Consider the following 54522-nt stretch of genomic DNA (forward strand, 5'->3'; position numbering starts at 1 on the left):
CCGGCGCAGCCTCCATCGCACGCTGCGCGTGCGGGGCGAAAAGCATGGGCCGCCAGGGCGGCCCAGAGCGCGCAGCTCGGCCCCCGGGCTTGCGCCCGGGACCCGAGCCGGCCCGCTGCGCGGGCCTGGTGCCCCGGGCTCGGGGCTGCGCCCCTCACTCGCGGCACTCGCGGGCGTGGCACACCTCGCGGTGGCAGTCGGAGTGCATGAGGCCCAGGTCATCACAGCCGAACAGCCCATCGTGGTCCTCGCAGACCCACTTGTCGCAGCCGGGGCACAGGGCCACGGGGCACTCGGTGCAGGTGGCGGCGGGGTCCCCGGCGAACCGGACGGCGGTGGCGTGGAAGTCGAGCGCGGTGAGGACGGACATCGGGGGGACCTCTTTCGTTCGGTGCTGGGCCGGTGTCCTCACTCTATCGCGTTCCACTTACACCGGCACGACTATTAGTCCTTGTCGTTACCGATCTGTGATGTTGCGTCTGTCGGTGGCGTCTGATAGTTTTACCGGTATCAGGTTAACGAGAGGAACCGGCTCATGTCGAAGTCACTGCCCGCCATCGCCCGCCAGAGCGACCCGCTGCTGACCGTCCTGCGCGCCGCAGGACGCGCCGGGGTGTCCACGCTCCTGTGGGGGCCGCCGGGGGCCGGCAAGTCCTCGCTGTTCGAGTCCCTGGCCCGCAGCGAGGGACTGCCGATGGAGACGGTCATCGCCTCGCTGCGCGAGCCGAGCGACTTCGCCGGCCTTCCCGTGATCCGCGACCACGGCGTCGAGCTGGCCCCGCCCGCCTGGGCGCAGCGCCTGGCCGAGGCCGAGGACGGCTACCTGTTCCTGGACGAACTGACCACCGCGCCCCCGGCCGTCCAGGCCGCGCTGCTGCGGGTCGTGCTGGACCGCGCCGTAGGCGACCTCGTCCTGCCGCGCGGCATCCGCGTGGTCGCCGCCGCCAACCCGCCCGACCAGGCCGCGGACGGCTGGGACCTGCCCGCCCCCCAGGCCAACCGGTTCCTGCACCTGACCTACACCCCGAGCCTGGACGGCTGGCTCGACGGCATGACCACTGGCTTCGGCGTCCCCGTCTCAGGCCGCGTCCTGGACTACTCCCCCGTGACCCGCGCCGCCACCCGCGCACAGGTCGCATCCTTCATCCGCACCCGCCCCGACCTGCTGCACGCCTTCCCCCGCGACGACGCCTCCGCAGGCCGCGCCTGGCCCTCCCGGCGCACCTGGACCATGACCGCCGACGTGCTCGCCATGCTCGACCCCGACGACACCCCCGCCACCCTCCTGGCCGCATCCGGCCTGGTCGGAGAGGGCGCAGCGGTCGAGTTCATCGCCTGGCGCCAGGACAACGACCTGCCCGACCCCGCCGACGTGCTGGCCGACCCCACCACCGTGGCCTGGGCCGACCTCGAGCCCTCCCGCGCCTGGGCGATCCTCACCGCCGTCACCGCCCACGCCACCGCCGACCGCACCAAGACCGGCTGGGCCGCCGCCTGGAAGCCCCTCGCGGTCGCCGCCACCGCCGGACTGCAGGACGTGGCCGCAGCCAACGCCCGCGCGCTGCTGCGCTCGCGGCCCAAGGACACCTACCCGCCCGCCAGCGCCAAGGCCTTCCTGGCCGTCCTGGCCGACGCCGGGCTGATCACCACCGGAGAGCAGGCATGAACGCCGTCACCATCCGCCCGCTGACCGACGCCGAGCGCGACCGCCTCGCCACCGCACGGCTGGTCGCCGTCGAGTCCGCCCCCTACCTCGCCCACGCGCTGTTCTCCGCGCGGCCGTTGGCCGCCGTGGGCCTGGGCACCTTCGCGGTGGACCGTCACTGGCGGCTCTACATCGACCCCGACACCCTGACCGAGTGGGGACCGCAGGTTGCGGGCGGTGTGCTGGTGCACGAGGCCAACCACCTGATCCGCGACCACGCCGGGCGCGCCGACGCGCTGCCCGGCCCCGTGGACCACGACCGCTGGAACTACGCCACCGACGCCGCGATCAACGACGACCTGCTGCGCGCCGGGCTGGCCCTGCCCGACGGGGTGGTCACCCCCGCCGCCCTCGGGCTGCCCGACAGCGGCGTGGAAGAGGCCTACTACGCCGCCCTGCCCGACCAGCCCCCGCAGACCGAGCCCGGGTGCGGTTCGGGCGCGGGCGACCCCACCCAGCCGTGGGAGCCCGCTCCGGACGCCCCCGGCACACCGGGACTGGACGACGGCCAGGTCACCATCGCCCGCCGCCGCGTGGCCGAGTCCGTCCGCGAGCACGCCAGCGCCGGGCGCGGCACCGTCCCGGCCGGGCTGCGCCGCTGGGCCGAGGCCGAGCTGACCGCCCCTGAGGTCCCCTGGCGCAAGGTGCTCGCCGGACTCGTGCGCCGCACCGCCGCCCTGGCCGCAGGCCGCATCACCTACACCTACGCCCGCCCCGGACGGCGGCGGCTGCCCGGCATCGTCACCCCCGCCATGCGCGCCCCCAAGGTCACCGCCGCCGTGGTCATCGACACCTCGGGAAGTGTGACCCCCGACGAACTCGCCGCCGCGCTGCGCGAGGTCAACGGCGTCATCAAGGCCGTGGGCGGGTCCGTGCGCGTCATCACCTGCGACGCCCAGGCCAGCGCCGCCCACGTCGTGCGCGCCGCCACAGACGTGCGCCTGGACGGCGGTGGCGGAACCGACATGCGCGTCGGCATCACCGCCGCCGAGGCCCTGCGCCCGGCCCCCGACGTCACGGTGGTCATCACCGACGGCGAGACACCCTGGCCCGCCGCCCCCGGCCGCTCATCGCTCATCGCGGTGCTGACCCGCGCGCGTCACCTGCCCCACGTCCCGGCATGGGCGCGCGCACTCGCGATCACCGCGCCCAATAGTTAATCCGGTGTCAGTGGTGTGTGGTATCGTGGGGGTACACCGAGAGAGAGGGAGAGGAACCCCGCGATGCACACCACCAACACCGACCACCCGGCCGCCGCGGACGATCTCGACCCCGCCCTGATCGCCCACGCCACCCCCCTCATCGAGGCCGCCGGCACCGACCTCACCACCGTCCTGCAGCACCTCGCCGCACCAGCCGGCGGCCCGCACGCCACACCCGCATCCCTGCAGGCCGGGTGGGACCTGCCCGAGCTCGCAGCCCTGACCCCCGACACCCTTCCCATCGACACCGACGGGACCAACCAGTGAGCCGCCAGCTGCTCGACCTCGGCGCTCGTCTGCGCGCCGCCACCGACTCCCAGCCCGTCGCCCTCGCCGCCTACGCCCCGGCCCTGCCCCCCACCGCCCCCGTCGCGGTCGCCCTCGACCCCGACGGACACTCCCTGCGCGCCACCGACGGCACCACCACCACCAGCGGCACCGGACGCCAGGCGCTAATCGCCCTGGACGACCTCGGCATCACCCTGGACGCGCCCACCTACCGCACCCTGGTCATCACCAGCCCCGCCGCGCTCAGCGCCCTGACCACCCTTGCGCGGACCTACCCCAGCGCCGCCTGCGCCCCGGTCATCGCCTGGTGGGACCAGCGCGCCGACCACCCGGGCACCGGAGCCGTGCACGCCGTCATCGCCACCGCCCGTCAGCGCTGGGTCCTGGGGGTGGCCCCCGACCGTGAGCGCGACCTGGACACCTGGCTCACCTGGCTGGGCATCACCAGCACCGGCCCCCAGGCTCTGCTCGACCTCGCCCGCGCCAGCACGGCCGGATCGACCCTGCCGGGCCTGCTCGACGCCGCCGGGGCCGACACCCGCGCCTGGGAGCGGCACCAGCAGCGCATCGCGGCCGGACGGCCATGGCTGGCCCCGGACAACCGCGCCGATGCCGCCCTGGGGCTGGCCAGCCGCTCCCACGCCACCGAGCACTACGCCTCCCTGCGCCTGGACGACCCGCTCGTCGCCCATGCCGCCACTACCGACGGCACCGTCGTCACCGGCCACCTCACCCACCACGACACCGCGAGCATCACCGTGCGCGCCGCCCGCCCGCTCAGCCGCCTGCGCGTCGGCTCCGAGGTCACCGGGTGGATCGGTGCCGCGCTCGACGCCCACGCCGGACCGGCCTACGTGACCGGCCGCGTGCTGACGGCCACCGTCGGCACCGACGCCGCGTTGACCCTGACCGTGGGGGACTTCGCCAAGCGCCCCGCCCAGCACCCCGCCGGGACCATGCTCACCCTGCGCCCGCGCCGGGTGGACCCCTTCATGCAGGCCAACGGCCGCCGCCTCATGGCGGGCAACTTCCACCGCAGCGGGAACTGGCTCGCCGGGCGCGGCAGGCCGGTCCTCACGCGCTCCGACGTGCCCCTCGACGTCGTGGTCGCCGCCGCTGACCCGGACTGAATCCGCCCGGGCCGGCCCTCGCCGCCGAACTCGGCAGTGGACGCTCCGGAGACACTCCCGCGCAGCCCTCATAGTTTGCCCGGTATCGGTGGCGCGTGCTATCCTCAGAGCATGAAGAGGACGACCACCGGGACCCCCGCCGCCGCCACCCAGGCGCCTGCACCGCGGCCCCCCGCCGAGCACCTGCGCAACCCGGTCCTGGCCCGCGCGCTGCTCGCAGTCTGGTCCGGTGACCCGGCCCTCGTCATCGACTCGCCTCCCGGGGCAGGCAAGACCCACCTGAACACCCACCTTGCCCACCAGCTGCGTACCCGAGCCGGCATGACCGTCGCCATCGCCGCCCAGACCCGCGCCCAGGCCGCCGACGTCGCGCACCGCACCGCCGCCACCGGCGCCGACACCGCGCTCCTGATCGGCGCGAACAACGACCGCCCCGCTGACACCGACCCCGCGATCCGCACCATGACCCCCCGGGCAATCGACCCCGGCGCGGGCATCGTCGTCGCCACCACCGCGCGCTGGACCTGGCTGCCTCACAACCGTCCCGTGCGCTTCGACGTGCTCCTGATCGATGAGGCCTACCAGCTGACCTTTGCCGACCTCGGCACCCTCGGGGCGATCGCGGACCAGTTCGTCCTGGTCGGAGACCCCGGCCAGATCGACCCCGTGATCACCGGCACCACCCGCCGGTGGGACACCTGGGCCAGCGGCCCGCATGTCCCCGCGCCAACGGCCCTCGCTGCCGCTCACCACGACGACGTGACCACGCTGCGCCTGCCGCAGACCTGGCGGCTCGGTCCCGCCACCACCGCGCTGCTCGCGCCCCTGTACCCCTCGCTGCCCTTCACCTCCGCCCGGCCCCCCAGCCACCTGAGCGACCACCGTGACCAGCCGCTGCCCGAGTACCACGCGCGCCCCATCACCATCACCGGCGGCACGCCCGACCCCGTGATCGCGGTCACGGCCGCAGACACCGCCCGTGACCTGCTCACCCGCACGCTGCACACCACGGCGGGAACCCGCCCGCTCGCACCCGAGGACGTAGCCGTCATCGCCCCCCACGTCGAGCAGGCCGCGCTCATCGCCGCCGCCCTGGCCGACCTGCCCGGGATCTTCGTCGGCACCATCAACCAGGCCCAGGGCCTCGAACGTCACGCCGTCGTCGCAGTCCACCCGCTCGCTGGTCACGCCGACGCGCTCGGCGTCGCCGCTGACCTCGGACGGCTGTGCGTAGCCCTGTCCCGCCACCGCTCCCACCTGACGGTGATCACCGACAAGCACACACCCGCCGTCCTGGACCGCGCCCATCGCGACCAGCCGGGCACCCAGGCTGTCGTGGTCCACCAGCGCATCCTGGACAGCCTGCTGGCCGCCTGAACGACCGCCGTTGCCTCGCGCCGGCGTCAGAGGCCCTGGCACCAGTGCCGCGCGCGCAGGGCCACCATCCGTGCGCCGAGCTGCTCGAACGGATCGACCACCACGCACGCACTCGAGCACCTCCGCCCCTCACCCAATGGCCCAATAGATTTGCCGGTGTCGGTGGCGACTGGTACTCTGTAAGCATGACGAGGAACACCGCGCCCAGCGCCCCCGACGAGTTCACCGAGGCCTTGCCGCCTGAGTCGTGCCTCACCGCCGGGCCGGACTGCCAGGGACCGGTGGAGTACCGGACGCCGCTGTCCGGTACCGGTACCCCGTTCCCGCGGTGCGACCACCACTGGGAGGGCCGGCTCGACCTCGAGCACCAGCTGCGCGAGCGCTACCCCAGCACCGCACCCGCGGACTTCGACCCGGCCTACGCCGGCGAGACCTGGGACGGAGACGACTGGTGACCACCCCCGGCCCCACCGCACTTGAGCCGGCGCAGGTGCCCGCCGCCATCAAGCGCGACCTGCGGGCCGCGTTCCCCGGCGTCCGGTTCTCGGTGAGCCGCTCACGGGGCACAGGGTGGGCGTACATCAACGCGGCCTGGACCGATGGGCCTACCGAGGCGGCCGTCCGGCAGTCCGTGAGCGCATGGGCAGGCAGCCAGTGGTGCCAGGCCGTCCTCACCCACCGCAGCTACAGCCCGCAGGCTCACGCGTGGGCCCAGGCCGAGGTCGCCGCCCACCCCGGACGCTTCCAGGACGACAGCGACCCCTACGCCCGCGACAACGCACCCCACCGGCTCCTCGCCACAACCGACCTGCGCGACACCGCCCTTCCCTCGACCTGAGCAGCGGCCAGATCGGCCGGGACAATGAATGCAGGTCTGGACCACCCTCGCGGACGCGTGGACGCCTTCGTTCGCTGCCACAGGGCCTCCAAGTCGATTCGCGCTGGCAGTCGCGCCGTACCTGGTACGCCGACACAGCGCCCCGGTTAGCCTCTTTCGGCCCACGTCACAGTAGCAACCTTAGCCAAATGACGGCCCAGTTCTCGACCGTTTCATTTGACGGGTAGTGCGCGGCGGCATAACACTAGACTCGTAAGCTCGACCTCAATCTAGGAGTATCACGTGGCCCAGAAAGTTCAGGTTCTGCTCATCGACGACGTGCATGGTGAGCCGGCGGACGAGACCGTCACCTTCGCGCTCGATGGGGTGTCCTACGAGATCGACCTGACAAGCGACAACGCCGCGGCGCTGCGAGAGGGCCTGACGACGTGGATCAGCAACGCTCGCCGAGTGGGGAGGCAGTCGAAGTCCACAACGTCACAGGCACCACGGCGCAGCAGCGGTGGGTCGAATGACGCTCAGGCCATCCGTGAATGGGCTCAGAGCCAGGGCATGACGGTCTCCGCTCGTGGGCGGATCTCCGCCGAGGTGAGGACCGCCTACGAGGCGGCTCACTAGAGTCACCTAACGACATGCTGGTGGGCGCCGGATCGAGTCATTGATCCGGCGCCCACCAGCATGTCGGGATAAGAAGGAAAGGGTGCAATCCCAATCCCCTCACTGCGAGTGAATGACGACAGGCGGTGCGGTGGTGGCTTCGGAGCTCGGCGGTGGTGTGAGCGGCGCTCGTCGACTCCGTAGCCGGCGCGACGCTGCTGGACTACCTGCGCGAGGTGCGCCGGCTGGCGGGGCGATGAGTCAGGTCGACCTCGCACACGAGCTCGGGCGGTACTCACGGGGTGAGGCGGTGAGCGACAGGTACCCGCTCTCGTGCTCGCCACAGGAACGCCACGATGGCTGTACGGGCAGACCAGTTGTAGGGCTCGATCGCGTCGATGGCTTCGGCCACCCGGCCGAGAGCATCGTCGTATGTGAGCAGGGCGGCCGCGGCCTGGCCGGGTGTGATCCCCTCCGGGACGAGGAACTCCCCACGCGGACCCACGACCGTCCTGACGTGCCGTATCTCATCGACGAATCGGCCTTCGACGGACGTCCGGGGCCAATTGCGGACGTCGTCGGGAAGTGCGTCGGACAACCGAACCGTCGCGCCGGGCGTCCCTGGGCCAGTTGGCGGTGCCGTCGTTGGCTTGGTTGCCCGCATCTGTCGTGCGCGCGCCGGTAGAACGCCCTGCTGGTCTGGTGCGGTCAGCCTCTCGAGCACAAGCGCGGCTGCCTCGTGTGCGCTCGGTGATCCGTCCCAGGCCCGCTGGAGGGCGGCGATGATCTTGAGACGTGCCGATTCATCGTCGCCGACCTCAGCGAGCACGTCGCCGAGACGGCCGGCTCCAAGGTTGGGTCCGGTCAGAATCTGCAGGGCGAGGTCGACCAGCAGCCGCAGGTGCTTCGGGCTCTTAGATGCCATGCCGTCGTCGAGGATGTCGATCGCCAGCCGGGGTGCCGTCTCGATGATGAGGCTGAACGTGTCGCTCGCGTCGAGCTCGCGCATCATGTGCAGCACCGGGTCGAAAAGCGGAGCACGATCTCGGTAGACGGCACCGACGGCCAGTAGCCAGGTGTTGCGCCAGTGAGCCGAGGGCGCGATCACGCGCAGCCGCCCGATCACCTCATTGTCGAGCCCGTCGACCAGCGCGCAGGCGGCCATGAACTCTTGGATGCTGCGCAGCTCGAAGCCGACCTGGTCCTTGCCCTTGGCTGTGACGAGGACGAGCCGATCGCGTGCTGCCCGCAGCAGGTCGCCCGCGAGCCTCTCCAGTGCGGCGCCCTTGTGGCCCTCTTTGGTGAGCCGGTCACGGATGACCATCTCGAAGTCCTGCGAGCTCAGGAGCGCCTCAGCCTCGCCGGCGCTCTCGCTCGCGACCTGCAGCCGCAGGCCGGTCGCCCGGTGGATCGCGTCGACGTCGGCCCGGCGCTCGGAGAGGACTGTCGCGAGGTAGTTCTTCTTCTGAACCTCGCGGTCATAGATCACGTCGTAGTAGTCCGCGAAGAGCGCAGCGCGGTCCTGCGGCGGCTTGGCGCGCCGCTCCAAGAGCAGCGACATGATCATGACCTGCAGCGGGGAGCGCATCAGGCGTCGGGTGAGCTCGTTCGCTGCGGCGTCGGTGATGCGCTGCAGGACGGCCGACTTCTCGGCGTCCTCACCCATGCGCAACTCCGTCAGGCGCGATGCGTAGTCGACTGCCTGCTGGGCCGACAGAGGCACCAGCTCGAGCTTCCGGAATGAGGTCGGCAGCTCGTCGCTATACCCCTGAGGGCGTGTGGTCGCGACGACGAGCAGATCGGCGTCCTCGGTGTGGGCCTGCTCAAGGAGTTGGTTGACCGCCGCAGCCACCGTCTCCCGCGCGGGCTTCGCGGCGACCTCGTCGTAGCCATCGAGCACGAGCAGCCACGGCCATGCCCGCAGCCATCCGCGCATGTCTCGCGCGTGGAAGGTTTCCCCGGTGCTCGCGCTGATGCGCTCGGCGAGGTAGCGGACAAGAGGGAGGTCTGCACCGCCACCGGCCAGATCCGCGTACTCGGCCAGATCGACTCTGACGGGCCAACGCCGAGCACGAGGGCGAGGGATGCCAATCTCTTCAGCGCGACGGAGCGTGTCAGCGACCGCTGCTTGGACAGGCGGAGACTGTCCGTCGCGCTCGGCCAGCATGGTGGCCCTGTACAGCTGAGCGAGGAGGCGCCCCAGGGTGGTCTTGCCCTGCCCCGGGCCGCCAGTGACGAGGAAGTGGGGCTGGAGGTCGGCGCCCGCCAGCACGCTCGGGCGCAGCACTCGCTCACCCGCCGTCACGATGTGCGCGAGAGCGGCGAAGCTGTGGGCGAGCGGGTCGGGGTCGTCCGGGTGGCGCGCCGGCAGGTCTACTGCGACGTGCGCGAGATCGAGTTTCTGGTTGGCGACCTGGCCGGCTTCACCCAGGTTGATCTGCCCGCGGGTGATCAGCTCGGTGCGGGCGTGCTCCTCTAGGGCCCGTCGGATGTCCTCAACGCGCTGACCTAGGCCGGTCATCCGGCCGAGGTTGATCGCGGCCAGCACGTCACCGGGGGTGATGAGCGCGTTGAACTGCTGCCGAACGTCGGCGAACCCATCGAGCAGGCGCTCGACTTTGGCGCGGTCCCAGACGGCGCAGTCCTTCAAGGGCCAATCGTGGGTCCGAGCTGCAGACCTGATCGTTCTGGTCGCCTCGTTCAGGCCACCGTCGACGGCGCCGCCCAGCCCGACGTTGGTGACGAACACGATGAACTCGGGCTTCGGCCCCTTCCGCTTCGTGCCCGGGTGGGCCCACTTGTCGAGCTCACGCCGGATCTGCGTGAGCAGCCACGTCTTGTTCGCGGCAGTCGACTGCAGCTGCTCGCGAAACTTGACCTGGAAGACGTGGTACCCGTCCCACGGAGCTGCGTGGTGGTGCTCGCCGTCTGCGGGCACCGCGCGACCCTCGAAGACCGCGTCGCGACCGCTGTCCGGGCCCGTCCCGAATACCTGGACCGTCGGCCCGTAAACCTTCAGCAGCAGCGCCTGCACGAGGTGCTCGAACTCGTGCGGTCCGAGATCCTCGAGCCGGTAGGTCATGTCCACCATCTTGCCGTCCGGCTCAATCGGGTACGTGTCCGACGCACGCGTCGTCAACTCTTGACCTGCGGTTGGGCGCGCGCTGCGGGCACGGCCGGGCCTCGCGAGCCGGTGCACCCGACCGTCGGCACCGGGCGAGGAAAGAGCAGCCGGTGCGTAGGCGACGGACCGAGTACGACTGGCGCTCGGGCTATGGAGAGCTGGACGCGAGACGGTCGCACGCGCGCTCGATGAGTAGCCGAGCACGTTCGCCTTGTGCTGCTGCTAGCGCCTGGTCACAGCCGAGGCCCACACCCACACGAATCCTTCGCGGCCGGCGTCGTCGAAGTACCGCACGTGCACCGCTCGCGCGGTCCAGGCGACGGCCTCGGCTTCGACCTCGACGTCGGACCCGTCACGCGCAACCGTCCAGGCGCGGACGGGCAGCAGTGTGGCTGGCCTGGTGACCGGGTGACCACGGCCCGCCACCGGGACGTTGCGGGCCATGTCCCGCAGCGGCACTTGATCGACCATCAGTCGGGCAGCCCGCCGGTGTCAGCCGGCCGAACGGTGCTAGACATCGTGCCCGCCGCGGACCGCCCGGCTCACTGCGCAGCTGCGACTGGTGCGCCGTCTTGCCCCTGGCCGGGCACGGCCCGGGCGACAGCCGCCTCGGCCCGGATGTTGGGGTGGACGCGGGGTCCTGGGGACTCTGCCTCTTGAGCCGCTGCGGCACGGGCAGCCGCGGCCTTGGCTCGCGCGGCCGCACGAGTCTTCGCCGGCGTCCAGTCCCACCCGGGCAGCGCCGCGATCGCGTCGACCGTCTCGGAGGGCAGCCGGCCAGCTGCGTACCGCCCGCGCACGTACTCCGCTCGCTTGCCGATGGGTACCTGGACGTCGTCGATCTGCGCCACGGTGCTCAGACGCACCTGACTGGCATCGCGGGACGGGTCCTGCGCGATCCACGCCTGCATGGCGCTGATGAACTCCTCAAGGCGCGTCTTGCGCTGCTCGAGCGCACCCGGGATCGCCGCGAGCTCGCGGCGCTGGGCAGTGCTCAGCTCGGCCGAGGTTGCGCGCTGCTGGCGCAGCCATCGCGCAGCCACAGGGTGCGCGGTCTCCAGGCCGTCCAGAGTGCCGTGCTCATCGGCGTATGCGCGCACGGTCTGCAGCTGGGTTGTCCAGGTCTGCTCGCTACGGGGCGCGAAGCCCGACCACGACCAGCCCGGGCGGCCCTCGAGCTCACGCGCCCGGTCGGCACTGAGCTTGCCGGTGCGGTGCTCGTGCCGTCGCGTGGTCAGCCGCAGCCCCAGTGGGTACGGCTTACCGTCCACGAGCCGACTGGTGGCCTGCTGCGGCACGTAGGCGCTGCCGTGCTGCTCGACCCACCAGTCGAGCTCAGCCAGCAGCTGCGCCCACGCATCGCGCTTGCCTGCGGGCGCCGGCTCGACGACGTCAGCGGGCGTGCCCTGGTCGGCAGTGAACGCGTCGATGCTCATCAGTCCCACCACCTCTCTGGTCCCCTTCATCCTCACCTACCTCATACACCGGCGCAACTATCACAGCGCCTGGCGCGTGTAACCCTTGCGGTCCGTCAACCGTTATGGTATGGTTTCTCTTGTCGGCAACGAGAGGGGCGGGTACGGTGCACAAGGACTGGAAGCGGCTTGAGGCGGCAGCCGTGGAGCAGGGTTTCACCAGCAAGGAGACGAAGAAGGGCCGCTTCTGGCTATCGCCGGACGGGGTGCACCTGGTGCTTGTTCACCACACCCCGAGTGACCGAAGGGCGATGGAGAACACCATCCGCGAGTTCCGCCACGCAGGACTCATCTGGCCCCCGCCGAAGAGATAGCAGCCACACCGCCCCGGCCTCACCGGCCGGGGCGGGATCAGCACCGACAGATCGGACACCGCACATGACCGTCTTCACCGCGCGGGTCGAGTGGAGACTCGCACCGGGCCACGACATCACCGACACCCTCCCGGACATCGTCAACGCCATCGCCGACTACCACGCGGTTGGCGCGGTCGACCTTGCAGCGAACACCGCCGCCATCACCTTGACCGTGGACGGGGCCACCCTCGAGCTCGGCGCCCAGGAGGCGCTGCGCACGGTTGCCGTGGCCGTCGTCTCCCACGGTGGCCAGCAGTTCGTCCCCGCTGCGCTCAGCCTCACCGAGGAGACGCTGGCCACCCAGCGCAGCGACCCGCCCACCTGGAACCTGCCGGCGCTGATCACGCTCACCGAGACGGCCGAGCTCGGGGGCGTCTCCCGCCAGCGCGCCAGCCAGTGGGCCGCACGGGCTGACTTCCCTCAGCCGGCAGCCCGGACAGCGCACGGGGCGCTCTACATCCGCCCCCAGGTCGAGACGTGGCTCGCGCGCTTATCTCGCACCCCGGGCAGACCCAGGAACAGCAGCACCGCCGCTACGCCGGTCGGCGCTCGAAATACTCCTGCAGAGCTTCGGTGACGATGTCCTGCTTGTTGCGGGACTTGGTCTGCCCGGCGCCATTGGCTGCTCGCGCGACCAAAGCGCTGAGCTCACCGGGAATGCGCACGTTGAGCTGCACCAGCGGCTCCGGCTTCGGGTCAGGGCCTCGCCAGACCACCGGACCAGTGCGCACCCGCACCCGCTCGACATCCGGCATCGCCAACCCCTTCCGACGAGCACACAGCACGATCCGCTGAGCCCCGATGCTAACGGGCTGGTCCCGACGCTTCCACGAGCAGCACCACGACGACCGAAAGGATCACGATCATGGTCAACGACGTCGACGAGCTGCTCGCGTTCCTGCAGACGGGCATGCGGCACCCCGGTTCCCTGACCGACCTCGACACCGCCCACCTGCTGCACTCCTTCACCTTCTCCACCCTGCGCGACGCCGCCCTCGCTGCCCTCACCGGCTACCCCCAGGATGCGGCCGCGCTGGCCGCCAGCCGGCCACCGGCGACGTCCTGGTTCACCCACGGCCCGCTGGACCAGGACACGATCGCCGCGGCCTTGCCGCTCCTGCAGCACCTGGCCTCCCAGGCCACCGGAACACCCGCCGCAACACCGCTTGCCGCGGTCCTGGCGTACCTGGACTGGGCTCTGGGCCACCCCGTGCGGGCGACCCAGCGACTGGCCACCGCAGACCACCGCGACCCGCTCGTGCGCCTGCTGCGCCGTGCCCTGGCCGCTGGCGTGCCGGCGCCGCGAGTCACGTCTCAGCCCAGCGCCAAGGGCTCGCGATGAGCCCGCGCGTGGACGTCACACAGTGGGACGGACAGCTGGTCCGGGAGCTGCTCGTCGTCCTGTACGGCGGCCACCACTCCCGCACTGGCGGCTGGGTGCCCGAGGCCGGCGCCGTCGGCCGCTACCGCAAGGTCTCCGCGAGGACCGTCCGCCGCTGGACCCGTCCCGGCTCGCCGGCGGCCATCCCTGCCCGGGTACTCGAGGCCATGCTGGCGCGCCGGCAACCACGCGCAGCGACGCTGCGCCGCGAGCAGCTGCAGGCGGACCGCACCGAGCAGATGCGGGTCCGTGCCGGGCTGGGTCGTGGCCGCGGCAACCTCCAGGAGTACGCCGCCCGCGGCTGGCTCGAGCAGCATCGAGTGCTCGTCCTGGAAGAGGCTGCTCTCCCCCTTCGCCGGATCACGGTCGTGCGAGACGACCCCACGCTCGTGCGGCGGGCCGTGAGCGGATCTCGCGTCGTCGACCTAGCCATCGCCGACACCAAGTTCGCTGGCGACGCGCTGCGCTACCGGACGCTGAACGAGGTCAGGCCCTGGCGCCTGGAGCTCTCCACGCGCCAGGTGGCTGGCACCCGCGGCCGCACCCAGGTCTGGCTGGCCAGTGCACCCCTGTCCCAGCTGCCGCTGCAGGCGAACCTCGTCGGGCCCTGAGCCTGGCGCCTGTAGGGACTCGTCCGACTTGTCCGTTGCCCGGTCAGGTTGCGGCGCAATGCGAGTACCGATGGCCACTATTGCTTGCAGATGTCGACAGCACGCCGGCGACCAAGTCTGCGCCGCCGCCGTGACGCGCGGCTACTTATCCACCGAACGGGCCTGGCCGTACTTCGCAGCGTGCCCGGCGACAAAGTAACGACAGAGAAGCTAAACCTGGGGGTACGTCATGTGGATCATCTACGCAGCGTCGGTCGACGGCGCAACCACGGGAGCCGCGGAACCGATCGTCTGGAGCGCCGCCGCCTGTGGCGTCGTCGCCACCGCCATCCCCGTGCTGCTCGCGGCTGGACTGCTCGGAGCGAAGGCGCTCGACGCAACAGCACGCTTTCCACTCGGGTCGCGGCTCGGCTACCTCTTCCTCATCGTGGTCGCCCTGCTTGCCGAGCTGGTCGCGCTAGCGGGGGCTGTTAGTTCCACCTGCACACTTCTCCCCGGCCTCAAGATTTCCGACCTCGACGATGCCGCGCTGTTGCTGCCAGCAAGCCCCGTCGTGACCGCCGCCGCCGACGCCAACTCGCAGGCTCTCGCCGACGCGGCATGCAGTATGGCCGCGACGAACGGTGCCGCGACCATCGGAGGGCTCACCGCCGACCAAGCGAACTTCGTCACGTGGTGCGGTGTGCTCGTAGCTGTGATCTACGTGGTGATCGCAGCCTTGGGACACCTATTCCGAGCCTTCGCCGGCGGACTCCAGGAGCGCCGGACCGGCCTGGCCCTTCAGATGATCAGCGGCGGCGCCACCGACCCCGAAGCCATCACCAAAGCAACGGATCTTCCCCTCAGCGCGGTGGAGGTTTTGACCCGCACCGACCTCTCGCCGGTCGACACCGCCCACGCGCTCATCGCGCTCAAAGACCCCCCCCTCAACAACGAATCCATCGCAATCGCCGCTAGCCTCGATCAGCGCATCATCAAGCATCTGCGCCAACACCCCGCCCCCGAATCGGACGACCGCCACCGCCTCGACCCGCCCCCCGGGCGGCTGCGCTGGCGCATTGCAGTGACCCTGGGAGCCTTCGTCTGCGCCGTCGTCGTACGCGAGCACGACGTCGAGTTGGTGAAAGGAAAGCGAGAATAGGGACCTACGCACCGCTACCTCGCTGCGTTCACGGCACGGCGGCGACGCGAGCGCACCGTCCCAACCACACCGGCGACGACGGCGAGCAGCACCCCGGCAGCGAGGATGATCCGGCCGGTGTCCAGGCCGGCCTCTCCCGCGTACGGCACCGACACGATGACGGCCTCGGTGACCAGGACGTGGTGGCCGGTGAGCCACGCGACCGCTGACTGCAGCGCCCTGCGGCCCATCTGGGTGCCGCCGGCCAGGATCGGGCCAGCGAACAGCACGAGGACCACCACCAGGACCATCAGGTCGTTGGGGTCCATGCCGCCGCCGCGTGGTGCTTGGCGTGTGTTCGACACGGCTCAGCCACCCCCGGGGGTGAGGAGCTGCGCGAGCACGCGGGCGCTGCCCGGTGGTGCGTGCAGGACCAGCATCGGGAACCGGAACGCGTCGACGTCCCCCACGTCCGTGGCCAGCTCAGCGACCTGGCCGTCGATGGACTCCAAAACGTCGACCCGAGCTGGCGGACGAGCTAGGTAGCTGTTCTCGCCGGTACCGCGGTACCCGACCCATACCTGACCCAGCTGGTCTCGCAGCACGACCTGGTGGCCGGGCGCCCAGCACACGGTCTGCAGGACGTCCTGGAGCTGGCGGCAGGTTCGGATCTCCACCAGGCCTCCGATGCCGGCGACGTCGTCCAGGACCGCCACCAGCTCACCGAGCACCTGCGCCACCGCCGTGTCCGACGTCGACGCAGTCGCGCTCCTGCCCCGCTGCGCCAGAGCCAGCACGTCAGCCAACGAGCTCACCCGCCAGAGCCTCGATCCGGTCTGGTCGGTATCCCGACCAGACCACCGAGCCGGCCTGGACGACCGGCGCCTGCAGGAAGCCCATCCCTGCGACCAGGTCCCGTGCGGCGGCGTCCGTGGAGACATCGACCTCCCGGAACTCCACGCCCAGCCGCCGCAGCGCCCGGGTGGTCGCATCACACTGCACGCAGCCCGGCTTACTCCAGACCGTGACGCTCACCGCGTCCGAGGCCTGGTCGATCGTGGCTGTCGTCATCGCACGTCTCCTCTCCATCGGGTATCTCACCTGCAGTAACTGCGCAGCGCCACGCCTTCGGGACATCTAGTCCTCGTCGGGCTCGCCCAGTGGGCGCCGGACGCTCAGGACGTGGCTGTCGTCGATCACGAGATCACCGGCCTCACCGTCGTCGCTGCGCCAGGCCAGGCACATGCTGTCCTCGCCGTCGTCGAGGTCGGCCGCCTCGAGGACGGCCCAGTGGTCGACCTGCTCGTCGACGAGGACAAGGTCCCCGACCTGCACCCGTCCGGCCGCGACGGACCGCGCCGGGCTGTACCCCTCGAACAGGTCATCAGCGCCGTCGCCCTGGACGTAGTCACTCGAGCCGACGTCGTCGACGTCGACGTCGGCCGGCTCGGCGGTCTCGACCGCCGGGTGAGCACCGGTGCGGCCGCGCAGCAACGCAGCCAGCGGCGGCCCGCCCGCCGGCCGGCTCGTGGTGCCGGTGGGCACCAGGCGTGAGTCCAGCACCTGCTGCCACTCCCCGAGCGTGCCTCCATCCAGATCCTGGTCGTCACCGAGCTGAACCTCCAGCGCCGGGTGGATCGCAGCGGTCGGACGCAGCCGCTCGAGCAGCGCGAGGTCGGCGGCGTTCTCGTCGCGCGCGGCGCGGCGCGGATCGGGAGTCCACAGCACCTGCATCTCGGTGACCCGCTCGTCCTCGGTGATGCCGGTGCCGCGGCCGCGGATGCTGCGCGGGACCGAGACCCCCAGGTACGGCGACTCCCACATCATCTGCGCACCCTGCGGAGAGAGCCGCCCCAAAGACAGCCGTGAATCGAAGTTGTCACGCATCGACCCGGTCATGAACTCCGCATCTGGGCGCTGCGTTCCCAGCACCAGGTGGACGCGCCCAGAGCGCCCCTTCTCCGCGATCGCCGCGACCCAGTCGAATACCGGGCACTTCGTGGGCATCCCCTTGACCTTGACCCCCGTGTACCAGGCGGTCACCAGGCGGTGGAAGTTGCGGAACTCGTCGAGCACCAGCACCACGGGCTCGAAGTCGGACTCGTCGGCGGTGCCGTCCTCGATCTCCGCGTACCGCTGCTCCATCAGCTCGTGCGCGGCGTAGATGACCGCGACCTGGTCGACGACGTCGGTGGCCACAATCTGCACGTTGGGCCACTGGCGCAGACCCATGAACTCGATCCGCTTGGGGTCGCAGACCCACACCCGCCAGTCCCGCCTGGCCGTCTCCATCACCACACCGTTGATGGCCACGGTCTTGCCGGTACCCGTCTTCCCGCACACGATCAGATGCGGGCCAGATCCCGACATGTTCCAGAAGATCTCGTTGCCGTCCTCGTCGACCCCCAACGGGATGCGCATCAGGTTGGCCGGGGTGATCTTCGCCGGCACGCGCGGGACGGCCGTGGGCATGGTCGGCCGCAGCTCGAACCGGACCGTGTCCTCGGTCAGCGACCACCGCGCGCGCCACCGACCGGGCAGCAGCGCAGTGATCGAGTTCTCGATGAAGCTGCGGGCGTGCTGGCGGGCGACCTTCGGGCCCAGGGCGTGCCGGATGGCGATCGCGACGACCTCTTCCTCGGCGGGGTCCAGCTCGAGGTTGACGCTCGCGCCCTCCCCGAAGATCCCGCGCACCACCCGGTCAGCTCGCTCGACGACGGGGTGCGCGCTCGGCGGCGCCGGCGCGACCCTCAGCTCCAGGCGGCACCGCTGCTGATCGAAGCTCGCAACCTCGTACCGGCCACCCAACCTCCGGGTGGCGATGTCGGCGATCCGGGTCGTCCAGTCGACGGTGTCCACCGCCCCCGAGCCGTACCGGATCTGCACCACGACCGGGTGCCCACCGTCGCCGCGCCGCGCCCACCGCCGAACTCGCACCGTGTCCGGCGCCGGCGCCCGCAGACCCAGGTGCGGCAGCACCGCGGCGAGGAACTGCGCCACGAGCTGCTGACGACGCACCTCACGCATCCCACTGGCCACCACGAGCGTCACCACCACCACGCCCACCACGCCGGCCACCATCGCCTCGGTCCGCCGGCCGGTCACCTCCGCGGCACCGACTGCTACCGCGGCCGCCGCCAGGCACCACAGAGCATGACCGGGCCACGCCCGCTCCACCGGGGGCACGGGCGCGAACCCAGAGGGCGCACCAACCGGTGCTGCTGCCTTCGTGAACATCGACGTTCTCCTCTAGTCGCGTGTGATCTGAGCTGTACTGCTGGCCGCTCGGTAGGCCTCACCGGCCTCGTTGTGCGGTTATCCCTGCGTTGTTGCCGGTTGCCCGCCACTTGACACCAGGGTTACGCTCGCGCAGCCGACGAAGGAGTGCAGGAGCGAGCGAGACCCAGGCGCCAACCGACTCACCCTTTTATCAATAGTTTTTCCGGTGTCGGATACGGGTGTTGTCATTGGTCGGTCACCACCGCTTGTCCCGGCTGGACGCCTCGAGCGGTGAAGAACGGCAGCGGGTCGATCGCCTCGCCGTTGACGCGGACCTCGAGGTGCAGGTGACACCCCGAGCTCGCGCCGGCACCGGCCGGGTCTGTCGACCGGTCCCCACCACGGGAAGCCACCTGCTGGCCTGCCTCGACCTGGTCCCCCACCGCCACCAGCAGGGTCCCGCTCTGCAGGTGCTTGTAGAGGGTCGCCACCCCCTCGCCATGGTCGACCTTGATGACGTTCCCGCCGGCTCCGCCCGTCCCTCCAGCGGAGACCACCACCCCGGCCGCAGCGCTGTAGACGGGGTCACCGCACCGGCCGTTAGCGATGTCGATGCCCAGGTGATAGGTCGAGGCCCCCGAGATCCCGGTGTTGCGCGGCCCGAATCGGGACGTCACGCGACCGACCGAAGGGTTCGCCCACCCGGTCAAGCTCAACCCGGTCCCCACCCCGTCAACGGACGCCCCGCCGCCGCACGGCGCGGTGGCCGTGCTGATCTCCAGCAGGTCCGCGGCACCGACCTGGCCCGAGATGGCGGCGACCAGCTGGGCCGCCGGCTCCCACCACCGCGTGTAGTGCCACGGGTCGGCGTTGCGCTGCACCGCGTGCGCCGCCAGCGACGGCTGCATCGAGGCCCACCCGGGCACGGCCACGAGACCGTCGTAGAACTTGCCCGCCGCGTACGCGGGGTCCAGCCGCTGCTCGCGCGTGCCCCACCACATCTGCTGCTGGAACAGCCCCAGCGAGCTCGTCAGCGACCCGTCGGGGTTGCGCACCCCGTGGATGTCATCGCCGTAGGTGATGTTGCGCAGCGACGACTCGCCCATCGCCGTCATGACGGCGATCACCTGTCCTTGCAGGGGGACACCGCGCTGGGCGCCGACGGCCACGATCGTGGCGGCGTTGGTGACCTGCTCGCCCTTCCAGGTCCCGACCCTGCCGGGCAAGCCGTCGACGACGGGGACTGTGACCGACGTGCCGACACCGGTGCAGGCCCCGGTCATCACCGCACCACCGCCTGTCTCGAGCAGGATCGACAGGAGCACCGACCCGACGGCCAGCAGCGGACCACCGACCACCACCGCGATGGCCACGACCACCGCGACCACGACTCCGACGCCCTTGCCCACCGTCAGGCCTGCGGTGTGAGTCGCTCGACGAGCCAGCCGCTGGACCCGTCCATCCGGGACAGCAGGACCTCGTACGTGCCGGCGTCGGTCACGATCGGCACCACAGCGAGCAGGTCGCTGCCGGCACGTTGCGCAGGACCGGCCGACTGCACCAGCCGACAGGGCACGAGCCGGGGGTCGACGTTGACGTAGGCCCCTTGCGCGGGTGCGCTCAGGTGGCCATGCAGCTGCTCCCACCACTGCTCGGCGGGCAGGTCCGGGCGAGCGAACGCCACCATCGCGGCCCTGGCCGCCTCCTGCGCGGCCGCGGCCGCGGCCGGGTCCCACTGAGCTGGTGCTGCCGGTGCCGGCGAGGGACCCAGCTCGAGGTCCTCACCGTGCGCGTCCAGCTGCGCCGACGCCGAAGGGCTGGGCGCCGGCTGCGCCGACCCGACCGGCCCCCAGGGCTGCGCTGCCGGCTGGGTCACGTCACCGGCTGAGGGCGACAGCACTTGGGCGACGGCGGCGGGCTGGACGGGGGCGTCCCCGTCCTCGGGTGAGCTGTGCGCCACTGCGGACCCGACCACCACCACGACAACCCCGACGGCCAGCGCTGCACGTGCCCGGCGCCTCATCGCTTGCCGCCCGCTCGACGCTTGTCGGTCATGGTCGTCGGCGACAGGATCTGCACCCCGGCGCCTGGCCCCGGGCGGACCGCGTAGGCAGTGCCGGTGTCCTGATCGACGAGGCGGTCCCCGACAGCCCGCATCTGGACCTGGCGCAGACGATCGCGCACGGCCTGGTTCCGCACCGACCGAGCCGCGTCCTCCACCACCGACCGCCCGCCGCCCATACCGGCGGCCGTTGTCGCGTGCTGCACAGCGGCCCTCGCGGCGACCTTGGCTCCGGTGACCGCAGCGGCCTTCGCCGCGACCCCTGCTGCGGTGTTCACCAAGGACGCGCCGCCGGTAGCGGCGGCGGCCCCGGCCTGGACGGCCACGCTCGATGCGCGCCGTACTGCGACGACCTTGCTCGTGGCCTGGGTCAGCTGCGGTGCACGCGACCCGCCAGCGGCGGCCAGGGCGTACCGCACCGCGCCTGCGCGTCCCGCCGGGCCGCTGGTCAGCGTCCGTGACGAGGAGGACCCGGGTACCGGTCCTGGGCGTGGGCGTGGGCTGGGGTTCGGGGGTCCCGGTGACGGTGGGGGCGTAGGCGGCAGCGGGCCAGGCGGTGGGAGCGCAGGGTCTGCCTTGGGCTGCGGGGCGAGCGACGGCCGTGGCGCAGGCAGCGTGGGGGGCCGGCGGCTGGGCGGGTTCAGGCTCAGCGGGAGGTGCGGCATCGTCGTCGGGCGTGAGGCCGAGCCACCGGTGACCTTGGCCAGCTGCTCCGCGATCTGCCCCAGGGTGGTCTTCATCTTGTGCCGCACGACCCACACCCCGACCGCACCCACCACCAGCAGAGCGTTCACGAGCCAGATCCGCGCCATCCAGGGCACGCCTGCCGAGGACGAGAAGAAGCCGGCGATGAACCTCATCCAGACCACGACGAACAAGATCGCGACGGCCAGCATCAGTTCGGCGAACACCACCATGGCCAGCGCCCGGTACAGGGCGCTGCGTGAGCGGCCGGGGATCACGCCCAGGACCAGCTGGGGGATGAGGCGGATCGCCGTCAACCCGGCACCCAGGACGGTCAGCATGGTGAGCACGACCAGGGAGAGCGCGAAGATGCTCAGGGAGAACGCCGCGGGCAGGGTGGTCATCACCGCCATGGCCTTCAGTGCGTCCGGGGAGTCGGAGTAGGTCTTGGCGGCTGCTGAGCAGTCCCCGACCTGCTCGCGGGCGTTCTCCCCCGCCACGACGTCGTCGTAGGTGCTCTCACACGCGGTCCCGTCCAGGACCGTGCCGTAGTTCAGCAGCTGGTGTGGCGTGCGGATCATCGTGTCGACCATCGAGCCGGTCAGGCCGGCCCGGTAGGCGTCCAGGTCGGTGCTGTGGCTGGCGCCGTCCGTGGCGACCACCGAGGCGAGCTCGACCCCGGCGTCCCGGCCCGTCATCAGCATCCCGTTGGGTCCGGCCACGACGCCCATCGGGTCGATCAGTGCGCCCGTGGCCAGGGACGCCACCACGCATCCGACGAGCAGCTCGACCACTCCGCCGGCGAAGCGGCCGCGGATGACCCAGATGGTCACGACGGTGCCCAGCACGATGAGCATCAGCGGCATCAGCCCGAGCTGGCCCATCAGGCTCTGGGTCAGGTCGGCCAAGCCGCGCAGCGGCTCCAGCACCCAGTCCATCCACTCCAGACCCAGGACCCAGTCCAGCGTCCAGATCTGCGTGGCGGTCACCAGGCGATAGGCCGCCCACCCCCCGTCCATCGCAGCGGCCCACATGCGCTTGCCCAGGTCGCCGGGGTTCAGGGCGTTGCCCTCGTACAGCGACATGTTCATGTCCCACACCGAGACACCACGCGTGTCCTGCAGCCCGAACCCGAACGCTGCGCCGGCACCACCGTCCTCGTCAGGTGCTTGCCCCACCAGCGGTGCCGCGTGCGCCGACGACGCAGCCAGCAGACCCATCACGACCACGACAAGCCCCATGGCCAGCGCCCGGGCCGCCATCCGCGGGCCGCGGCTAGACATGGCCACCCGTGGGTGTGGTCTGCACCGACGCGGCGCGCTGCTCCACGCGCGGCAGCAGGACCTTCGCCCGGCCGATGCGGGCCCGGAAGTCGCGGATCAGGCACTCGCCGCGGCGACCGGTCTCGACACCTCGAGCGGAATCGACCGGTGAGGTGTCCTCGGTGATGAGCCGGATCAGGTCCTCGGGCGCGTGCTCCTCGGGCTTGAGCCCCATCACCCAGTGCAGACCTCGCGCGGCCAGGCCGCGGTCCCGGTGCCTCATCAGCACCCTGAACGGGATCAGCCGGCGCAGGACCTCGTCCGGCAGGTCCTCGTAGGGGTCGTGCGTGCCGATGATGAGCGAGGCCTTGTGCTTGCGGCCGTCGCGCAGGAACGCGGTGAGCTCGGCCATGCTCTCCGGGGAGCAGGTGACCGAGTGGGCCTCGTCGACGGCGAACAGGTCCAGCTGTGCGGGGTCCCGGAAGCACCGCTCGCGCGCGACGCCGGCCAGCAGCGCGTACACCGCCCGGCCGAAGACTTTCTCCACCGACATCTGGGCGAAGCGGTGGGCGATGTTCAGCTCGTCGGCCTTCGGCAGCTGCAGCAGGTGCGTCCAGAACACCAGCACCGGGGCGTGGAGGTCGATGGGAGGCAGCGACTCGTCGAACAGCGCACGCCCGAGGTCCTTGCGGGAGAACACGTGCAGGGTGCGGGCCAGCTTGTCCGCGCCGGCGGTCGGGTTGCCCTCGAGGTGCCGCACCAGGGCACCCAGGCTGGTGATGCCGTGCTCGCGCATGTACCCCGGGTCGAGGACCTCGTTGAGCAAGATGCCCACGTCCGACGTGGGCGCCATGTTGAGCAGGGCGGTCAGGAACGACTGGGCGATGCGCCCGGCGGAGGCGGGGGGGAACACGCGCAGCGGGTCCAGGGAGTGCTGGGCGCGCTCGGAGACATCGACGACCACCGCGCCAGGTACTCCAGCCACCGCGGCCCCCCACTCACCCACCGGGGTGCGGTCGATCGCGACCAGGGACGCTCCCCGGTCGACCTCGGCCAAGGCCAGTGCCTTCATGAACACGGACTTGCCGGCGCCGAGCTCCCCCACGCAGGCCACAGCCATGGCCACGTCCAAGCTGGTGCCTGACCCGGCCAGGTCGACCAGGACTGGTTGGGGCCGGCCGGTCGACAGGCCGAGCGCCACCAGCGCCCCTCGGTCGTCGCCCAGGTCGTTGGTCACCACCGGGACAGAGGCGGCGAAGTGGTGCGCGGGAGCGATCTGAGACAGCTCGTGCACGATCCGTGAGGTCGGGCCGGGCAGCCCCGCCCACCACAGCGCCTCCTGACCGGTGGCGTCGATCGACAGCTTGAAGCCGGCCTCGGCGTAGAACTCCGCGACGCGACGGGCGCTGGCCTCGCACGCCGCCGGGGTGGGACCTCCGACGGTGAAGATGGCCGTGGCCTCCACCTCCACCTCCATGCTGTCCGCGGCGAGCAGTTCCCGGTAGGAGCTGAGCTCGGCGTTCGCCAGGCCCAGCTCCGTGGGCACCGCGGCCGCGTTCCCGCTGCGCTGGTACACCTGGTCGTTGAGGTTGCGGGCGGCCTTGATGTTGCGCTGGGTGACCTCTGCGCGGGAGCGGATGTTGAGCCGCAGCGCCCAGTCCACGTCCTCCCCGCACCTGTCGAGGCTGCCGAGCCACTCACCACCCGGGAACTGGACGCCACCGGCCGGGGTCCCGGTCATGACCAGCGACGACTGGTAGGACGCAACTTCCGTGTCGGTGCTGATGACCTTCAGGTACCGCCGGCTCAGCAGACCGAGGCCCGTCAGCGCACCGTTGCCCTTGGTCGGGGTGTCGGTCTGCCCGGCCGGGTCCAGGACCGGGGAGGCGATCGCCGCCGGCGAGCTCAGCAGAGCCTCCTCGGTCTGGCCCGGCGCCGGGACCGTCAGGTCCAGCCCCAGTCCGCGCTGCTGAGCGTGCAGGTGCAGCCACACCACCTCGGCCACCGTGGCCGGACGCGGCTCGAACACCGCCGGCAACGCCGACCGGATCGCCTCGGCCTGCGCGAGGCGAGCGGTGACCTGCTGCGGCGATGGGCCGGTGCGGGGCATGGCCAGGCTGTCGCGCAGACCGCTCATGGCCGAGCGCATCGGCTCGGTGACCCGCGACGACCCCGGGTTGGGCAGAGGTACCGCGAGCCAGTGGGTCCGAGAGCCCAGTGCGATGCCCTCGAGCATGTCCAGGGTCGCCTCGCACTCCTGTGCCCACTCAGGGTGCTGCTCGAGGTCGACCCCACGCATCATCGCCTCCACGACGGCGGCTGGGTCCGTCGTCGAGCACACCCCGAGCATCAGCGCCTCTCCCGAGAGCACCCGGAACAGCGCGGTGTGCATGGCGCGGACCTCGATCTTCTTCTCGTCCGGGCGGTACCCGTAGGGCTGAGGGGTCATCCGCCACACCGCCCACACCGTCCCCGAACGCGTCCACATCAGGTTGCGGGTCAGGTCCGTGATCTGGCTGCGCATCAGGCATCCCTCCTAGTGATCGTCGACGCCAAGAGCTGGGACACACCCGTGGCGACCAGCGGTCGATGCGACACCGTGCCGACTGCAGCCCCTGCAGGCTCAGCAACCGGCTCAGCAACCGGTTCGACGACCGGCTTGGTGAGCGGCTCAGCTGCCGCCTCGGTCGCCACGGACCGCACCGGCGCAGGGTCCACAGCGGACGACGAGCTCGAGGGTGGCGGCGAGGACACCACCATCACGTGCCTCACCAGGTGCGGGCGGGCGACCCGCATCGGCCGGTCGCGCAGCAGACCAGACCGCGGACGGCCGTACAAGGAGACGGCGTCTCCCAGCCACGAGATGGGGTTGCGGCCGCTGGTGGGCAGCCGGCCGCTGAACCACACCACGGCCGCGACGACTCCCGCCCCGACGAGCAGGTTGGTCAGCCCCCCGAAGTGGGCCCACAGCGCGGTCGTCTTGGCCAGGACCAGAACGGAACCCGCACCCAGGAGCACCTGGGTCAGGGTGTACGGCCCACCAGGCAGCGCCGCGCCGTCCGGGAGCCGGCCCACCAGCACCGGAATCCGCCGGGCCCGGGTGAAGAACTGGGCGACGTCCTGCCCCATGCCACACCCCCTTTCCGCGATCGGTCCTCAGCTCAGACGTGCCGGCTCACCGACACGGGAACGGCCGCAGCCAGGTCGTTGCCGACCTGCTGCTGCACCGTGGTGATGCCGTTGCCCACCACCAGCCACATCAGCAGTCCCCCGACCAGCGCTCCCATCGCCAGCTTCGCCAGCGAGAAGCCGCCCTTGAACACGTAGATGGCGACGAACACGAGGATCGCCAGGGTCACCCCCGTCTTGAACAGGGTCGTCAGGTCGACGGCCTGCGTCGTCAGGTTGTCGATCAGACCTGCGGGCATGTGGACGTTCATGAGGTGCCTCCTGCGGGTTGGGTGACGGCACGAGCGCCGCCGAGAACTGGGGTCCCTTGCATGCGGGTGACCTCCCACCGCCCCGCGCGGGCGGTGAAGGCCAGCCGGTACTGCGCCGTCACGGCACCGTCACCGGTGCCGCAGACGACCTCGACGAGCACCTGCGCGGTGCGCCCATCAGCCGGCGCGCCGACGTCTTCGACCTGCTCCGAGCTCATGACCGTGCGAACGACGACCTCGTCGAACGCGGCCGGCGTGACCGCGCTGATCGACGTCCCCGGGCTCGTGTACCGGGTGATGTCTCCCTGCCCAGCCAGCAGCGCCCGCAGGAAGTCACCCGACGCCGACCCCAACGGGCCCGTCGACGACTGCGCCACCGGGTACGCCACCGCCGCGCCGGTCTCATCACCGGGAGCCGGCACGATCGCCGGCAAGGTCAGCGGCTGCGCCATCGACCCCTGCGCGGTGGTGACCGCGGCCACCGGCACCTCGTAGTAGCGGCGAACCCATGCATCTGCCTCGCTGGTGCGCACGTCGACACCGACCGTGACCGACCACACCCCCTGCCCAACGTCGACGACGTCAGCGACAGCACCAGCCCGAAGCTCGGGAGCGACCTCGGGCAGCGTCGACCACTGCGCAGCGGGGTAGATGGCCTGCAGGGCGGCGCCGTCAGACCGGGTCGCCGTCAGCCACGTCGAGACCGTCGTCACCGCCGAGTCCCCCACAGCCATGACCTGACCAGGCGCGACCGGAGCCGCCACCGCGACCGGAGCACCCTCACCGCCAGCCACCGCCGTCGCAGCCACACCCAACGCGACCGGGCCGCACAGCAAGCACCCCCACAGCGCGACCGACGCCGCCTTCGTCATCAGCGACGGCCCGTTCGTCCACGTCTGCGCCGACGCCACCGCAGGCGACTCCGCGGCGGCCTCCGGCTCCTGCGACGCCGGCGACCTGCGCCGAGCCTTCAGTGAGACGCTCACGCGCCCGCCTCTCCCCCGTCAGCCAACTCAGCGGCCAACCTCGATCGCGCGGCTCGGCCCTCGACCGCCCGGGCGCCGGACAGAACCTCCCCCAGGGCGATCACCGCCGCGCAGGTCTCGTCGTCTCCCAGCGGGTCCACGCGCAGGCGCTCAAGAACCGGGGTCAGGCACGTGGCCACCTCGCGGCGCGCCGCTCGCACCACCGCGCTGTCACGCAGCGTCTGGACATCGCACATGACCGATCACCCGGGCTCTCTCGTCGCTCTTGGTCTTCTGGCGCTGACAGCAGTAACTGCGCGACCCAGCCCCCGCGGGACACACCAACCACGACTTTCTCCGCCAACCCGAGGACCAAGACGCGCGTGACCAGCGCCTTTACCCGGGCACACGGTCACTGTGACGCACATCACACCGCGCGGGAGGGTGTGGGCAAGGGGTTCGGGCAAGGGGTCGTGAGGACGGTCAGGGGCGGGGAAAGGAGGCCCGCCATGACGAACCCCCGCACCACCACACGCCGGCCGCACAGTCCGGCTCGCGACGACGCCACGTCCCAGCCGGTCCCGGTGATCCAGACCCTCAACCGCGAGTGGGTCGACCTCGTCGCGACCGGCGCCTTCGCCGAGGAATCGGACACCTGGCTGCAGCGCTGGCCGGCCCTGCGGCCGTACTTCCAGCCCGCCACGGGCCCCAGCACCCGCCTGGACCGCACCAGCGCCGACGAGGTCCTCGGTGCACTTCTGGCCGAGCACGCAGCCGGCAGCTACGCGGCCGGCCGTACGGTGCTGCAGTGCATGCTCGGCTCGACGATCACCATCGCCCAGCGGTGCCGCGCGCGGCACGCGACCCTCGACGAGGCCTTCGCCGAGACGGTCGCGGCCATGTGGACCGCGATCTCCACTTACCCCCTCGAGCGGTCCGGGCCCGTCGCCACGCGACTGCACTTCGCCACCCTCGACGCCGTCGCCGGCCGCCAGGTACGCAAGACCCACGAGCACGAGGTACCACTGCCCGACGAGATCCTCACCGCCCAGATGGCACGCAGCCACGTCGACCCGTGCGAGCACACCCTCGGCTCGATCGGCGAGGCACTGGAGGTCGTGGCGTGGGGCGTGGACGTCCAGGCGATCACCCCGGCCGAGGCGTCCCTGATCACCCGCCTGTACATCAGCGACGCAGACTCCCCCACCGACGCCCGCAGCCTCGCAGTCGAGCTCGACATCACCCACGCCGCCCTGCGCAAGCGCGCTCACCGCGCCGTGCGCCGCCTCGCCCAGGCAGTGCACGACGACCAGGCGGCCTAACACTAGTAGCGCGCACCATCACTACCGGTAGGCCCTATCTACCCGTCATAAAGCCCATCGGTATAACGCTAGTAGTGCCTTGATAGCGGCTTGCATGCCACTCACGGTCGGACACCATGCAACCTGCGTTAACCGCGTCAGTACGTTGCAGTCCGCTCGTCTGCCGCTATCAGTGCACTTGCAGTAGCGCGGCGGGTCATCTGCATGCGGGTCGCATGCCTCCATGTTGGCGCTTGCTAGCAACTGTCGTTACTGTCGCGATCACGCCGGGCTACTACAGAGGCCTGAGCGCTTCCAGCGAGAGGTTCACATGCTGACGACAGAGCAACGCCGCGGCCTGTCACGTGTCATCGCTGTGGCGACTGGCAAGGGAGGCGTCGGCAAGACGTCCATCACCGCGAATGTCGCAGGACTACTCGCGGCTGCCGAGATGCGCGTGCTGGCCGTGGACCTGGACTCGCAGTCCAACCTGGGCGAGGACCTGGGGTACACCGCCACAGGCCGTGGAGACCACGGCGAAGCGGCGTTCCAGGCCATCACCACCGGCGCAGCGTTGACCCCGATACGCGATGTCCGGGCGAACCTCGACGTCATCCCGGCGGGGGAGTACACCGAGGACCTCGCCGGCGTTCTGGACGCCCGGCGCGGACGCCGCGGCGAGGAGGCCGTGATGGAGTCCCTCGCAGTGAGCCTGGCGCCCATCGCTGGCGACTACGACGTGGTGCTCTTGGACTGCCCGCCCAAGGGACGCGTGATCCAGGAGATCGCCCTGGCCGCCGCCCGCTGGCTGCTGATCCCCACCAAGTCCGACGTCAGTAGCCGCAAGGCTATCTCTCACATCGCCGACCGCTTCACCGCAGCCCGCACGGTCAACCCCGAGGTCGACCTGCTGGGCGTCGTGCTGTTCGGCTCAGGCACCTCCACGACGCGACTTCGCCAGGACACGCTGCGCGAGATCGCCGCAGACCTCCAAGCCGAGGACCCGCTGTTCCACGCCGTGATCCGGCACGCCGAGGTCTCAGCGGTGCAGGCCCGCAACAGCGGGCGTCTGGTGCATGAGCTCGAGGAGGTCGCTCGCACGCAGGAGCCCTGGTACACCCGCCTGCGGACCCGCACCACCGACCAACCCGTGGTCGCCAGCTCGGTCACCGGGCTCGCAGGGGACTACCAGCAGCTGGCGGAGGAGATCGTCGCCCGCCTGGAGAAGCACGAGACGGGGGAGACCGACCGATGAACTCCGACAGCAGTCTGGGGCGCCAGGACCTCGGCTCAGCCTTCGGCCGCTCCGCCGGCCTCAAGGGCCGGCTCGGGTCCAGACCGGCGGCGGCGGACAAGGACGACGACACGACCGATCTGCCTGACCAGGCCACTGCGCAGCCACCAAGCCGCGCCGAGCAGGTACGCCCGCGGCCACGCCCGGCTACAGCGGGGCGAGCGACGAACACGAACTACCCGGTGCACGTGCCCAGCGAGCTCGTCGAGCCGTTCAACAAGCGCCGCGACACCGAGGGGACGTCGAACACGCTCCTAGTGTTCGACGCGATCGACGCCCTCGTCGACGCCGACCAGCCTGACCCGTACGAGCGGCTGCGCCGGGCGGTCACGACCGACCTCGTCGGCGCCGCCCCGACCAGCCTGTTCCAGCGCGCGCCACGTCGGGTCCGACCAGGCGCAGGCGTCCCGCGCACCCAGGTCATGCTGCGGATGTCCACCGAGAACCGCGCCGTGATCGAGGACCTCGTCGAGCAGACCGGGGCAGTGGACCGCAGCCACCTCATCACGGTGGCGCTCACCGCCTACCTCAAGACCCCCCAGGACGAGCGATGACGACCACGACCACGACCACCACCCCGCAGCAGGCACCGGCCCGCGTCACACCGGCGGCCCCCATCCGCCCCAAGCCGCTGCGGCCTCGCCGCCGCTGGGGGATGGTCGGCCTCGGCGTGGCCCTGATCGCGCTGGGGTCCCTGGCGGCGGTCCTGGTCGTAGGCCGGCTGTCCAACTCGGTCGACGCCGTTGCGCTGACCCGTGAGGTGCCCCGCGGCACGGTCATCACTGCCCAGGACCTGACCATCGTCGACCTGCCGAGCACCGCCAGCGCCCTGCAGCCAGTACCCGCCGCCCAGATCGACGAAGTCATCGGCCAGTACGCCGCCACCGACCTGTTCCCGGGCGCACTCCTGACCCCACAGGCCACCACCACCGCCCTGACCCCGCCCAGCGGTCAGTCTGTGGTGGGCGTCGCCCTGACCGCAGCCCAGCGGCCCACCATCGACCTGCGAGCCGGTGACCGAGTTCGGATCGTGGAGACCCCCATCACCCAAGGCGACCCGCCGGCCCAGACGCCACCGACCCTGCCCGCGACCGTCGTGGCGGTCAGCCCCACCGACGCAGACACCGTGATCGTCAACGTCGCCGTCGGCACCCAGGACGCCGCTGACCTGGCCGCCCGGGCCGCCACCGGGCGGGTCGCGCTGATCCTGGACTCGCTGGAGGACTGACGTGGCACTCATCGCACTCGCCTCAGCCAAGGGCGCCCCCGGGGTCACCACCGCGGCCCTGGCCTTGGCCATGGTCTGGCCACGATCAGTGCTGCTCGTCGAAGCCGACCTCGCCGGCACATCGGTGATGCCCGGCTACTACCGCGCTCTCGTACCTCACGACCGGGGACTGCACCAGCTCGCCATCGCACACAGCCACGGCGACCTCACCGACCGCGAGCTGTGGGACCAGACCATGGCCCTGGACCAGACCGACACGCAGCGCGCGTTCCTGCCCGGCATCCTCAAGCCACGCTCCGCGGCGTCCCTGCGGGACCTGTGGGGCCCCCTGGCCAGCCACCTGGCAGCGCTCGAAGCCGGGGGAGTGGACGTCATCGTCGACCTGGGACGCATCCAGGCGCGCGAGGACCGCGAGCCGCTCCTGACAGTGGCCGACCTCGTGCTGCTGACCACCAGCTCACGACTGCCAGACGTGGTGATGACCCAGGCCATCGCCGCCGACCGGGTGTCCTCCTCCACCCGGGCGGTGACCAACCTCGCGCTGCTCGTGGTCGGCCCCGGCCGGCCCTACACCGAGCAGCAGATCGCTAAGCACGTCGGCCTGACCTCCGTCGGGACCCTGGCGTGGGACCAGGTCTCGGCGCAGGTCCTGAGCGTCGGCACCCGCCCGACCGGCCAGTTCACCAAGTCACCACTGATGCGCACCGCGACAACCGTTGCTGACCAGATCGGCCAGCACATCACCCAGCGACGCGACCAGCTCGACACCAAGGAACCCCGATGAGCACCGACGCCGACGACATCACCCCCCTGGACGACCTCCCGCTGTTCGCGGCCCCACCGAGCTCTGCCCCCGCCGGCCGCTCCCCGCGCACACCGGCACCCACCGACACCCCAGTCCCCAGGACCATCCCCACGCCCGCTCGGACCCAGGCCGCCGACGTCCTCACGGGCGCCGCCGACCGGGACTTCTGGCGCACCGTCACCGCACTGCGCAGCAGGGTCGCCGATCTCCAGGCCGCCGCCCTGACCTTCCAGAGCACCCTGGACGCCTCCAGCCGAGAGGAGCTCGGCCGCGCCCACATCGTTCAGGTGGTGCGCGACCACTCCGACGCCCTCCTGCGCAACGGGCAGCCCCCGCTGACCACCGAGCTCGAGACACGGCTGGTCAAGGCGCTGTTCGACGCGATGTACCGCCTGGGTCGGCTGCAGCCCCTCGTCGAGCTCGACGGGGTCGTCAACATCGAGATCGACGGCCACGACCGGGTCCTCGTCATCTACGCCGACGGACGACACGAGTACGCCCCGCCGGTAGCAGACTCCAACGCCGACCTGATCGCCGACCTGGCGTTCCTGGCCTCCCGTGATCCGGACATCGAACGCAGTTTCACGCGCTCCAACCCGTTCCTGGAGATGCCCCTGCCCGGGCACGCACGTCTGGCCGCATTGTCCTGGGTCACCCCGTGGCCCCGCGTGACCATCCGGATGCAGCACCTCAAGCACGTCGAGCTGAGCAAGCTGCGCGAGAACAACACCATCGACGGAGTGCTCGAGTCGTTCCTGACCGCGGCAGTGCGTGCCAAGAAGTCGCTCATCATCTCCGGCGAGGGCCAAGGCAGCGGGAAGACCACCCTGCTGCGAGCCCTCGCCGCCGCCATACCCACGTGGACGTCCGTCGCGACCATCGAGACCGACTACGAGCTCTACCTCCACGAGGAGCCCGCCCGGCGCAACCGGGTCCTGCCGCTGCAGGCACGAGTGGGCAGCGGCGAGCAGACCGCCTCCGGCGGCCGGGCCGGGGAGATCACCACCATGGAGCTCGTCTACCGGGCCCTGCGCCACAACATCGACCGGATCATCGTCGGGGAGGTCCGCGGCCCCGAGATCGTCGCGATGTTCGAGGCCATGCAGGGCGGCAACGGGTCCATGTCCACCGTGCACGCCGACTCCGCCCGCGACGTCATCGAGCGGCTCGTCGGACTGGCCGTCAAGGACTCCCGCCTTTCAGAGACCTACGCCTACCGGCAGATCGCGCAGTCCATCGACCTGATCGTGCACCTGTCCGTCGACGAGCGCCCCGACGGCTCCCGGTACCGCTACGTCAGCCAGGTCATCGAGGTCACCCCCGGTGAGCAGCACCAGCCCGTCGCCGTCAGCGACCTGTTCATCCCCGGCCCTGACGGGCGCGCCGTGCCGGCTTCCAACCCGACCTTCCTCAACGCCCTCGTGCGCGCCGGGTTCGACCAGAGCCTGCTGACCTACACCGAGGGCACCTGGGGGCCCCGATGACCCCCCTGGCAGCCGGCCTCGCCGTCCTGCTGGGCGGCGCCGGCCTGCTCACCATCGCAGTGGGGCTCTCCACCACCGCGCCCCCCACCCGGCCCCGGCGCACCTCCACCGCCGCCGGGCGCCTGAGACCAACCCAGCGGCGCACCCTGCTCATCTCCGCGGCCCTCGCGGTCCTGCTCGCCGCGTTCACCGGGTGGTGGCTCACAGTCCTGGTGCTGCCCGCTGCAGCCCTCGGCCTGCCCAGCCTGCTACGACCAGCCAAGAGCGTCGAGGTGCAGCAGCTGGCCGACCTCGAGACGTGGCTGCGCGGACTGTCCGGAACTCTCGTCGGAGGCGGCACCGGCCTCGAGCAAGCCATCCGCGCGTCCCTGGGGTCAGCACCTCCCACCCTGCAGCCGTCGCTGGCCGGCCTAGTCGCGCGGCTCAACGCCCAGCAGCCGATCGAGGGGGCACTACGGCGGTGGGCTGACGAGGTGAACCACTACACCTGCGACCTGGTCGTGGCCTGCCTCATCCTGGAATCCCAGCGGCGCGGGGGAGCGGTCAGCAGGGCCCTGGACGAGCTCGCCGACACCGTCGCCGAGCTGACCACCGCCGAGCGGCAGATCGAGGCAGACCGGTCCGGTCCGCGCACCACCGCCCGTGTGGTCACGATCATCAGCGTCCTGGGCCTGGCAGCGCTGAGCCTGACGACGACCTACATCAGCTGGTACGGCACCCCCCTGGGGCAGGTCATCGCACTGGTGCTCCTCGCCGCCTACGGCGGGTGCCTGCTGTGGATGCAGCACATCGCCGCCGGCAAGCCCGTCCCACGGTTCCTGCCCGCCACGACCGTGGGGACGTGAGCACACCATGACGTGGCTGATCCCTCTGCTGTGCGGGGCGACCATCGGGGCCGGCGTGTGGCTCCTGGTCCGCGAGGCCGTACCCGCCGACCCCCACCTCAAGAGCGCGCTGGACCGCCTGGCCGGCACCAGCCGGCCCACCCCTGTGACCCTCGACCCCGCGGCCAGCCTCACCGACCGCGTCGGTGCGGCCGCAGTCCGGTACATCACCGCACCCGTCATCCCTCAGCTCACGCCGTCGCGGGCTGACCTCGACCTGATCGAGAAAGCCCCCCACACCCACCTGGGCGAGAAGGTCCTCGCGGCGGCGGCTGCCGCGCTGGCCGCTCCGATCCTCAGCGTGCTGGCCGTCGTGGCTGGACTGTCCGTCTCGGTCACCGTGCCCCTGGGCGCCGCGATCCTGTTCGGCGTTGCTGGGTGGGTCCTGCCCGACGTCGAGGCGACCAGCAAGGCGCGTGCCGCCCGCGCCGACTTCACCCGGGCCGTCGGCGCCTACCTCGAACTCCTCGCGATCGAGCGGATGAGCGGCGCCGGCGCCACTCAGGCCACCGAAGGCGCGGCCGAGGTCGCCCAGTCGTGGCCGTTTCGGCGCATCGCCCAGACCCTGCAGCGGGCGCGCTGGGCCGGCAAGACGCCCTGGGCCGCCCTCCACGAGCTCAGCGACGAACTGGCCGTGCCCGCGCTGCACGACGTCGCCGACATCATGCGCCTGGCCGGCGCCGAGGGGACGGCCGTCGTGGAGCAGCTTCGCGGGCGCGCCCGCAGCATGCGCGGCACCCAGATGTCCCTCGAGCGAGCCGCCGCCAACGACGCCTCCACCCGCATGAACATCCCCATGGCGGCGACCGTCATCGTCTTCACGTTCGCGCTGGTCGTCCCCATCGGGATGCAGGCCCTGGGCATGGCCCCGTGATGGGTCCCTCGAACGGGCCCGGAGCATCCGATTCGTCATGGCCTGTCACATCCGTGTCTCAGAATGCATCTACTGCTGTTACAGGCCGTGCCCGCCACCGCACCCAAGGGAAACCCCAGATGATCCAGACCCTGGTCACCATGTACACCATCGTCCTCGGCCGCTTCGAGGAGGCCAGGACCGACTCGAACCGCGAGGCCGGATCGGCCATCGAGTACGTCGTCATCGCCGCCGGGGTCCTCGCCCTGGCGATCGGCGTCGTCGCAGCCGTCGTGGCCCTGGTCGGCCGCTACACCGCGCAGCTCTAGGCCCACCATGACCACGACACAGGCGCGGCGGCCCAGGGTGCCCCGACCCCCCTGGGCCGCTCGCCTGTGCCCCGAGCGCGGCTCGGCGAGCGTCGAGGCGGTGATCCTGTACCCGGCCGTCCTGCTGCTGCTGTTCGCGATCGTCCAGGGCGGGGTGTACGCCCACGCCCGCAACGTCGCCCGCGACGTCGCCAACGGGGCCGTGATCGCGGCCCGCTCACAGGACGCCACCGCCGCCGACGGGATCAGCGAGGGCACCGCCCGCCTCGAGCGCGCCGGCGGCGCGAGCCTGATCACCGGCGCCACGGTCCAGGTCGAGCGGGGACCGGCCACCGTCACGGTGACCGTCACCGGCTCGGCACTGTCAATCCTGCCCGGCGTCAGCGGGCTGCCGATCACCCAGACCGCCAGCGGCGCCGTCGAGCGGTTCGTGCCATGAGCCGCTCCCGTGAAACCGGATCGACCACTCTGGGCACTGTCATCGCAGTCCCGGCCCTGCTCCTGGTCGGGATGCTGCTGCTCATGGCCGGACGGGTGACCATCGCCGGCGGCACCGTCCAGTCCGCGGCCCACGAAGCGGCCCGGGCGGCGTCGATCTCCCGCACCGCCAGCGCCGCGCGCACCGCGGCCAACGATGTCGTGGCCACCACTCTGGACAACTCCGAGCTGGAATGCGTGACCACGTCCGTGGCGGTCGATACGGCGGCATTCGCCCGCCCCGTGGGGCAGAGCGGGCAGGTCACCGTGACCGTTGCCTGCACCGTCCCCCTGGACGACCTCGCGCTGCCCGGCGTCAGCGCCACCCGGACCCTGACCGCCACCAGCACCAGCGTGCTGGATACCTACCGGAGCAGGTCATGACACCAGTGCGCCGCCGCGACGACACCGAGCGGGGAGACGTCTCGATCCTGCTCGTCGTGGTCGTGGCGGCCCTCATCGTGATGCTCGGGCTCGTCGTCGACGCCGGCGGGCGCCTGCGCGCCGGCGACAACGCCGCCCACGTCGCCCAAGCCGCGGCCCGCGCCGCCGGGCAGCAGCTCACGACCAGCACCACCCAGCTCACCGGGACCCGCCCACCCATCAGCGCCAGCACAGCCACAGCCGCCGCGAACGACATCCTGGCCGCAGCCGGGATGGCCGGGAGCGTCACCGTCACCGGTGACCTGGTCACCGTCACCACGAGCACGACCTACGTCCCGCAGATCCTGACCATCGGCGGACCATGGACCGTCACCGGCACCGCGACCGCCCGCGTCGCCCGCGGCATCACAGGAGAGAGCTGACCCATGCGCGCACGCATCACAGGACTGCTCGCCTGCCTGCTGCTCATCGTCCTGCTCGTCGGTGTCCCCGTGGCGCTGTGGCTGGTCGCCGGCAGCCCCATCCCCACCGCGCTGCCCTCCCTCGAACAGATCACCACGACCCTGACCAGGCCCGACTACACCGGCAGCCTCGTCCTCGGACTCCTCGAGGTCATCGCCTGGGTCGGATGGGCGACGTTCGCGGTCGCAACCCTCACCGAGGCCGCAGCCCAGCTCCGCGGAGTCTCAGCCCCCCGCCTGCCCGGGATGGGCATGCAGCAGCGCGCCGCAGCCAGCCTGATCGCCGCGGCCGTCGCCGGACTGACCTTCGGGCCCCTGAGCCCCGCCACCGCCACCGAGCACCACATCCCGGCCGCCATCAGCGCCGCCGTCGAAGCCACCACGCCCGCCACCAGCTCCACGGCCGGGGCCGTCGCCGACCAGAGCCTCACGGCCACGGCACCCGCAGCGGCCCCCGAGGTCGAGCTGGCGACGTACACCGTGCGCAAGGGCGACTCGCTGTGGGCAATCGCCGCGACACACCTCGGCGACGGACAGCGCTGGCGGGAGATCGCCGACCTCAACTACGACGCGCCGCAGCCTGCAGGCGCCACCCTGACCACCAACCACTGGATCGAGCCGGGCTGGACCCTAACCCTGCCCATCCCCGCCACCACCGACCCCACCGCCCCCAGCACCCCGACCACGCACACCGTCGCACCGGGGGAGAGCCTGTGGTCCATCGCCCAGGACACGCTCGGCGACGGCGACCGATGGCAGGAGATCTACGACGCCTCCCACGGCATCGACCAGGGCAACGGCCAGCACCTCGAGGACCCCGACCTGCTGCGCACCGGGTGGACCCTTGCCCTGCCGACTACAGCAGCACCCCAGACACCTGCCCCCATCACCCCACCGGCTTCCACTCAGGCCGCCGCCACTGAGAAGGCCGCCGCTGAGCAGGCCGCCGCCGCTGAAGCTGCTGCCGCCCAAGTTGCCGCGGACGAGGCCGCCGCTGAGGAGGCGGCTGCCGCAGCGCCCATCACTGCGGCACCGCAGCCGGCCCCCGCCCTGACGGCGCCCAGCAACTCCCTCGACCAGGCGCAGGACACCTCGAGCGCGGACGTCGTCGAGGCGGACGACGACCAGGGCGGCGTCGACGTGCGCACACCCACCGGTGTCGGCGGACTGCTCGCGGTCAGCCTCCTGGGCCTCCTCGCGGCCAAGCGCGCCGCAGCCCGCCGCCACCGGCGCCCGGGGGAGCGCATCGCGCTGCCCGAGCCCGACAGCGGCGAGTCCGTGCTCGAGGCCGAGCTGCGCGCGGTAGCCGACCCCCTGGGTCTGGACACCGTCAACCGCGCCCTGCGCTCCATGGCCGCCTGGCACCGCACCAACGACCTGCCCCTGCCGGACGTGCGCGCCGCACGCCTGACCGAGCAGCTGTTCGAGGTCTACCTCGACCAGCCCGCCGACCTGCCCGCCCCGTGGAACGGCACCGACGACCGGTGCGTGTGGCAGATCACCGCGACCGACACCGCCGCCATCGACGACGAAGCCATCGACACCCCCTCGCCCTACCCCGCCCTGGTCACCCTCGGACACGACGAGGAGTCCGCCCACGTCCTGCTCGACCTCGAGCAAGTCGACTGCCTGTCCATCCGCGGCGACCAGACCACCACCCACGCCACTCTCGCCGCACTCGCAGTGGAGCTGGCCACCAGCCCGTGGGCCGACGACATGCAAGTGACCCTCGTATCGACGATGCCCGACCTCGCCGAGCACGTAGACACCGGGCGCATCCGCCACGTCCACGGCCTGGCCAACATCATCACCGAGCTCGAGGCGCGAGCCGCCGCCGTCGAGCAGGCCCTGCACGACGCCGGCGCCAGCTCACTGACCGAAGCTCGCGGCCGCGGCCTGGCCGCGGACGCCTGGACTCCCGAGATCCTCCTGATCGGCGAGCAGCTCGACCCCGCCGTCCGCGCCGCCCTCGAGGCCCTCGTCGCGCGGGTTCCGCGCGTCGGGATCGCCGCAGTGACCTCCGACGACCAGACCGGGCAGTGGGTCCTGGACCTCGACGTCGACGACCCCACCCGCGGTGTCCTGCAGCCCGCCGGACTCACCATTCATCCCCAGCAGCTGCGACCCGAGACCTACGACCTGGCCCTGAGTCTCCTGCGCGACCGCGCCCCCCAGCCCGGACCGCACTGGGCCGCCAACCTCGACGCCACCGAGCCGGCCCTGCACGAGCTGCCCCTCCAGCCCGAGCCGGTCGTCGTCGACAAGCCGGTCGTCGTCGACAAGCCGGTCGTGGTCGCCGAGCCCAAGGACTGGGCCGAGCTGACACATCTGCAGAGGCCCTGCGTACGGGTCCTGGGACCCGTGGACGTCGAGGTCACCTCCGGGATTGACATGCCCACCGGGCATCGCCGCCAGCAGACCGAGCTGATCGCCTACCTCGCCCTGCACCCCGGAGCCACCAGCGCCGACATCTCCGCCGCCCTGTGGCCCGGACGCCCACCCAAGGAAGCCACGCGGGTCTCTGCGGTGTCGCGCGCACGCCGGTGGCTCGGGACCGACGACCAGGCCCGTGAGCACCTGCCCCGGTACCTCGACGTGAACAGCGACACCGAGAGCGGGTACCGCCTGCAGGGCGTGACCGTCGACTGGCAGGTCTTCCTCGATCTCGTCGGCCCCGACGCCACCACCACGCCCCTGACCGACCTCAAGGCCGCCCTCGGCCTCGTACGCGGGCGGCCGTTCGCCGAGGCCCGCAGCACCCGATACGTCTGGGCTGAGCCGCTCATGCAGGAGATTCTCGCCGCCGTCGTCGACGTCGCCCACGAAGTCGCCCGCCGCGCCCTGCAGACCGGCGACACAGCCACCGCTCGCCACGCCGCCGCGATCGGCCGACTCGTCGACCCCGCCGACGAGCGCGTGTGGCGCGACGGCATCCGCGCTGAATGGGCCGCCGGCCGTGCCGAGGACGTCACCCGCCTCGTCGACCAGCTCCAGGCACTCCTCGGAGACCTCGACACCGACGCCGAACCCGAGACCGAGAACCTCCTCACTGAGGTCGACGCCCTCACCACACGCCGCACCACCACGGGAGGCACCAGATGATCCGCCACCGCACCACCGCGGCCCTAGTGGCACTCCTGACCGCTGGCGCGCTCACGGCGTGCACCCCGGACACCACGCCACCCACCACCACGCCCACCAGCACAACCACCCCCAGCCAGACACCCACACCTAGCCCCACACCGACGGTCGACCCAGCCGAAGCGGCCAAGCAGGCGAACATCGACGCCGCGATTGCTGCGTACGAGGCTCACATCGACGCCGTGAACCGGGTCGGCCAGGCGGGCATGGTCGGCTGGGAAACCGACGTCCTGCCGGCCATCGGCTCCTCCGACCTCCGCGAGGAGATCGTGTCCCTGTACACGCAGCTGTCCGAACAGGGCGTACGACAGACCGGGGAACGTGAAATCGCGTCGCTCACGGTCACCGACTACGTCGAAGACCCCACCGGCGCTGGCCACGAGCAGGTGCGACTCGACGTCTGCCTGGACAACTCGGGCGTCGACGAGGTCGATGCACAGGGCAAGTCGATCCTGCTTGCTGGCTACCCGCCTCGCCTGATCACCTCCGTGCTCATGCAGCGGCAGGTCGACTTCTGGACGATCAGCGAGATGGTGACCCAAGAGGGACAGCAGTGCTGATGCGCGCGGCAGTTGTGATCACGACCGTGGTGCTCCTGCTGTTCGGCGCCACCACGGCCGCGGCCGCGCCAATCACGTGCCCCCCCGGTACCTCATACAGCTACGGGTCCTGTCGCATCAGCGTCACCCATCCAGGAGGTGACGGGCCGACAACGCCCGTCTCGAACCCCGGCGGCGGGGGCGGAGGCGGGGGCGGCGAGCCGGCGACGTGCTCACTCCGAGGAGCAACGATCCCGTGCACTACCGAGTTCGGGTACTGGGACAGTGGTCGCAGCTGCTACATGAAGGTGTCCGATCCGCAGCCGCCTGCCACCGACCCGTTGTGGGACGGCCGAGACGGCGGTGTCATCGTCACGTGCACAGTCCCTGCCGCCGACGGCTTCTTCGACAGCCCCGGCCTGGTCGTGAACTTCTGGGCGGCCAGTCCGCCCGGGGGGGGACCTACACCCCGCGAGGTGGCAGACATGGCAGTCGCAGAGATGGGCTTCGAGGCAGGACAGATCGGCATCACCCCGCCGCCTGGCCCGGACTCCATGGGCATCCTCGGTCTACCCACGTGGCTGTGGGTCGCCAACCCGGACGAGAACACCACCGGACCGATCACCCGATCGGCATCCGCCGGCGGGGTAACGGTGACCGCCACGGGCACGCTGGACAGCATCGTCTGGGCCATGGGTGACGGTCACTCGGTGACGTGCAGCGGGGCGCGGGCCGTCGGCACGCCGTACGAGGTTCGGTACGCCGACCAGCCCTCCCCGACCTGCGGGCACCGGTACACCCGCACCTCCGCCGGGCAGCCGCGGGAGGCCTACACGGTCACCGCGACGTCGTACTGGACTGTCGAGTGGGCCGGTGGCGGGCAGACCGGAACGATCGACTTGAACTTCTCCCGGTCCATCCAGCACCGCGTCGGTGAACTCCAGGTGATCATCACCGACGCGACCGGCAGCTGATGAGCGAGTCCGCGCTCGAGCGTGAGCTCACTGCTCACCTCGAGCTGCACGAAGCCGTCTGCCGCGTTGAGGAAGAGGACGCCCCACCGCCCGAAGGCACAGATGGCGAGAAGGAGGACTGACGTCCCGACGCTGGGCGTGCCGATCTGGGGGGCAGAGGTCGGGATCAACTCCGGGCGAGATGGTGAGGTTTCCACCGCCGTGTCGGCATGCTGCGCCCCCGCTGGGGGTCGCTGTGCACAGCTTCGCGCTCCTGATGTCGGCGCCTGTCACCATCAGGACATGACAGTCGACACGGAGCGTGGATCACCCTTCGACGCCTATGGCTTCGACTACAGCGGAAACCGCTACGACCTCGGGGTGAACTTGTTCTCTACGCCTGCCGATGTCTCTTGGGCACAGGAGGACGATGCCCCCAGGACCGCAGCCGATGCGTCACCTCCCGCAAGGCGCTCACGAGACCTCTCGTGAGCGCGACACCGCCGCCTCATCCGCCCGCCGTTCTTGGACCGTCTGCGCCTGTCTACCGGCTGGTAAGCGAGACATCCGTCCTCGACTGGATCACGCTCGTTACGAACGTCGTCATCGCGCTCGCAACGGTGGGGGCGCTCGTATGGGCGGTTGCGTCGGCGCTTCGAGCGTGGCGCGACGCCTCCCGTGAGCGCGAGGAGAGACTCGCCTTCGATCAGCGCCAGCAGGCGTCCCGGATCACCGCCTGGGAGCGTCAGTGGGTGCAGGGGCCAGGAGGCGAGCCTGTCAGTCTGCTGGCGGCTCCGTTCATGAACGAGGACGACGCCGTGGTCGAGCGCCGCTTCGTCTTCGTGCACAACGCGAGCGATGCCCCCGTCTACGACATGGCGGTCTACTACGTGGACCCCGGTCGACCGTACGAGCGGCTGGAGACCACCTGGCGGCACGCGGTACTGCCCCCCTCCGTCGAACCCAGGAGATATGAGGTGCCGCTCGTGCCCAACTGCGGGGCGCTCTCGGAGGACGTGGTGCTGCGTGTCGTGTTCCGAGACAGCGACTCGCGCTACTGGGAACGGGACGACTTGGGAGTCCTGCACCGCCGCGAGGATCTCGAACGGCTCACACCAGAGCAGCACCAGCGACGGCGCATGATGGAGGACGAGGAGACGGACGGGGTGACATGGGACCCGGTACCGGGCGACCCTGACTACGACCCCACCTTGACGAGCTGACGCGGCCGGCTTCGATGGCTCACTGCCATCGCACGCACGCTGTACCAGGTCCGGCACGCCGATCAGCCCTGCTCGACCTGGGCCGCAGTGGACGAGCATGAGGACGATGTCCGAACCACGTCCTGAACTGCACGACCGCCGCCGCCACTCGACGACACCTACGGCGCTGGCTGCGGTGCCCACGCGGTAAGCGGCCTGTCGGCAGGAACGTACAAGGGGTGCAGGGGCTCACCGGTACGCGTGGTGCCCAGGCACATGGGCTCCTTGAGCAGGGGAGCGACCTGGGTTGACCGGGCGTTGAGCCGACCGTGGGAACCCCACGCTGCGATCGTCTTGCCGCCGGCCGTGGTCACGGCTCTGAGAACCTCGTCGTTGACGGGGCCGGTCGGGTTGTCGGCGGTACGCAGAGCTCTTGGGTCTGTGTGCCGGAACGCGAAGAGGTTGACGATGGTGAGCCCGACGAAGCCTGATCGCTTGGACCAGGCGATGCATCGGTCCAGGGTGGGCCGGCGGCGTTGCTCGGTGTCACCGGTGGCCGGGTTGAGCAGCACCCACACGGCCGTAGTCGAGGCATCCGGGTGTGCCCACCAGCGCGTGAACGCGTACCGGTAGACCATGTCGGGGGAGTACAGATACGCCTGCCAGGAGCCGTCGAAGTGCTTCCCGGTCTCCAGCAGCAGCTCGTGGCGTGCGGCGAGCGAGTCGAGCAGCTCGATCATGTGGTGATGACCGCGTCGACGGTTCCGTCTTGCGCCACGACGTACACGTCGATGCGCAGGGATGCACGGACTGCTGCGGGCACCCGAAGTGCGTGGCTGCGGGCCTCGGTCGGCACGACGACGGCGTACCGAGCGCTGGGGTCGGATGTCATCGGCATCCTGCGCAGGAGCTGGCCGTACATCGTGTCGACGTCCAGGCCGATCGCCGCGGTGCGGCCCTTGGCCTCGGCGTACAGGGTCTCCTCGGCGCGTCGCGCGACGACGTCGCAGAAGTCGACCTCCGTGCTGACGTCCCAGCCATGGTCGGTCAGCCATGCACAGAACGACTGGACGACGCGTGCCTCGTCGCCTCTCATGCCAACCTCGGGGCGCTGATCCGCGACGCACTCATGGACTGATGCTGCCAGGTGGCGGGACACTGCGACCCGCTGGGCGTGACGGTGATCTACCCAGCCGCATGAGTACATCACCGAGACCTGGGTCGCAGCACTGGGTGGCCCATAACCCGTAACCGTCGTCGATCTTGAATCCCGGCAACCACAGTGCCGCGGCCCGCACGAAAATCAACGCCCTGGCGACATGGCAGCCGTGAGGGGTAGTCAGCTCAGAGTTGTGAGGTGGTCCTTGAGGTCGTTGGCGTCGTAGGCGATGTGGTGACTCCAGCTGCCAAGTCCGCCCCATGTATTCACGGCGGCGACCCACCGTCGGGCAGCAGTGGCCTTGGCGTCGTCCTTCTCGTCCGCCTCACCCTTGCCCTCGAGGAGCAGGTGGGTCCCGTCGGTGAGCCGGACGACGAAGTCGGGCCGGTAGCGGTGGCTGACGCCGAAGTAGAGGTAGGGGATCTCCAGGAACAGGCGGTGGTTCTTGACCCACCCCTGGACTGCTGCGTGCTCGTCGAGCACGGCGCAGATCTTGCGCTCGAGCCCGGAGTCGACCACGGCGTGCGAGAGGTGGCTCTTGGTCGTGGGGACGCACTTGTCGGTGGGGGAGTTGAAGTTGACCGCGTCGGTGGAGCCGATGGGCTGGTACTCGTCCAGGGCGGGAAGGAACCGCTCGGGGCCCTGGCCGGCGCGCAGCGCGGCGCCGATGCGCTCACGCAGGACGGTCAGGTAGCGCAGGTTGCAGATCTCCCGGGGATCGACGTTCCCGACGTAGTCGACCTTCCCGCCCTCGGCGATCGGGCGGATCACCTGCTCAGCCACCTGCAGCGCCTGGGGGAACAGCCAGGGGCGGTTGTAGGGGGCGACCAGGCCGGCCGCGACGCGGTACCGCAGCCGCTGCAGGCGGAAGTTGCGGTAGGCGCGTTCGCGGTCCTGGACGGCACCGCCCATGCCTCCGCGGGGGTTGCCGAGGTCGAACTCGACCCAGGTGTCTGTGGGGTCGACGCGCGCGGTGACCCGTACGGGTTCGATCGCGTCGAGGTCGACGTCGAGGGTGTCCTGGATGTCGGGGACGATCTGAACCAGCCGCGGGAACTTGATGCGCAGGTCGTTGCGCTCGGCGACCGTGTGCACATTGGTGTAGGCGGGGGGCGGGCTGGGCTTGCCGGTCCCGCCCTTGGCGATGGGCAGCAGTTGGAACGGCACGCCGTAGACGTCGACGTACTCCGGCTGGGATAGGTCGGAGTAGTCCGAGCGGCGCAGCCCGCGGCCCACCACCTGCTCACAGAGCAGCTGGGACTGGAAGGCACGCAGGCCGAGGATCTGGGTGACGTTTCGGGCGTCCCAGCCCTCGGAGAGCATCGCGACGGAGACGAGGCAGCGGATCTGTTCGCCGGCCTTGCCAGGCTTGCCGACGGTGGCCACGAGCTCGCGCAGCTGCTGCGCCTCACCGCTGGTGCCGGCCTCAGCGGTCGCCAGCGCGTCGGAGTCGATGCGGATGGTCACCGGGGGCCGCGCGGGGAGGTTGACGAGCTCGTCGGAGGCCTCGCCGAGGTCGGCGATGTGCCGCTCGAGCAGGCGGGCGGTGTTCGTGTCGTGGCAGATGATCACCATCGCCGGCGGGATGGTGCGCCCGTTCTCCCGCCAGGTCTCGTGAGTGGCCTCCCAGGCGCCGGCCAGTTGCTTGAGCGGGCCGTCGGCCTCGGCGAGGTAGTCGGTGAGCGGGTGAGAGTCGCGGTCGGTCTCGGTGCGCCTGGGCAGGGACTTCTTGATGTGTGCCCACAGGTTGCGGTACTTCGGGATCGCCTCGCCGGTGTTGTCCTCGGTCGGTGTGCGGGGGATCTTCACCAAGCCGGCCTCGATGGCGTCGACGAGCCCGAAGTCAGACACGACCCACTCGAAGGGCGCGAACGCACGGTCCTTGAACATGCCTGGGTACATCGGGGTCGCTGACGCGTCGACGCACACGGTGATGCCGCGGGCGTTGTCGATCCGCTCGAGTCCGTCGATCCACACGGTGGCCTCACGGGCCTCGTCGGCGTCGACCTTGGACAGCTCAACGCCGGCGGGGAAGCGGTAGGCGTGGTGGGCCTCGTCGTTGAGGACCATGACCTTGCCGGTCGTGCGCAGCCCGGTGAGCACGCGCCGGCAGAAGGCGGTGTCGGACTCGCGGCCGCGGCGCACGACGGAGCGCTTGGGGTCTTCCTTCGGGGCAAGTTGGTGCCAGTTGGCGACCTGCACGTGGAGTTGACCCAGGAGCGTGGAGAACTTCGGCGGGACGAGGTGGAAGTCCGCGTAGAGGGACTCCGGGTGCTTGGGGTCCAGACCGCCGGCGCCGGAGAGGCGGTCCTTGACGGTCAGGTTCGGTGCGACGACGAGGAACTGGTCGGTGAAGCGCTCGTCGCGGCGGCGCAGCAGCCGGTTGAACCCGCACCAGGCGATGAGCATCGACATCACCAGGGTCTTGCCGCCGCCGGTGGCGATCTTCACCGCCCAGCGCCGGTATGCCTCCCCGGATGCGGGCACGTCGATGCCCACGGTGAGCTCGGCGGGTGCTTCGGCGAGGAACGCGACGGTCTCGACCGCTTCCTGCTGGCAGAAGAACGGCCGACGGCCGATCGCCTGACGTTCGGGATCGAACCAGAACGCGAACAGGTCGCGGGTCACGCTCGTCGCGCCGGAGTAGCCGCCTTGGCGCCACGTGCGGACGCGGCCGCGCAGATCGTTGACGAGGTCCAGGGAGATGAGGTCGTCAGTGATGCGCAGCTGCCCGTCAGGGGACGCCGCCAGGTAGCCGGCGGTGCGCCGGCCCTCGCGCTTTTGCGGGGTGAGGTCGCCGAAGTGCCAGTAGTGGGTGGGCTCGGCGAACGGGTCGTTGATGATCGGGTTGGCGTCGATCACGATGCCTGGGGTGACGGTCGTGCTCATGCCCGCGCCGCGACGTCGCTGACGAACTCGGCGGCGTTGCCGTCTTGAGCGATCACCCGCACCGCGATGCGGGCGTGCTCGCCGACATCGAAGGGCAGGGAGTCCCAGCCGTGGAGCTGGTCGATGAGCTCGAAGTCGACGGTTCCGCGCAGGGTCTGCTGGATCTTCTTCCACCCGTCGCTGACGGGGAAGAACGCCTGGCTGACGCGGAAAACCATGCCGTCGTAGTCCTCGTCGAGGAACCAGGCCTGCACGCCGGCCTTGCCGTAGGAGGTCACCTCGCCGGTCGCGGCGTCGAACGCGTCGACGCCGTTGACGGTCACCCGCACGGCGTCGTCGTCGTGGACCACGTCGACGTCGGGGGAGGCGTACAGCCGAAACGTCTGGGACGAGGTGGTGTTCTTCAGCAGGTCGCCCACGAGGAGGTCCGGATTGGCCAGGAGCAGGGCGACGTCGGTGCCGCCGACCTTGCCGGTGCCCAGCCGGTCCTGAGCGTCGGCGGCGACTGCGAACCCGGCGAACACCACAAGGTCGTAGCCGATCGCCTCGCGGAGCGCGTCGGAGACCTGGGCCATCGTGACTGCGCCGAATTTCGGGCCTAGGGAGATGCCGACGCGGCCCTTGCGGCCGTCGAAGTCGGCCAGCGCCGAGGCTTGGATTGCGCCGGCGGACTCCAGGCGCTCGAGTTGCTCGAGCTTGAGGGGCTTCGCGCCCGGCCGCGGCACGCCCTGCGATTGCAGGGCGCTCAGCAGGACGTCGACGTGGTCGGCGGTGGCGTCATGCTCGACCCGCTCGGGGAGCGACGGCGCTGGGTCGACCGGGTTGACGGCGTACCGCGAGAGCGCCTCGACGGTGAATGGGCCGGAGACGCGCACCGTCTTCGGGACAATGATTGGCGCGTCCCAGAGGGTGACCTTCTCGGGCTCCTCGCCACGTGCGATCGAACGGAGCGTGACGCGCGAGAGCGTGCGGTGTTCAAGGCCTCCGTCGATCCCGCGCTGCAAATCGCGGAGCTTGTAGTAGTCGAACTTCGCGGTCAGCAGCCGCTCGCGCGCGATCGCCAGGGCAACCCGAGAGGTGTCGATCGTGATCCAGCGGCGCCCGAGCCGTTCGGCCACGTACGCCGTCGTGCCCGATCCGCATGTGGGATCGACAACCAGGTCCCCTGGGTCGGTCGTCATGGCGATACAGCGTTCGATCACTGTGGGATTGGTCTGGACGACGTATCGCTTCTCCGCCCCGAAGCCACTCTGGATGGTGTCGTCCCAGACGTTGCTAACTGGCAGCGCGTCGAAGTCGTCGTAGTACCGGACGTAGGAGAGCGTGCGACCGGTCGCCACCAGGCGCCCTGCCGCGCGCAGGCGCTCCATGCCGGCCTCGTTCGTCTTCCAGTAGCCGCGGCCCGGCAGGAACTGCTGGCCATCGACTGTGACCGGGAATCGCGCAGTACCGGAGCTCTGGGAAGTCAGGTTGTCGACGCGCCACCGCCGAGCGCCTTCAGGGATCGGCTCGGCCCCTCGCCGCTCCCCCTGGGTCATCGGCCGTCGCGTACCGTCCGCGAGTTCGAGGAAGCGGTAGTTAAGGTCGGCCGACTTACCCTCGGCCTTCGCTAGGTAGAGCGGTCGGAACTTGTAGGACGCGCGGTCCTTGGCGTACCACGCGATGTAGTTGGCCGTTGCCGGCAGGGTCGTGAGCTCGCCCGGAGATCCGGCGCCACTGGTGGTCTTGAAGGTGATTTGGCTGACGAAGTTCTCGGCGCCGAAGATCTCATCAAGCAGGACCCGGACGCGGTGGATGTTCTCCTCGCCGATCTGGACGAAGATCGACCCGCTATCGGTGAGGAGCTCGTGCGCGACCTGGAACCGGTCGCGCAAGTAGGTCAGGTAAGAATGGGTGCCGAGTTCCCAGGTGTCCCGGTAGGCCTGGATCATCTCCGGCTCACGGGTGAGGGACTCGTCCTTGCCGTCACGGACGTTGCGGTCGCTGATGTTGGGCTGAAAGTTCGACTGGTACTTGATGCCGTAGGGCGGGTCGATGAAAACGCACTGGACCTTGCCGGCGAGACGCTCACGCTCGAGCAGGCTGGTCATGACGATGAGGGAGTCGCCGAGAACCATGCGGTTCGACCAGTCCAGGTCGTGCTGGTAGAACTCCACGGCCGCCGCAGGGTCGAGGACGTCGAGGTCGAACAGCGGCTGCTGCAGGCGCTGGCGCCTGACCGAACCGATGATCTTCTGCGCCGAGAGCTCCTCATGGACGTGCACCGACGGGGCGGGCACGTCGACCGTGCTGCGCTCAACCTTGCCGGCCCAGTGCAGCTGCGGGTCCAAGTGGGGGTCGTAGGCAAGGGTCTTCACGGGGGTGGGCTCACGGTCGAGGTGCGCAAGACCGCTGGGCGGATTGTTGCTGCGCTTGGCCAGCGAGTGCTCGTAGTCCGCAACGGGAACCTCTCGGTTCGCTGCTGCCCCGCCCCTTGCGCTCTGTGATGCCACGGTCGCGACTGTAAGGCCAAAGCAGTGACGGTCGGCGGGGCGGGAGGTTCTTCGACGTGGGCTTGCCGATGTCTGTCGTGGTTCAAGACCCCGCCGGTCACCCGTCCCTGACCCGCGGCGCACCTTCTCCTCCATGACGGAGGGACTGGTGGGTGCCGAGCGTTACCGTCGCCCGCATGGTGAGCGCGACAACCCGATGCCGGACCTCCAGCGCCTACCGCCGGCCGATCCGGCTTCTGCAGAGGTGGTGGGTGCGCCGGTGGGCGCGAACTCGACTGCGCCGCGATGACGCCGTGATCCTGGACACCGAGACCACGGACCTGTTCGGGCACGTGGTGCAGATCGGCATCGTCGACCTGCAGGGGCGGACCCTGATGAACACGCTCGTGCGGCCCCCTGCTGCCATCACCGACGAGGCAACCGCGATTCACGGCCTGGACGACGCCGCAGTCGCCGCGGCGCCCTCCCTGTCTGCTCTGGCGCCGGTTCTGCTCGAGTTGACCGCCGGGCGTCAGGTGCTGGCTTACAACGCGTCGTACGACCGGCAGGTGCTCGTCGACGGCCTCATCGCCGCTGGTGTCGACCCCGGACATCTGCACGAGCGCCGGCGCTGGTCGTGCCTGATGCGGGCACGCGCGCGCCACGACGGGCTCGGGTGGGTCAAGCTAGACGGTCCTCATGACGCTCTGGGGGACTGCCGGGCCGCCCTGCAGGTGCTTCGGACGCTGGCCGCATCATGATGGGGGCTACAACCACGTGTCCTCCGGCCTGGTGGCTGGCCTGGCGACCTTCCCGCTCGCACCCGTGCAGGGGTGGGCGCCCAGCACCGCGTGGGTCCTGGTGTTCGGCGGTACCGCTCTGCTGCCCGACCTGGACAGCGCGAGTGCGACGGCCTCGCGGACGTGGGGCTCGCTGACGGGGGCGCTCAGAACCGTGGTCGCCCTCGTGAGCCGCGGGCACCGGCAGGGCACCCACGACGCCGTGCTCGCCCCCGTCGCCGCTGCCGCCGTCGTCGCGCTGGCCAGCGCCCACCCGCTGGCGTCCGGTGTCGTCCTGGCCTTGATCATCGGCCTGACCCTGCGTGGGTTGTCCCTGACCGGGGCAGGTGCGCTCGGCGTCCTCGTGAACCTCGCGCTGTCGGCCGGCGGAGCGTGGTGGCTCATCAGCAACGGGGCCGCGCACACCGCAGGCCTGCCACTGGTCGTCGCGGGTGGCGTCCTCGTGCACATCGCCGGTGACTTCCTCACCGAAGGAGGTGTCCCAGTCCCGGTCGCGTGGCTCTTCGGTGTCGACCGCCGACTGGCACTGGGTCTGTTCCGGACCGGTCACACCGTTGAGCGAATGATCGTAGCGCCAGCGCTGACGTGTGTGGGGCTGTGGCTCGTGATTCAATGCGTACCTATTTTCGATGTGCTGGATTGGTCTAATTCTCTTATCACCACGAGTTAGCGCCACTCTAGTACGTGACTATTCCGAAAGGCACCAAAACTGATGGCGTACGGTCACTCAGCCGACGGCTACCTCGACGCCATTCGACGACTGCACTTGGCAAGGATGCAGGTCCAGCTGAGAGAGCAGGACATCGAGCACCTTCGCCCGTGGAACTTGCTTCAGCTAGTGGGTTTTCGTTCCGAGCTGCGAGCCGCGCGCAGGGATGCCGTCGACACGGCCCTCGCGGTCGAGCGCACATTGAGCGACAGCACGCTCACGAGAAGGGTGGCCGCCGAGGCGATCCACACCACGATAAGAGCTCACCGCGCCCACTCCCACCGACACAAGTACCACCGCGAAATCTTGGCTGAGTTGGACCATCTGGTCCGGGCCATAGCCGCTGACCTTCGCGCTCCCGGCGGGCTGCCCCTGGCATATGAGCACGTGACGCTCGACGAGATGCCGCCGGCACTCCAGGCCGAGTTGACGCTGGATCAGATTCGTCGTCACATCACCACCGCCGTCGCCCATTACGAGCAGGTGGCGGACGATCCCGTGTTGCTCACCCAGTGGCGCCGCCCCGGGCGTGATCTTGTGGTCCAGCACCAGGCCAGTGGTCTTCGCGCGCAATTCCTGCAAGTGGACTCAGGTCCCGCAGATGTTGGCGCCATGGGCACGATCCTGTCGAAGCCTTACCGAGTGGGCTCGGTCGACCCGCAAGGTGGCCCCGATCCCAGCGGTGACAACTGGCAAAGATACGCGGGGTTGGGAATCGGTCGACGGATCTATCTTGAGGGTGCACGGCTGATGCCCGCGATCCGGTGGCAGGCATCGGCGGCCAGCCCCCACGCCCGCGGCGTACGCGCGCACCTACACCGCCAGGACCCCTACACCTGGGCCCATTCAGGATGCGAATGGTGCTCGTCACGTCACCTTGATTGGGGGCGAACACCTCGCCAATCGTTCTCAGGCCATCCGTACTGACATCTGCCGAAAACGGGCTCATCGCGATCGAGGGTGTAGTCGGGGTCGGAAGCCGCCGGTCTCGAGCAGGCTGCGGGCGATGTAGTGAGTGAGGTTGCGGAAGCCGAGGGCGGAGCCGCGTAGGTGTTCCAGACGCCCGTTGATGGCCTCGGTGGGTCCGTTGCTCGTGCCGGGCCGGTCGAAGTAGGCCAGCACGTCGGCGGCGCGCTTCTTCAGCGTCCGCCCGAGGGTGATGACCTCGCTCAGGGCACCGGGCACGCCGGAGCTGACGCTTGCGATGAGGCGCTCCATCCGTGCTCGGCCCTTGACTCGGTCCGGGTCGCGGTAGGCGGCGATCATGCGCTGGTAGGTCGCCCAGGTGGCTTCGACCTCGACGTGCTGGTCCTCGGCGAACAGCCATGACCTCGATGCCGCCGTGAGTCCGGTGACGCGTTGGGGTACACCCGAACGCGACACCACGCCACGGCGGCGGTGTGCCCTCTAGCGGTGAGTGGCGTGGTTCTGACGGTGTTCTGCAGCGGGTGATCCGCGCAGGGACGGCCGCATGATCATGTTGTTCGTTGGCACGGCCTGTGCGTGCACTGTCGGGTGGTTCTGGTCCTTGTGCTGGATTTCGGGGGCGGAGTTCAACGGTCGAGGAGCGTCACGCCGGCGTAGGCGACGGAGGCAACGAGGATCCAGGAGGCCAGCCCGAGGAGCAGGGCGCGCCCACCCGTTCGGCGCAGCGCCGGCAGGTGGATCCCGGTGCCGAGCCCGACCAGGGCTGCGACGAGCAGGACCTGCTGGAGGACCTTGACGTCGGCCAGGGCGCGGGTGGGCAGCAGGCCGGTGCTGCTCACTACGATGGCGGCCAGGAAGCCCGCGACGAAGAGCGGCAGGACGGGCGGTCGCTGTGCCTGGGCGCCGGGTGCGCCGTCGAGGACGGGCCCCGCAGCAGCGGCGCGGCGCAGGCGCCGGCTCCGTACGAGCGCCACGCCGGTGACCAGGGGAGCGAGCAGGACCACGCGGCTGAGCTTGACGACCACTGCCGCAGTGAGGGCTCCCGGGACGCGGTCGGCCGTGGCGACGGTCTGTCCCACGTCGTGCACGCTGGCGCCGACCCAGCTGCCGAACGCGGCCGGGTCCAGGTGCAGCGGTCCCCGCAGCACCGGCAGGAGGAAGATCGCGAGGCTGCCGCAGAGCGTGACCAGCGCGATGGCGACGCTGGTGTCCTCCTCGTCGCCGTCGGCGACGGGTTCCATCGCTGCGACCGCCGAGGCTCCGCAGATGGAGAAGCCGGTGGCGATCAGCAGCGACCGGGCCCGCCCCACGCCCAGCGCACGGCCGAGCAGCTGGGTCCCGGTGAAGGTGACCGCGACCGTGACCACGACGACGGCCAACCCGCCCAGGCCCAGGGAGGCCAGCTGCGCCAGGGACAGCTGCAGACCGAGCAGGACGACGGCGATGCGCAGCAGGCGCTTGGACGCGGTCCGCGTGCCCGGGCGCAGGACGGGGCGGTGCAAGCCGCAGTTGACCAGCAGCACACCGAGCACGACCCCGGCCGTGGTGGCGTTGACGGCGGGCACGAGGGAGGCGATGCCGTAGGCCGCGGCGGTGGCCGCAGCCACGACGAGCAGCCCGGGCCACGGGGACGCACGCTCGGGGCGCGGGGCGGGACCCGTCGAGGCCGATGGAGAAGACGGCGTCACGGCGGTGCGGGGTGTGCCGGTCACGGGGGTCGAGACGTTCTCTTCGCTCACGCCGTCACTGTGGGCCGGCATCGCCCCGAGCGGTAGCGGTGTCCTGATGATGTAGCCATCGAAGGTCTCGATGACTGCCGTAGCGTGCGGGGATGGACGTCGACCTTCGTCGGGTACCGGACCTGGATTCCCTGCAGCTGCTGGTGCGGGTGGCCGAGCTGGGCAGCCTCAGCCGTGCCGGGCGTGCGCACGGCATCAGCCAGCCCGCCGCCAGTGCCCGTGTGCTCGGCCTGGAGCGCCGGGTGGGGACCGCCCTGGTGCAGCGCTCGGCCCGCGGCTCGACCCTGACCCCGGCCGGGGCGCTGGTCGTCGGCTGGGCCCGCGATGTCCTCGCGGCCGCCGCTGGACTGGGTGCGGGCATCGCGTCCCTGAACGCCGACCGCGCCAGCCGGCTGCGGGTCGCGGCGAGCATGACGGTCGCCGAGCACCTGTTGCCGGGCTGGTTGGTGCGCCTGGCCGCGGCCAGCCCGGGCACCGCTGTCAGCCTGCAGGCGATGAACTCCACCGAGGTCGCCGCCGCGGTCCTGACGGGCGACGCCGACATCGGGTTCGTCGAGGGCCCGGACGTTCCTGCCGAGATGGAGACCAGGAGCATCGGCAGCGACCGCCTGGTCGTCGTCGTCTCTCGAGGCCACCCGTGGACCCGGCGCCGGCACGGGATCGACGCCGCCGAGCTGGCCGGAACCCGTCTGGTGGCTCGCGAGGCGACGTCAGGCACCCGTGCCGTAGCGGAGGCGGCCCTGCGGGCCAACCTGCGGGCGGAGCGGTCCGACGGCGCACCGGGCGAGGTGGTGCTGGCCCGGCCGGTGCTGGAGCTCTCCACCACCACCGCGGTGCGCACGGCAGTCATGGAGGGCGCGGGCCCGGCAGTGCTCAGCCACCTCGCCGTCGAACAGGACGTCGCCACAGGGCGTCTGGTGGTCGTGCAGGTCGAGGGGGTGGATCTGCGGCGCACGCTGCGCGCGGTATGGCCGAGTGGCCAGCGCCCCCGGGGCCCCGCCCAGGACCTGCTCGCCATCGTAGACACGACCCCCCGGCGGGCACGAGCTCGTTGACCGCGTTCTGATCCCCGGCCACCGGGCCACCAGCCGAAGGCGCAGTCACCGCCGGTGGTGCGAGGCATGTGATGTCTCGGGGCGCCTGACCCCACCGCCCGATCACCAGCGACGTCGTCGAGGCCGCCCGCAGCACCCTCGTCATCGGCGCCGCGTAACTCCGGTAGAACCACGCCATCTACCGCTGAAGGTCACATGTCGCCGCCGCGAGGCGGCGCCGTCGCGGTATGTCTAGTTCGACGGTTCCGCGACGGTTGTGTGCAAGGGTCTAGGGATGACGCGACACATTGGGAAGCGGCTCGGGTATGCGCGGGTGTCGAGCACCGATCAGAACCTCGACCGCCAGCGCACGGCGCTGGGGGAGGTGGATCGGCTGTTCCAGGAGAAGCAGTCCGGCGCCGGGCGCGGGGCCCGGACCGCGCTGGCGGAGCTCATCGACTACGCCCGCGACGGTGACACCGTCGTGGTGTCCTCGATGGACCGCCTCGCCCGGTCTGTCGTCGACCTCAACGCGATCGTGGCGGAGCACGCTGCACACCGGCTCGGACCTGCTCACCGACAAGCAGAGCGACAGGCTACGCGCGCTGTTCGTTGATGACGCT

General features: G+C 70.7%; 54 protein-coding genes and 2 pseudogenes. 33 read left to right on the top strand and 23 right to left on the bottom strand.

Annotated features, from left to right (window positions below; all coding sequences use genetic code 11):
* Positions 1-154: 154 nt before the first annotated feature.
* Positions 155-370: a hypothetical protein gene (locus Q0840_RS17550; RefSeq protein ID WP_298462012.1), complete on the bottom strand. Its 216-nt coding sequence runs from the start codon at positions 368-370 to the stop codon at positions 155-157.
* A 165-nt stretch (positions 371-535) separates the two neighbouring features.
* On the opposite strand from Q0840_RS17550, the gene Q0840_RS17555 reads away from it, so the two are divergent.
* The 8 genes from Q0840_RS17555 (at position 536) to Q0840_RS17590 (ending at position 7158) form a co-directional block, all read left to right on the top strand.
* Entirely contained in the window at positions 536-1666 is a 1131-nt protein-coding gene (locus tag Q0840_RS17555) for an AAA family ATPase (RefSeq protein ID WP_298462014.1), read from the top strand.
* Positions 1663-2865 carry a DUF2201 family putative metallopeptidase gene (locus tag Q0840_RS17560; protein ID WP_298462016.1) on the top strand — a complete coding sequence of 401 codons (1203 nt, stop codon included), beginning with the start codon at positions 1663-1665 and terminating at the stop codon, positions 2863-2865. The genes Q0840_RS17555 and Q0840_RS17560 overlap by 4 nt, the downstream gene beginning before the upstream one ends.
* A 63-nt stretch (positions 2866-2928) precedes the next feature.
* A complete protein-coding gene (locus Q0840_RS17565; RefSeq protein WP_298462018.1) occupies positions 2929-3174 on the top strand; it encodes a hypothetical protein in 246 nt (81 codons plus the stop codon).
* Entirely contained in the window at positions 3171-4325 is a 1155-nt protein-coding gene (locus Q0840_RS17570) for a hypothetical protein (protein ID WP_298462020.1), read from the top strand. Before Q0840_RS17565 ends, Q0840_RS17570 begins: the two co-directional genes overlap by 4 nt.
* A gap of 111 nt (positions 4326-4436) precedes the next feature.
* Positions 4437-5702, top strand: coding sequence for an AAA family ATPase (locus Q0840_RS17575; protein ID WP_298462022.1), 1266 nt, complete (start codon positions 4437-4439; stop codon positions 5700-5702).
* A 185-nt stretch (positions 5703-5887) separates the two neighbouring features.
* Positions 5888-6157, top strand: a complete 270-nt coding sequence (locus Q0840_RS17580; protein ID WP_298462023.1) for a hypothetical protein — start codon at positions 5888-5890, stop codon at positions 6155-6157.
* Positions 6154-6540, top strand: coding sequence for an LPD29 domain-containing protein (locus Q0840_RS17585; protein WP_298462025.1), 387 nt, complete (start codon positions 6154-6156; stop codon positions 6538-6540). Before Q0840_RS17580 ends, Q0840_RS17585 begins: the two co-directional genes overlap by 4 nt.
* A gap of 282 nt (positions 6541-6822) precedes the next feature.
* The gene (locus Q0840_RS17590; RefSeq protein WP_298462027.1) at positions 6823-7158 is read left to right on the top strand and encodes an Lsr2 family protein; all 336 of its coding nucleotides are present in this window, start codon (positions 6823-6825) and stop codon (positions 7156-7158) included.
* A gap of 274 nt (positions 7159-7432) precedes the next feature.
* On the opposite strand, the gene Q0840_RS17595 is transcribed toward Q0840_RS17590, so the two are convergent.
* The 3 genes from Q0840_RS17595 to Q0840_RS17605 all read right to left on the bottom strand — a co-directional run bounded on the left by Q0840_RS17595 (position 7433) and on the right by Q0840_RS17605 (position 11697).
* The gene (locus tag Q0840_RS17595) at positions 7433-10219 is read right to left on the bottom strand and encodes a hypothetical protein (protein ID WP_298462029.1); all 2787 of its coding nucleotides are present in this window, start codon (positions 10217-10219) and stop codon (positions 7433-7435) included.
* 264 nt (positions 10220-10483) lie between these two features.
* Positions 10484-10732, bottom strand: coding sequence for a hypothetical protein (locus Q0840_RS17600; protein WP_298462031.1), 249 nt, complete (start codon positions 10730-10732; stop codon positions 10484-10486).
* Positions 10733-10803: 71 nt separating this feature from the next.
* Complete coding sequence (locus tag Q0840_RS17605) at positions 10804-11697, bottom strand: helicase associated domain-containing protein (protein WP_298462032.1); 894 nt, start codon at positions 11695-11697, stop codon at positions 10804-10806.
* A gap of 417 nt (positions 11698-12114) precedes the next feature.
* Here Q0840_RS17605 and Q0840_RS17610 point away from each other — a divergent pair, with 417 nt between their 5' ends.
* Positions 12115-12669, top strand: coding sequence for a hypothetical protein (locus tag Q0840_RS17610; protein ID WP_298462033.1), 555 nt, complete (start codon positions 12115-12117; stop codon positions 12667-12669).
* On the opposite strand, the gene Q0840_RS17615 is transcribed toward Q0840_RS17610, so the two are convergent.
* A complete protein-coding gene (locus Q0840_RS17615; RefSeq protein ID WP_298462035.1) occupies positions 12626-12847 on the bottom strand; it encodes a hypothetical protein in 222 nt (73 codons plus the stop codon). The two genes, Q0840_RS17610 and Q0840_RS17615, sit on opposite strands and share 44 nt — an antisense overlap.
* A gap of 110 nt (positions 12848-12957) precedes the next feature.
* Between Q0840_RS17615 and Q0840_RS17620 the strand changes: the two genes are divergently transcribed.
* The 3 genes from Q0840_RS17620 to Q0840_RS17630 all read left to right on the top strand — a co-directional run bounded on the left by Q0840_RS17620 (position 12958) and on the right by Q0840_RS17630 (position 15225).
* Positions 12958-13434, top strand: coding sequence for a hypothetical protein (locus Q0840_RS17620; RefSeq protein WP_298462037.1), 477 nt, complete (start codon positions 12958-12960; stop codon positions 13432-13434).
* 8 nt (positions 13435-13442) lie between these two features.
* On the top strand, positions 13443-14084 hold the full coding sequence (locus Q0840_RS17625) for a hypothetical protein (protein ID WP_298462039.1): 642 nt from the start codon (positions 13443-13445) through the stop codon (positions 14082-14084).
* Between the two features lie 229 nt (positions 14085-14313).
* Positions 14314-15225, top strand: coding sequence for a hypothetical protein (locus Q0840_RS17630; protein ID WP_298462041.1), 912 nt, complete (start codon positions 14314-14316; stop codon positions 15223-15225).
* Between the two features lie 14 nt (positions 15226-15239).
* Here the strand turns inward: Q0840_RS17630 and Q0840_RS17635 are convergent, their stop codons facing one another.
* The 12 genes from Q0840_RS17635 to Q0840_RS17690 all read right to left on the bottom strand — a co-directional run bounded on the left by Q0840_RS17635 (position 15240) and on the right by Q0840_RS17690 (position 27093).
* Positions 15240-15533: a hypothetical protein gene (locus Q0840_RS17635; RefSeq protein ID WP_298462043.1), complete on the bottom strand. Its 294-nt coding sequence runs from the start codon at positions 15531-15533 to the stop codon at positions 15240-15242.
* Positions 15534-15572: 39 nt separating this feature from the next.
* Positions 15573-16019, bottom strand: coding sequence for a hypothetical protein (locus Q0840_RS17640; protein WP_298462045.1), 447 nt, complete (start codon positions 16017-16019; stop codon positions 15573-15575).
* Complete coding sequence (locus tag Q0840_RS17645) at positions 16003-16239, bottom strand: glutaredoxin domain-containing protein (RefSeq protein WP_298462118.1); 237 nt, start codon at positions 16237-16239, stop codon at positions 16003-16005. Before Q0840_RS17645 ends, Q0840_RS17640 begins: the two co-directional genes overlap by 17 nt.
* Positions 16240-16341: 102 nt before the next feature.
* Positions 16342-18309 (bottom strand): FtsK/SpoIIIE domain-containing protein, encoded by a 1968-nt coding sequence (locus tag Q0840_RS17650; protein WP_298462046.1) that lies wholly within the window; start codon positions 18307-18309, stop codon positions 16342-16344.
* A gap of 359 nt (positions 18310-18668) precedes the next feature.
* Positions 18669-19832, bottom strand: coding sequence for a M23 family metallopeptidase (locus tag Q0840_RS17655; protein ID WP_298462048.1), 1164 nt, complete (start codon positions 19830-19832; stop codon positions 18669-18671).
* A gap of 2 nt (positions 19833-19834) precedes the next feature.
* A complete protein-coding gene (locus tag Q0840_RS17660) occupies positions 19835-20299 on the bottom strand; it encodes a hypothetical protein (RefSeq protein WP_298462049.1) in 465 nt (154 codons plus the stop codon).
* Between the two features lie 143 nt (positions 20300-20442).
* Positions 20443-22452, bottom strand: coding sequence for a hypothetical protein (locus Q0840_RS17665; protein ID WP_298462050.1), 2010 nt, complete (start codon positions 22450-22452; stop codon positions 20443-20445).
* Complete coding sequence (locus tag Q0840_RS17670) at positions 22445-24955, bottom strand: ATP-binding protein (protein ID WP_298462051.1); 2511 nt, start codon at positions 24953-24955, stop codon at positions 22445-22447. Before Q0840_RS17670 ends, Q0840_RS17665 begins: the two co-directional genes overlap by 8 nt.
* Positions 24955-25560: a hypothetical protein gene (locus Q0840_RS17675; protein ID WP_298462053.1), complete on the bottom strand. Its 606-nt coding sequence runs from the start codon at positions 25558-25560 to the stop codon at positions 24955-24957. Before Q0840_RS17675 ends, Q0840_RS17670 begins: the two co-directional genes overlap by 1 nt.
* Positions 25561-25592: 32 nt before the next feature.
* Positions 25593-25871 (bottom strand): hypothetical protein, encoded by a 279-nt coding sequence (locus Q0840_RS17680; RefSeq protein WP_298462055.1) that lies wholly within the window; start codon positions 25869-25871, stop codon positions 25593-25595.
* Complete coding sequence (locus Q0840_RS17685) at positions 25868-26857, bottom strand: conjugal transfer protein (protein ID WP_298462057.1); 990 nt, start codon at positions 26855-26857, stop codon at positions 25868-25870. Before Q0840_RS17685 ends, Q0840_RS17680 begins: the two co-directional genes overlap by 4 nt.
* Positions 26854-27093, bottom strand: a complete 240-nt coding sequence (locus Q0840_RS17690) for a hypothetical protein (RefSeq protein ID WP_298462058.1) — start codon at positions 27091-27093, stop codon at positions 26854-26856. The genes Q0840_RS17685 and Q0840_RS17690 overlap by 4 nt, the downstream gene beginning before the upstream one ends.
* Before the next feature lie 252 nt (positions 27094-27345).
* On the opposite strand from Q0840_RS17690, the gene Q0840_RS17695 reads away from it, so the two are divergent.
* The 16 genes from Q0840_RS17695 to Q0840_RS17770 all read left to right on the top strand — a co-directional run bounded on the left by Q0840_RS17695 (position 27346) and on the right by Q0840_RS17770 (position 42192).
* Positions 27346-28158: a hypothetical protein gene (locus tag Q0840_RS17695; RefSeq protein ID WP_298462059.1), complete on the top strand. Its 813-nt coding sequence runs from the start codon at positions 27346-27348 to the stop codon at positions 28156-28158.
* A 310-nt stretch (positions 28159-28468) separates the two neighbouring features.
* Positions 28469-29392, top strand: a complete 924-nt coding sequence (locus Q0840_RS17700; protein ID WP_298462060.1) for a ParA family protein — start codon at positions 28469-28471, stop codon at positions 29390-29392.
* Entirely contained in the window at positions 29389-29985 is a 597-nt protein-coding gene (locus tag Q0840_RS17705) for a hypothetical protein (RefSeq protein ID WP_298462062.1), read from the top strand. Before Q0840_RS17700 ends, Q0840_RS17705 begins: the two co-directional genes overlap by 4 nt.
* Positions 29982-30659: an SAF domain-containing protein gene (locus tag Q0840_RS17710; protein WP_298462063.1), complete on the top strand. Its 678-nt coding sequence runs from the start codon at positions 29982-29984 to the stop codon at positions 30657-30659. Before Q0840_RS17705 ends, Q0840_RS17710 begins: the two co-directional genes overlap by 4 nt.
* Before the next feature lies 1 nt (position 30660).
* The gene (locus Q0840_RS17715; RefSeq protein WP_298462064.1) at positions 30661-31443 is read left to right on the top strand and encodes a hypothetical protein; all 783 of its coding nucleotides are present in this window, start codon (positions 30661-30663) and stop codon (positions 31441-31443) included.
* On the top strand, positions 31440-32948 hold the full coding sequence (locus Q0840_RS17720) for a CpaF family protein (RefSeq protein WP_298462065.1): 1509 nt from the start codon (positions 31440-31442) through the stop codon (positions 32946-32948). Before Q0840_RS17715 ends, Q0840_RS17720 begins: the two co-directional genes overlap by 4 nt.
* Positions 32945-33793 (top strand): type II secretion system F family protein, encoded by an 849-nt coding sequence (locus tag Q0840_RS17725; RefSeq protein ID WP_298462066.1) that lies wholly within the window; start codon positions 32945-32947, stop codon positions 33791-33793. The genes Q0840_RS17720 and Q0840_RS17725 overlap by 4 nt, the downstream gene beginning before the upstream one ends.
* A gap of 7 nt (positions 33794-33800) precedes the next feature.
* Entirely contained in the window at positions 33801-34706 is a 906-nt protein-coding gene (locus Q0840_RS17730; RefSeq protein WP_298462069.1) for a type II secretion system F family protein, read from the top strand.
* Between the two features lie 119 nt (positions 34707-34825).
* On the top strand, positions 34826-35014 hold the full coding sequence (locus Q0840_RS17735; RefSeq protein ID WP_298462071.1) for a hypothetical protein: 189 nt from the start codon (positions 34826-34828) through the stop codon (positions 35012-35014).
* 7 nt (positions 35015-35021) lie between these two features.
* Positions 35022-35453 carry a TadE family protein gene (locus tag Q0840_RS17740; RefSeq protein WP_298462074.1) on the top strand — a complete coding sequence of 144 codons (432 nt, stop codon included), beginning with the start codon at positions 35022-35024 and terminating at the stop codon, positions 35451-35453.
* Entirely contained in the window at positions 35450-35875 is a 426-nt protein-coding gene (locus Q0840_RS17745) for a TadE/TadG family type IV pilus assembly protein (protein WP_298462077.1), read from the top strand. Before Q0840_RS17740 ends, Q0840_RS17745 begins: the two co-directional genes overlap by 4 nt.
* A complete protein-coding gene (locus Q0840_RS17750; protein WP_298462080.1) occupies positions 35872-36297 on the top strand; it encodes a hypothetical protein in 426 nt (141 codons plus the stop codon). Before Q0840_RS17745 ends, Q0840_RS17750 begins: the two co-directional genes overlap by 4 nt.
* A gap of 3 nt (positions 36298-36300) precedes the next feature.
* A complete protein-coding gene (locus Q0840_RS17755) occupies positions 36301-39438 on the top strand; it encodes a LysM peptidoglycan-binding domain-containing protein (RefSeq protein WP_298462083.1) in 3138 nt (1045 codons plus the stop codon).
* On the top strand, positions 39435-40037 hold the full coding sequence (locus Q0840_RS17760) for a hypothetical protein (RefSeq protein WP_298462087.1): 603 nt from the start codon (positions 39435-39437) through the stop codon (positions 40035-40037). Before Q0840_RS17755 ends, Q0840_RS17760 begins: the two co-directional genes overlap by 4 nt.
* 464 nt (positions 40038-40501) lie before the next feature.
* The gene (locus tag Q0840_RS17765) at positions 40502-40990 is read left to right on the top strand and encodes a hypothetical protein (protein ID WP_298462089.1); all 489 of its coding nucleotides are present in this window, start codon (positions 40502-40504) and stop codon (positions 40988-40990) included.
* Between the two features lie 467 nt (positions 40991-41457).
* Positions 41458-42192 carry a hypothetical protein gene (locus tag Q0840_RS17770; protein ID WP_298462092.1) on the top strand — a complete coding sequence of 245 codons (735 nt, stop codon included), beginning with the start codon at positions 41458-41460 and terminating at the stop codon, positions 42190-42192.
* Positions 42193-42350: 158 nt separating this feature from the next.
* Here Q0840_RS17770 and Q0840_RS17775 read toward each other — a convergent pair whose 3' ends face one another.
* The 4 genes from Q0840_RS17775 to Q0840_RS17790 form a co-directional block, all read right to left on the bottom strand.
* Positions 42351-42911, bottom strand: a complete 561-nt coding sequence (locus Q0840_RS17775) for a DUF1643 domain-containing protein (protein WP_298462095.1) — start codon at positions 42909-42911, stop codon at positions 42351-42353.
* The gene (locus tag Q0840_RS17780) at positions 42908-43267 is read right to left on the bottom strand and encodes a hypothetical protein (RefSeq protein ID WP_298462097.1); all 360 of its coding nucleotides are present in this window, start codon (positions 43265-43267) and stop codon (positions 42908-42910) included. Before Q0840_RS17780 ends, Q0840_RS17775 begins: the two co-directional genes overlap by 4 nt.
* Positions 43268-43510: 243 nt before the next feature.
* Positions 43511-46219 carry a DEAD/DEAH box helicase gene (locus Q0840_RS17785; protein WP_298462099.1) on the bottom strand — a complete coding sequence of 903 codons (2709 nt, stop codon included), beginning with the start codon at positions 46217-46219 and terminating at the stop codon, positions 43511-43513.
* Positions 46216-48711 carry a site-specific DNA-methyltransferase gene (locus Q0840_RS17790; RefSeq protein WP_298462102.1) on the bottom strand — a complete coding sequence of 832 codons (2496 nt, stop codon included), beginning with the start codon at positions 48709-48711 and terminating at the stop codon, positions 46216-46218. Before Q0840_RS17790 ends, Q0840_RS17785 begins: the two co-directional genes overlap by 4 nt.
* A gap of 293 nt (positions 48712-49004) precedes the next feature.
* On the opposite strand from Q0840_RS17790, the gene Q0840_RS17795 reads away from it, so the two are divergent.
* The 3 genes from Q0840_RS17795 (at position 49005) to Q0840_RS17805 (ending at position 51126) form a co-directional block, all read left to right on the top strand.
* Positions 49005-49451, top strand: a complete 447-nt coding sequence (locus tag Q0840_RS17795) for a 3'-5' exonuclease (RefSeq protein ID WP_298462104.1) — start codon at positions 49005-49007, stop codon at positions 49449-49451.
* 31 nt (positions 49452-49482) lie between these two features.
* Complete coding sequence (locus Q0840_RS17800) at positions 49483-50160, top strand: hypothetical protein (RefSeq protein WP_367183152.1); 678 nt, start codon at positions 49483-49485, stop codon at positions 50158-50160.
* A gap of 105 nt (positions 50161-50265) precedes the next feature.
* Entirely contained in the window at positions 50266-51126 is an 861-nt protein-coding gene (locus Q0840_RS17805) for a hypothetical protein (RefSeq protein WP_298462110.1), read from the top strand.
* Between the two features lie 18 nt (positions 51127-51144).
* Here the strand turns inward: Q0840_RS17805 and Q0840_RS17810 are convergent.
* Positions 51145-51522 (bottom strand): annotated as a pseudogene (locus Q0840_RS17810) (transposase); the annotation flags it as partial.
* Positions 51523-51752: 230 nt separating this feature from the next.
* Entirely contained in the window at positions 51753-52865 is a 1113-nt protein-coding gene (locus tag Q0840_RS17815) for a YeiH family protein (RefSeq protein ID WP_298462113.1), read from the bottom strand.
* A gap of 92 nt (positions 52866-52957) precedes the next feature.
* Between Q0840_RS17815 and Q0840_RS17820 the strand changes: the two genes are divergently transcribed.
* Both Q0840_RS17820 and Q0840_RS17825 read left to right on the top strand, forming a co-directional pair.
* Positions 52958-53920: a LysR family transcriptional regulator gene (locus Q0840_RS17820; RefSeq protein ID WP_298462115.1), complete on the top strand. Its 963-nt coding sequence runs from the start codon at positions 52958-52960 to the stop codon at positions 53918-53920.
* A gap of 274 nt (positions 53921-54194) precedes the next feature.
* A pseudogene (locus tag Q0840_RS17825) lies at positions 54195-54395 on the top strand (recombinase family protein); the annotation flags it as partial.
* Between the last annotated feature and the right edge of the window lie 127 nt (positions 54396-54522).

This window comes from uncultured Cellulomonas sp. (genome assembly GCF_947494015.1).
GTDB lineage: Bacteria > Actinomycetota > Actinomycetes > Actinomycetales > Cellulomonadaceae > Pengzhenrongella.

Coding starts and splice junctions, on each gene's coding strand:
- Q0840_RS17635 (WP_298462043.1), bottom strand. CDS start 15,533: ATGGACCCCAACGACCTGATGGTCCTGGTGGTGGTCCTCGTGCTGTTC.
- Q0840_RS17730 (WP_298462069.1), top strand. CDS start 33,801: ATGACGTGGCTGATCCCTCTGCTGTGCGGGGCGACCATCGGGGCCGGC.
- Q0840_RS17615 (WP_298462035.1), bottom strand. CDS start 12,847: ATGCCGGATGTCGAGCGGGTGCGGGTGCGCACTGGTCCGGTGGTCTGG.
- Q0840_RS17550 (WP_298462012.1), bottom strand. CDS start 370: ATGTCCGTCCTCACCGCGCTCGACTTCCACGCCACCGCCGTCCGGTTC.
- Q0840_RS17680 (WP_298462055.1), bottom strand. CDS start 25,871: ATGAACGTCCACATGCCCGCAGGTCTGATCGACAACCTGACGACGCAG.
- Q0840_RS17700 (WP_298462060.1), top strand. CDS start 28,469: ATGCTGACGACAGAGCAACGCCGCGGCCTGTCACGTGTCATCGCTGTG.
- Q0840_RS17560 (WP_298462016.1), top strand. CDS start 1,663: ATGAACGCCGTCACCATCCGCCCGCTGACCGACGCCGAGCGCGACCGC.
- Q0840_RS17605 (WP_298462032.1), bottom strand. CDS start 11,697: ATGAGCATCGACGCGTTCACTGCCGACCAGGGCACGCCCGCTGACGTC.
- Q0840_RS17755 (WP_298462083.1), top strand. CDS start 36,301: ATGCGCGCACGCATCACAGGACTGCTCGCCTGCCTGCTGCTCATCGTC.
- Q0840_RS17725 (WP_298462066.1), top strand. CDS start 32,945: ATGACCCCCCTGGCAGCCGGCCTCGCCGTCCTGCTGGGCGGCGCCGGC.
- Q0840_RS17820 (WP_298462115.1), top strand. CDS start 52,958: ATGGACGTCGACCTTCGTCGGGTACCGGACCTGGATTCCCTGCAGCTG.
- Q0840_RS17785 (WP_298462099.1), bottom strand. CDS start 46,219: ATGAGCACGACCGTCACCCCAGGCATCGTGATCGACGCCAACCCGATC.
- Q0840_RS17600 (WP_298462031.1), bottom strand. CDS start 10,732: ATGGTCGATCAAGTGCCGCTGCGGGACATGGCCCGCAACGTCCCGGTG.
- Q0840_RS17630 (WP_298462041.1), top strand. CDS start 14,314: ATGTGGATCATCTACGCAGCGTCGGTCGACGGCGCAACCACGGGAGCC.
- Q0840_RS17670 (WP_298462051.1), bottom strand. CDS start 24,955: ATGCGCAGCCAGATCACGGACCTGACCCGCAACCTGATGTGGACGCGT.
- Q0840_RS17565 (WP_298462018.1), top strand. CDS start 2,929: ATGCACACCACCAACACCGACCACCCGGCCGCCGCGGACGATCTCGAC.
- Q0840_RS17760 (WP_298462087.1), top strand. CDS start 39,435: ATGATCCGCCACCGCACCACCGCGGCCCTAGTGGCACTCCTGACCGCT.
- Q0840_RS17720 (WP_298462065.1), top strand. CDS start 31,440: ATGAGCACCGACGCCGACGACATCACCCCCCTGGACGACCTCCCGCTG.
- Q0840_RS17690 (WP_298462058.1), bottom strand. CDS start 27,093: ATGTGCGATGTCCAGACGCTGCGTGACAGCGCGGTGGTGCGAGCGGCG.
- Q0840_RS17555 (WP_298462014.1), top strand. CDS start 536: ATGTCGAAGTCACTGCCCGCCATCGCCCGCCAGAGCGACCCGCTGCTG.
- Q0840_RS17705 (WP_298462062.1), top strand. CDS start 29,389: ATGAACTCCGACAGCAGTCTGGGGCGCCAGGACCTCGGCTCAGCCTTC.
- Q0840_RS17805 (WP_298462110.1), top strand. CDS start 50,266: ATGCAGGTCCAGCTGAGAGAGCAGGACATCGAGCACCTTCGCCCGTGG.
- Q0840_RS17580 (WP_298462023.1), top strand. CDS start 5,888: ATGACGAGGAACACCGCGCCCAGCGCCCCCGACGAGTTCACCGAGGCC.
- Q0840_RS17620 (WP_298462037.1), top strand. CDS start 12,958: ATGGTCAACGACGTCGACGAGCTGCTCGCGTTCCTGCAGACGGGCATG.
- Q0840_RS17745 (WP_298462077.1), top strand. CDS start 35,450: ATGAGCCGCTCCCGTGAAACCGGATCGACCACTCTGGGCACTGTCATC.
- Q0840_RS17775 (WP_298462095.1), bottom strand. CDS start 42,911: ATGATCGAGCTGCTCGACTCGCTCGCCGCACGCCACGAGCTGCTGCTG.
- Q0840_RS17575 (WP_298462022.1), top strand. CDS start 4,437: ATGAAGAGGACGACCACCGGGACCCCCGCCGCCGCCACCCAGGCGCCT.
- Q0840_RS17710 (WP_298462063.1), top strand. CDS start 29,982: ATGACGACCACGACCACGACCACCACCCCGCAGCAGGCACCGGCCCGC.
- Q0840_RS17595 (WP_298462029.1), bottom strand. CDS start 10,219: ATGACCTACCGGCTCGAGGATCTCGGACCGCACGAGTTCGAGCACCTC.
- Q0840_RS17780 (WP_298462097.1), bottom strand. CDS start 43,267: ATGAGAGGCGACGAGGCACGCGTCGTCCAGTCGTTCTGTGCATGGCTG.
- Q0840_RS17675 (WP_298462053.1), bottom strand. CDS start 25,560: ATGGGGCAGGACGTCGCCCAGTTCTTCACCCGGGCCCGGCGGATTCCG.
- Q0840_RS17610 (WP_298462033.1), top strand. CDS start 12,115: ATGACCGTCTTCACCGCGCGGGTCGAGTGGAGACTCGCACCGGGCCAC.
- Q0840_RS17740 (WP_298462074.1), top strand. CDS start 35,022: ATGACCACGACACAGGCGCGGCGGCCCAGGGTGCCCCGACCCCCCTGG.
- Q0840_RS17750 (WP_298462080.1), top strand. CDS start 35,872: ATGACACCAGTGCGCCGCCGCGACGACACCGAGCGGGGAGACGTCTCG.
- Q0840_RS17665 (WP_298462050.1), bottom strand. CDS start 22,452: ATGTCTAGCCGCGGCCCGCGGATGGCGGCCCGGGCGCTGGCCATGGGG.
- Q0840_RS17765 (WP_298462089.1), top strand. CDS start 40,502: ATGGCAGTCGCAGAGATGGGCTTCGAGGCAGGACAGATCGGCATCACC.
- Q0840_RS17735 (WP_298462071.1), top strand. CDS start 34,826: ATGATCCAGACCCTGGTCACCATGTACACCATCGTCCTCGGCCGCTTC.
- Q0840_RS17695 (WP_298462059.1), top strand. CDS start 27,346: ATGACGAACCCCCGCACCACCACACGCCGGCCGCACAGTCCGGCTCGC.